This is a genomic window from Allopontixanthobacter sp., from assembly GCF_034376665.1.
Taxonomy (GTDB): domain Bacteria; phylum Pseudomonadota; class Alphaproteobacteria; order Sphingomonadales; family Sphingomonadaceae; genus Allopontixanthobacter.
This window is the reverse complement of record NZ_JAXMJI010000096.1, coordinates 1-56,465: the sequence shown is the minus strand read 5'-3', so window position 1 is coordinate 56,465 and position 56,465 is coordinate 1. Positions and strand designations below refer to the sequence as shown.

The 56,465-nt window shown below is 62.5% G+C and carries 54 protein-coding genes, 2 tRNA genes and 1 pseudogene (1 of these 57 running past the window's edge); 33 read left to right on the top strand and 24 right to left on the bottom strand.

The genetic code is table 11. From position 1 onward, the window contains the following. Positions 1 to 1,074, top strand: partial view of a Do family serine endopeptidase gene (locus U0988_RS10730; protein ID WP_322292614.1) — the 3' portion only. 465 nt of this gene lie to the left of the window's left edge; the window shows 1,074 of its 1,539 coding nt (coding positions 466–1,539); the start codon falls outside the window, past its left edge; the stop codon is at positions 1,072 to 1,074. An 84-nt stretch (positions 1,075 to 1,158) separates the two neighbouring features. Here the strand turns inward: U0988_RS10730 and U0988_RS10725 are convergent, their stop codons facing one another. The 4 genes from U0988_RS10725 to U0988_RS10710 form a co-directional block, all read right to left on the bottom strand. Then, positions 1,159 to 3,351, bottom strand: a complete 2,193-nt coding sequence (locus U0988_RS10725; protein ID WP_322292613.1) for a PBP1A family penicillin-binding protein — start codon at positions 3,349 to 3,351, stop codon at positions 1,159 to 1,161. Between the two features lie 131 nt (positions 3,352 to 3,482). After that, positions 3,483 to 3,887, bottom strand: coding sequence for a peptide-methionine (R)-S-oxide reductase MsrB (gene msrB / locus U0988_RS10720; protein ID WP_322292612.1), 405 nt, complete (start codon positions 3,885 to 3,887; stop codon positions 3,483 to 3,485). A 47-nt stretch (positions 3,888 to 3,934) separates the two neighbouring features. Further along, a complete protein-coding gene (locus U0988_RS10715; protein ID WP_322292629.1) occupies positions 3,935 to 4,606 on the bottom strand; it encodes a glutathione S-transferase family protein in 672 nt (223 codons plus the stop codon). An 80-nt stretch (positions 4,607 to 4,686) separates the two neighbouring features. After that, positions 4,687 to 5,070, bottom strand: coding sequence for a hypothetical protein (locus tag U0988_RS10710; protein WP_322292611.1), 384 nt, complete (start codon positions 5,068 to 5,070; stop codon positions 4,687 to 4,689). Positions 5,071 to 5,185: 115 nt separating this feature from the next. Between U0988_RS10710 and U0988_RS10705 the strand changes: the two genes are divergently transcribed. The 6 genes from U0988_RS10705 to U0988_RS10680 all read left to right on the top strand — a co-directional run bounded on the left by U0988_RS10705 (position 5,186) and on the right by U0988_RS10680 (position 9,730). Further along, positions 5,186 to 6,616, top strand: coding sequence for an NAD-dependent succinate-semialdehyde dehydrogenase (locus U0988_RS10705; RefSeq protein WP_322292610.1), 1,431 nt, complete (start codon positions 5,186 to 5,188; stop codon positions 6,614 to 6,616). Positions 6,617 to 6,653: 37 nt separating this feature from the next. Then, positions 6,654 to 7,760 (top strand): S-(hydroxymethyl)glutathione dehydrogenase/class III alcohol dehydrogenase, encoded by a 1,107-nt coding sequence (locus U0988_RS10700; RefSeq protein ID WP_322292609.1) that lies wholly within the window; start codon positions 6,654 to 6,656, stop codon positions 7,758 to 7,760. Between the two features lie 41 nt (positions 7,761 to 7,801). Further along, positions 7,802 to 8,179: a VOC family protein gene (locus U0988_RS10695; protein ID WP_322292608.1), complete on the top strand. Its 378-nt coding sequence runs from the start codon at positions 7,802 to 7,804 to the stop codon at positions 8,177 to 8,179. Between the two features lie 13 nt (positions 8,180 to 8,192). After that, complete coding sequence (gene fghA, locus U0988_RS10690) at positions 8,193 to 9,023, top strand: S-formylglutathione hydrolase (protein ID WP_322292628.1); 831 nt, start codon at positions 8,193 to 8,195, stop codon at positions 9,021 to 9,023. A gap of 167 nt (positions 9,024 to 9,190) precedes the next feature. Continuing rightward, a complete protein-coding gene (locus U0988_RS10685) occupies positions 9,191 to 9,415 on the top strand; it encodes a hypothetical protein (RefSeq protein WP_322292607.1) in 225 nt (74 codons plus the stop codon). A gap of 72 nt (positions 9,416 to 9,487) precedes the next feature. Next, positions 9,488 to 9,730 carry a DUF6894 family protein gene (locus U0988_RS10680; protein ID WP_322292606.1) on the top strand — a complete coding sequence of 81 codons (243 nt, stop codon included), beginning with the start codon at positions 9,488 to 9,490 and terminating at the stop codon, positions 9,728 to 9,730. A gap of 96 nt (positions 9,731 to 9,826) precedes the next feature. On the opposite strand, the gene metW is transcribed toward U0988_RS10680, so the two are convergent. Genes metW through metX form a run of 3 tightly spaced genes read right to left on the bottom strand, consistent with a single transcriptional unit; the run spans position 9,827 to position 11,969 of the window. Then, the gene (metW, locus tag U0988_RS10675; protein ID WP_322292605.1) at positions 9,827 to 10,417 is read right to left on the bottom strand and encodes a methionine biosynthesis protein MetW; all 591 of its coding nucleotides are present in this window, start codon (positions 10,415 to 10,417) and stop codon (positions 9,827 to 9,829) included. Further along, positions 10,414 to 10,845 (bottom strand): GNAT family N-acetyltransferase, encoded by a 432-nt coding sequence (locus U0988_RS10670; protein ID WP_322292604.1) that lies wholly within the window; start codon positions 10,843 to 10,845, stop codon positions 10,414 to 10,416. The genes metW and U0988_RS10670 overlap by 4 nt, the downstream gene beginning before the upstream one ends. Continuing rightward, entirely contained in the window at positions 10,842 to 11,969 is a 1,128-nt protein-coding gene (gene metX / locus U0988_RS10665; protein ID WP_322292603.1) for a homoserine O-acetyltransferase MetX, read from the bottom strand. The genes U0988_RS10670 and metX overlap by 4 nt, the downstream gene beginning before the upstream one ends. A 95-nt stretch (positions 11,970 to 12,064) precedes the next feature. On the opposite strand from metX, the gene U0988_RS10660 reads away from it, so the two are divergent. Continuing rightward, on the top strand, positions 12,065 to 13,186 hold the full coding sequence (locus U0988_RS10660; protein ID WP_322292602.1) for a histidinol-phosphate transaminase: 1,122 nt from the start codon (positions 12,065 to 12,067) through the stop codon (positions 13,184 to 13,186). Continuing rightward, positions 13,186 to 14,118, top strand: coding sequence for a prephenate/arogenate dehydrogenase family protein (locus U0988_RS10655; RefSeq protein WP_322292601.1), 933 nt, complete (start codon positions 13,186 to 13,188; stop codon positions 14,116 to 14,118). The genes U0988_RS10660 and U0988_RS10655 overlap by 1 nt, the downstream gene beginning before the upstream one ends. Here the strand turns inward: U0988_RS10655 and U0988_RS10650 are convergent. The 4 genes from U0988_RS10650 to ftsE are packed head-to-tail and all read right to left on the bottom strand — an operon-like array spanning position 14,111 to position 17,034. Beyond that, complete coding sequence (locus tag U0988_RS10650) at positions 14,111 to 14,791, bottom strand: lysophospholipid acyltransferase family protein (protein ID WP_322292600.1); 681 nt, start codon at positions 14,789 to 14,791, stop codon at positions 14,111 to 14,113. The genes U0988_RS10655 and U0988_RS10650 overlap by 8 nt on opposite strands. Positions 14,792 to 14,795: 4 nt before the next feature. Next, positions 14,796 to 15,338 (bottom strand): YdcF family protein, encoded by a 543-nt coding sequence (locus U0988_RS10645; RefSeq protein ID WP_322292599.1) that lies wholly within the window; start codon positions 15,336 to 15,338, stop codon positions 14,796 to 14,798. Beyond that, positions 15,335 to 16,279, bottom strand: a complete 945-nt coding sequence (locus U0988_RS10640) for a cell division protein (protein WP_322292598.1) — start codon at positions 16,277 to 16,279, stop codon at positions 15,335 to 15,337. Before U0988_RS10640 ends, U0988_RS10645 begins: the two co-directional genes overlap by 4 nt. After that, on the bottom strand, positions 16,276 to 17,034 hold the full coding sequence (gene ftsE, locus U0988_RS10635) for a cell division ATP-binding protein FtsE (protein WP_322292597.1): 759 nt from the start codon (positions 17,032 to 17,034) through the stop codon (positions 16,276 to 16,278). Before ftsE ends, U0988_RS10640 begins: the two co-directional genes overlap by 4 nt. Before the next feature lie 227 nt (positions 17,035 to 17,261). On the opposite strand from ftsE, the gene U0988_RS10630 reads away from it, so the two are divergent. Next, positions 17,262 to 18,137 carry a zinc-ribbon domain-containing protein gene (locus U0988_RS10630; RefSeq protein WP_322292596.1) on the top strand — a complete coding sequence of 292 codons (876 nt, stop codon included), beginning with the start codon at positions 17,262 to 17,264 and terminating at the stop codon, positions 18,135 to 18,137. Here U0988_RS10630 and U0988_RS10625 read toward each other — a convergent pair. Continuing rightward, complete coding sequence (locus tag U0988_RS10625) at positions 18,130 to 18,372, bottom strand: hypothetical protein (RefSeq protein WP_322292595.1); 243 nt, start codon at positions 18,370 to 18,372, stop codon at positions 18,130 to 18,132. The two genes, U0988_RS10630 and U0988_RS10625, sit on opposite strands and share 8 nt — an antisense overlap. A 197-nt stretch (positions 18,373 to 18,569) precedes the next feature. Here U0988_RS10625 and U0988_RS10620 point away from each other — a divergent pair. The 4 genes from U0988_RS10620 to U0988_RS10605 all read left to right on the top strand — a co-directional run bounded on the left by U0988_RS10620 (position 18,570) and on the right by U0988_RS10605 (position 21,298). Then, a tRNA-Leu gene (locus U0988_RS10620) sits at positions 18,570 to 18,656 on the top strand. Between the two features lie 203 nt (positions 18,657 to 18,859). After that, positions 18,860 to 19,456, top strand: a complete 597-nt coding sequence (locus U0988_RS10615) for a hypothetical protein (protein ID WP_322292594.1) — start codon at positions 18,860 to 18,862, stop codon at positions 19,454 to 19,456. Positions 19,457 to 19,462: 6 nt separating this feature from the next. After that, positions 19,463 to 20,815, top strand: coding sequence for a L,D-transpeptidase family protein (locus U0988_RS10610; RefSeq protein WP_322292593.1), 1,353 nt, complete (start codon positions 19,463 to 19,465; stop codon positions 20,813 to 20,815). Positions 20,816 to 20,953: 138 nt separating this feature from the next. Continuing rightward, on the top strand, positions 20,954 to 21,298 hold the full coding sequence (locus tag U0988_RS10605) for a hypothetical protein (RefSeq protein WP_322292592.1): 345 nt from the start codon (positions 20,954 to 20,956) through the stop codon (positions 21,296 to 21,298). A 101-nt stretch (positions 21,299 to 21,399) separates the two neighbouring features. Here U0988_RS10605 and U0988_RS10600 read toward each other — a convergent pair whose 3' ends face one another. Together U0988_RS10600 and U0988_RS10595 are read right to left on the bottom strand one after the other, a co-directional pair. After that, entirely contained in the window at positions 21,400 to 22,098 is a 699-nt protein-coding gene (locus U0988_RS10600) for a hypothetical protein (protein ID WP_322292591.1), read from the bottom strand. Further along, on the bottom strand, positions 22,095 to 22,538 hold the full coding sequence (locus U0988_RS10595) for an RNA polymerase sigma factor (RefSeq protein WP_322292590.1): 444 nt from the start codon (positions 22,536 to 22,538) through the stop codon (positions 22,095 to 22,097). Before U0988_RS10595 ends, U0988_RS10600 begins: the two co-directional genes overlap by 4 nt. 129 nt (positions 22,539 to 22,667) lie before the next feature. Between U0988_RS10595 and U0988_RS10590 the strand changes: the two genes are divergently transcribed. From U0988_RS10590 to U0988_RS10580, 3 genes are all read left to right on the top strand, one after another. Continuing rightward, complete coding sequence (locus tag U0988_RS10590) at positions 22,668 to 23,903, top strand: S8 family serine peptidase (protein WP_322292589.1); 1,236 nt, start codon at positions 22,668 to 22,670, stop codon at positions 23,901 to 23,903. Between the two features lie 104 nt (positions 23,904 to 24,007). After that, entirely contained in the window at positions 24,008 to 24,859 is an 852-nt protein-coding gene (locus tag U0988_RS10585; RefSeq protein ID WP_322292588.1) for a hypothetical protein, read from the top strand. Positions 24,860 to 25,111: 252 nt separating this feature from the next. Continuing rightward, entirely contained in the window at positions 25,112 to 27,055 is a 1,944-nt protein-coding gene (locus U0988_RS10580; RefSeq protein WP_322292587.1) for a TIR domain-containing protein, read from the top strand. Between the two features lie 16 nt (positions 27,056 to 27,071). Here U0988_RS10580 and U0988_RS10575 read toward each other — a convergent pair whose 3' ends face one another. The 4 genes from U0988_RS10575 to U0988_RS10560 all read right to left on the bottom strand — a co-directional run bounded on the left by U0988_RS10575 (position 27,072) and on the right by U0988_RS10560 (position 31,087). Beyond that, positions 27,072 to 28,496: a hypothetical protein gene (locus U0988_RS10575; RefSeq protein WP_322292586.1), complete on the bottom strand. Its 1,425-nt coding sequence runs from the start codon at positions 28,494 to 28,496 to the stop codon at positions 27,072 to 27,074. Next, entirely contained in the window at positions 28,493 to 29,209 is a 717-nt protein-coding gene (locus U0988_RS10570) for a hypothetical protein (protein ID WP_322292585.1), read from the bottom strand. Before U0988_RS10570 ends, U0988_RS10575 begins: the two co-directional genes overlap by 4 nt. Before the next feature lie 4 nt (positions 29,210 to 29,213). Further along, the gene (locus U0988_RS10565) at positions 29,214 to 30,233 is read right to left on the bottom strand and encodes a catalase (RefSeq protein WP_322292584.1); all 1,020 of its coding nucleotides are present in this window, start codon (positions 30,231 to 30,233) and stop codon (positions 29,214 to 29,216) included. A 71-nt stretch (positions 30,234 to 30,304) separates the two neighbouring features. Next, a complete protein-coding gene (locus U0988_RS10560) occupies positions 30,305 to 31,087 on the bottom strand; it encodes an alpha/beta hydrolase (protein WP_322292583.1) in 783 nt (260 codons plus the stop codon). Between the two features lie 291 nt (positions 31,088 to 31,378). Between U0988_RS10560 and U0988_RS10555 the strand changes: the two genes are divergently transcribed. From U0988_RS10555 to U0988_RS10545, 3 genes are all read left to right on the top strand, one after another. Then, on the top strand, positions 31,379 to 31,582 hold the full coding sequence (locus U0988_RS10555) for a hypothetical protein (protein WP_322292582.1): 204 nt from the start codon (positions 31,379 to 31,381) through the stop codon (positions 31,580 to 31,582). Positions 31,583 to 31,990: 408 nt separating this feature from the next. Then, positions 31,991 to 32,974 carry a hypothetical protein gene (locus U0988_RS10550; RefSeq protein WP_322292581.1) on the top strand — a complete coding sequence of 328 codons (984 nt, stop codon included), beginning with the start codon at positions 31,991 to 31,993 and terminating at the stop codon, positions 32,972 to 32,974. A gap of 10 nt (positions 32,975 to 32,984) precedes the next feature. Further along, positions 32,985 to 33,536 (top strand): fasciclin domain-containing protein, encoded by a 552-nt coding sequence (locus U0988_RS10545; protein ID WP_322292580.1) that lies wholly within the window; start codon positions 32,985 to 32,987, stop codon positions 33,534 to 33,536. Between the two features lie 104 nt (positions 33,537 to 33,640). Here the strand turns inward: U0988_RS10545 and U0988_RS10540 are convergent, their stop codons facing one another. Continuing rightward, complete coding sequence (locus tag U0988_RS10540) at positions 33,641 to 33,985, bottom strand: hypothetical protein (RefSeq protein WP_322292579.1); 345 nt, start codon at positions 33,983 to 33,985, stop codon at positions 33,641 to 33,643. 286 nt (positions 33,986 to 34,271) lie between these two features. On the opposite strand from U0988_RS10540, the gene cysD reads away from it, so the two are divergent. From cysD to U0988_RS10525, 3 genes are read left to right on the top strand one after another with little or no spacing between them, the layout of a single operon-like run. After that, a complete protein-coding gene (gene cysD, locus U0988_RS10535) occupies positions 34,272 to 35,186 on the top strand; it encodes a sulfate adenylyltransferase subunit CysD (protein ID WP_322292578.1) in 915 nt (304 codons plus the stop codon). Continuing rightward, positions 35,186 to 37,105: a sulfate adenylyltransferase subunit CysN gene (cysN, locus tag U0988_RS10530; RefSeq protein ID WP_322292577.1), complete on the top strand. Its 1,920-nt coding sequence runs from the start codon at positions 35,186 to 35,188 to the stop codon at positions 37,103 to 37,105. The genes cysD and cysN overlap by 1 nt, the downstream gene beginning before the upstream one ends. A 32-nt stretch (positions 37,106 to 37,137) precedes the next feature. Next, complete coding sequence (locus U0988_RS10525; protein ID WP_322292627.1) at positions 37,138 to 37,905, top strand: 3'(2'),5'-bisphosphate nucleotidase CysQ; 768 nt, start codon at positions 37,138 to 37,140, stop codon at positions 37,903 to 37,905. 24 nt (positions 37,906 to 37,929) lie between these two features. Here the strand turns inward: U0988_RS10525 and U0988_RS10520 are convergent, their stop codons facing one another. Together U0988_RS10520 and U0988_RS10515 are read right to left on the bottom strand one after the other, a co-directional pair. Further along, a complete protein-coding gene (locus tag U0988_RS10520) occupies positions 37,930 to 38,790 on the bottom strand; it encodes a CoA ester lyase (RefSeq protein WP_322292626.1) in 861 nt (286 codons plus the stop codon). A gap of 138 nt (positions 38,791 to 38,928) precedes the next feature. Continuing rightward, positions 38,929 to 39,002: transfer RNA gene (locus tag U0988_RS10515), tRNA-Gly, on the bottom strand. Between the two features lie 170 nt (positions 39,003 to 39,172). Between U0988_RS10515 and U0988_RS10510 the strand changes: the two genes are divergently transcribed. The 6 genes from U0988_RS10510 to mmsB all read left to right on the top strand — a co-directional run bounded on the left by U0988_RS10510 (position 39,173) and on the right by mmsB (position 44,048). Beyond that, on the top strand, positions 39,173 to 39,586 hold the full coding sequence (locus U0988_RS10510) for a RidA family protein (protein ID WP_322292576.1): 414 nt from the start codon (positions 39,173 to 39,175) through the stop codon (positions 39,584 to 39,586). A gap of 18 nt (positions 39,587 to 39,604) precedes the next feature. After that, positions 39,605 to 40,750 (top strand): acyl-CoA dehydrogenase family protein, encoded by a 1,146-nt coding sequence (locus U0988_RS10505; RefSeq protein WP_322292575.1) that lies wholly within the window; start codon positions 39,605 to 39,607, stop codon positions 40,748 to 40,750. A 17-nt stretch (positions 40,751 to 40,767) separates the two neighbouring features. Next, on the top strand, positions 40,768 to 41,145 hold the full coding sequence (locus U0988_RS10500; RefSeq protein WP_322292574.1) for a VOC family protein: 378 nt from the start codon (positions 40,768 to 40,770) through the stop codon (positions 41,143 to 41,145). Continuing rightward, a complete protein-coding gene (locus tag U0988_RS10495) occupies positions 41,142 to 42,191 on the top strand; it encodes an enoyl-CoA hydratase/isomerase family protein (RefSeq protein WP_322292573.1) in 1,050 nt (349 codons plus the stop codon). Before U0988_RS10500 ends, U0988_RS10495 begins: the two co-directional genes overlap by 4 nt. Positions 42,192 to 42,283: 92 nt before the next feature. After that, entirely contained in the window at positions 42,284 to 43,066 is a 783-nt protein-coding gene (locus U0988_RS10490; RefSeq protein WP_322292572.1) for an enoyl-CoA hydratase-related protein, read from the top strand. 115 nt (positions 43,067 to 43,181) lie between these two features. Next, complete coding sequence (gene mmsB / locus U0988_RS10485; RefSeq protein ID WP_322292571.1) at positions 43,182 to 44,048, top strand: 3-hydroxyisobutyrate dehydrogenase; 867 nt, start codon at positions 43,182 to 43,184, stop codon at positions 44,046 to 44,048. Between the two features lie 13 nt (positions 44,049 to 44,061). Here the strand turns inward: mmsB and U0988_RS10480 are convergent, their stop codons facing one another. Beyond that, positions 44,062 to 45,027: a tetratricopeptide repeat protein gene (locus U0988_RS10480; protein ID WP_322292570.1), complete on the bottom strand. Its 966-nt coding sequence runs from the start codon at positions 45,025 to 45,027 to the stop codon at positions 44,062 to 44,064. A 132-nt stretch (positions 45,028 to 45,159) separates the two neighbouring features. Between U0988_RS10480 and U0988_RS10475 the strand changes: the two genes are divergently transcribed. From U0988_RS10475 to U0988_RS10460, 4 genes are all read left to right on the top strand, one after another. Next, on the top strand, positions 45,160 to 47,628 hold the full coding sequence (locus U0988_RS10475) for a cyclic nucleotide-binding domain-containing protein (protein WP_322292569.1): 2,469 nt from the start codon (positions 45,160 to 45,162) through the stop codon (positions 47,626 to 47,628). Beyond that, a complete protein-coding gene (locus U0988_RS10470) occupies positions 47,628 to 48,509 on the top strand; it encodes a hypothetical protein (protein ID WP_322292568.1) in 882 nt (293 codons plus the stop codon). Before U0988_RS10475 ends, U0988_RS10470 begins: the two co-directional genes overlap by 1 nt. Positions 48,510 to 48,519: 10 nt before the next feature. Continuing rightward, positions 48,520 to 50,355 carry a cytochrome c3 family protein gene (locus tag U0988_RS10465; RefSeq protein WP_322292567.1) on the top strand — a complete coding sequence of 612 codons (1,836 nt, stop codon included), beginning with the start codon at positions 48,520 to 48,522 and terminating at the stop codon, positions 50,353 to 50,355. 71 nt (positions 50,356 to 50,426) lie between these two features. Further along, complete coding sequence (locus tag U0988_RS10460) at positions 50,427 to 51,260, top strand: metallophosphoesterase (RefSeq protein ID WP_322292566.1); 834 nt, start codon at positions 50,427 to 50,429, stop codon at positions 51,258 to 51,260. A 35-nt stretch (positions 51,261 to 51,295) separates the two neighbouring features. Here U0988_RS10460 and U0988_RS10455 read toward each other — a convergent pair whose 3' ends face one another. Together U0988_RS10455 and U0988_RS10450 are read right to left on the bottom strand one after the other, a co-directional pair. Beyond that, complete coding sequence (locus U0988_RS10455) at positions 51,296 to 55,327, bottom strand: hypothetical protein (protein ID WP_322292565.1); 4,032 nt, start codon at positions 55,325 to 55,327, stop codon at positions 51,296 to 51,298. Next, positions 55,327 to 56,465: pseudogene (locus tag U0988_RS10450) on the bottom strand (hypothetical protein); the annotation flags it as partial. The gene U0988_RS10455 and the pseudogene U0988_RS10450, both read right to left, overlap by 1 nt.

The window sequence follows — 56,465 nt, the reverse complement described above, 5'->3', positions numbered from 1 at the left end:
CTGGTCGGCAACGACGCGGCGTCCGATCTTGCGGTGCTGAAGATTTCGCGCGGGGAACCCTTTCCCTTCGTGAAATTCGGCGATTCCGCACAGACCCGGGTCGGCGACTGGGTCATCGCCATTGGCAACCCCTTCGGACTGGGCGGAACCGTGACCAGCGGGATTGTCTCGGCGGTTTACCGCAACGCGGGCGGCGGTGCCTATGACCGCTATCTGCAGACCGACGCCAGCATCAACCGCGGGAATTCCGGCGGTCCCCTGTTCGATATGAAGGGCAACGTGATCGGCATCAACAACGCGATCTTTTCGCCGTCCGGCGGCAATGTCGGGATCGGCTTTGCCATTCCCGCCGACGTCGCTGCACCGATCGTGGACCAGCTCAAATCCGGCAAGCGGATCGAACGCGGCTATCTCGGGGTCAGCATCCAGCCGGTCAGCGCCGACATGGCCAACGCACTCGGCCTGCCGAGGAACCGCGGCGAGATCGTCCAGGTCGTGCGTGACGATTCCCCTGCGGCGTCCGCCGGGATCGAGCCGGGCGACGTAGTGACCAAGGTCAACAACAAGGAAATCACGTCCGACCAGACGCTGTCGTTCCTGGTTGCTAATATCGCCCCGGGCACCCGCATCCCGGTCGAGCTGTACCGGGAGGGCACCCGCCGCACCGTAACGCTCACGGTCGGCCAGTTCCCGACTGAGGCAGAACTCGCGGAAGAACCCGCGTTCGACCCCGACGCGGAAGCGCCGATGCCGGAAGGCCAGTCCAGCGGGGCGCTGGAACAGTCGCTTGGCCTCCAGGTTATTCCTCTGACGCAGCAGATCGCCGGTCAGTTGGGGCTGCCCGCCAGCACCAGTGGTGTAGTTGTCGCGGCGGTGGATCCCAACTCCGATGCCGGAACCAAGGGGCTGCGGCGCGGTGACGTGATCCTGTCCGCCAATTACAAGTCGGTGACGAGCCCCGCCGATCTCGAACGAGTCGCCAAGGAAGCCAGGGATAGCGGCCGCGAAGCCTTGTTCCTGCGGTTCCAGCGACGCGGAAATCCTCCGGTCTATACCTCGATCCGCTTCCGCTGATCATGACGCCTTGACGTTGCCGAAGGCCCGCCGGATGGTTTTCCGGCGGGCCTTTTTGATGCACAATTGTGATCGCGCGGTCCGCTAATTGGGTTGCCTGGGTGGCGGAGGTTGTTCGCCCTGGCCCGGTTGCACACCGCGCCGGGGGACGCCCGGCTGGATGCGGATCGTGGCCGGATTGCGGCCCGTCGCCCGGTTGAGGAAATCGTCGCTGGCGGCTGGCGGTGCTTCATCGCCCCCCGGGACCGGATCTCCTTCCCGGCGCGGCTGCACCCCAGGGATATTTTCACCTTCGACCGGAAACGGCAGCGTTCCCGGCGCCGGCTGGATCCGCCCCGGTTCGATCAGATTACCCTGCTCGTCGACATAGTAATAGTCCTCCGGATCGCCATAATAATATTCTTCATCCGGTTCGAGCTGCCATTCCGGCAGCTGCAGCTCGGTGTCGAACTTCGTTACCGGGCGGTCTTTCACGGCATAGCGCATGAACGCGGCGAAAGCCTGTGCCGGGGCGCGACCGCCCTGCAGCCCGGCCACCGCCTTTGCGTCGTCGCGGCCCATCCACACGCCCGTGGTAATCCCGCTGGAAAATCCGACGAACCAGCCGTCCTTGTTGGAACTGGTGGTGCCGGTCTTTCCGGCCACAGGGCGTCCGATCTGGGCCGCTCTACCCGTGCCGGTGTTGACGGCGGTCTGCAGCAGATCGGTGATCCCGGCCGCGACATATTCCGGCACCAGCTGCGTCCGTCGCGCCGCTTCGTGCTGGTACAGAACATCGCCGCCCGCCGTGGTCACCTTGACGATCCCGTAGGGTTCAACCGAAACGCCCCCTTCCGAAACCGAAGCGAAGGCGCGGGTCATATCGATCAGGCGCACTTCCGAACTGCCAAGCACCATCGAAGGAAAGGTTGAAATCGGCGAGGTGATGCCGAACCGCCGGGCCATCGACGCCACGGTGCCAAAGCCCACTTCGTTGCCCAATTGCGCCGCCACGGTGTTCTTCGAATAGGCAAAGGCGGTGCGCACATCCATTTCGCCGGCATAGGACCCGCCGGAATTGCGCGGGCTCCAGCCGTCGATCGTGACCGGCACATCCTTCACCCGGTCTTCCGGAGTATAGCCGGCTTCCAGCGCCGCCAGATAGACGAACAGCTTGAATGCCGAACCCGGCTGGCGCTGCGCATCAGTGGCGCGGTTGTAGCTGGTCGAAACATAATCGGTCCCGCCGACCATCGCCAGAATCGCCCCATCGCGGTCGAGGCTGACCAGCGCACCTTGCGTGTTACCGGGCACATTGGCCTTGATCGCCGCGGTACCGGCCTGCTGCATACCGATGTCGATGGTGGTCCACACCTCGATCGGTTCGAAAGTCTCTGGCAGCAGCAGATCAAGTTGGGGCAGCGCCCAATCGGTGAAATAGCGGACCGAATTCTGCGCCTTGTCTTCCTTCAGCTTGACCGCCGAAATATCCACATCGGCCTCGCCGGCAGAAATCCGGTCCTGTTCGCGCATCAGCCGCAGCACCACATTGGCGCGGCTGACGGCGGCCTGCACATCGGCGGTGGGCGAATAGCGCGACGGGGCCTTGACCAGCCCGGCGATAATCGCCGCTTCCGCAGTGCTCAGATCCGTCGCCGGATGGCTAAAGAATTTCCGGCTGGCGCTGTCGATACCGTAGGCACCGCCGCCGAAATAGACCTTGTTGAGATACAGCTCGAGGATCTGCTCCTTGGAAAACTTCGATTCCAGCGCCATCGCCAGCACCGCCTCACGCAATTTGCGGTCGAAGGTTCGATTGGAGTTGAGGAAGATATTGCGGGCCAGCTGCTGGGTAATGGTGGATGTCGCGCCGAACCGTTTGGTGCCGGTGGCCCAGACATAGGTTGCTCGGGCCAGGCCGATCGGATCCACCCCGAAGTGCGAACGGAAGCGGCGATCCTCCACCGCGACCATGGCTTCCTTCATGACTTCGGGAATTTCATTGCTGTTGAGCCACTTGCCGAAGCTGGGGCCCAATTCCACGATCTGCGTACCATCGCGAGCGCGCACCACAATCGTCTGGGCGTTCTGGGTGGCCCGCAGCTCTCCGTAACTGGGCAGCGAACGCGCGGCAAAGGCTACCGCCAGGCCGAGGAAAACCAGGCCCAGAGCAGCTGCAACCAACCCGGACAGGGCCAGCCGGCGGAACAGGCGGGCAAACCATCCGCGCTCTTCTTTCGCCGGTGTTCCAGTCGCTCCCCGTTTCAGAGAACGCCGCCGACTACCCCGCCTTGCCATGGAATTCGCTTACCTTTTCACGCCAGCCGCGCGCTGTTTACGCGGCGCGGGCCAATACACAGCCACGGTGCATAGGCCAGTTGTAACCGCTCGTGAACGGGCAATTCATAAGCGCCCTGTTTGATGCAAGCTCAGCCGTCTTCATCGGGCACGAAATCCAGCGAGGCGCTGTTCATGCAATACCGTGTGCCTTCGGGTGATGGCCCGTCCGGGAAAATGTGTCCCAGATGACCTTCGCAGCGGCTGCACTTCGCCTCGATCCGGACCATCCCGAAGGATGTGTCCCGTTCCTCCTCGACTGCATCGGCATCGGCGGGAACGGTGAAGCTGGGCCAGCCCGAACCACTGTCGTATTTCGCATCGCTGGTGAACAGCAATTGCCCGCAAGCGGCGCAGTGATATTCGCCTGATGCCTTGTTCTTCTCCAGCGCGCCGGTGAACGCCCGCTCCGTCCCGCCTTCGCGGAGCACATGGTACTGCTCCGGCGTCAGCCGCTCGCGCCATTCGGCTTCGGTCAGGTCGAGTTTGTCGGGCATGGGGTGATCTCCTTTGCCGCAGATATGGGGCGAGACACTGCGCAATTCTACCCGTCGATATCCCCATAATGCGCGGGCGGCTGGATCACTTCCATCCGCTCCGACAGCAAGGGCCGGAAGCTGGGGCGGCTCTTGAAGACGGCGTACCAGCCGCGCGTCTGTTCATGGCCGGTCCAGTCGATCCCGCCGAGGTAATCCGCCACCGAAATCTGCGCTGCGGCGGCGAGGTCCGCCATGCTCATGGTCGATCCGGCAAGCCACGGACGGGTGTCGATCAGGTAATCGATGTAATCGAGGTGGCCGTGGGCCATCTTCATCGCTTCGCGGATGGCGCGGCTGTCGGGCGGCTGGCGGTGGACCAGCCGCTTGCGCATCTTCTCGTTCAGCAGTGGCGCGGTGACGTCGTGATAGAAATTTTCGTCGAACAGGGCGATCAGGCGGCGGATTTCCGCGCGGCCCGTGACCGTGCCGTTGATCATCGGCATTTTCTGGACGGTTTCTTCGAAATATTCGCAGATCGCCCGGCTGTCCGCCAGAATGATGTTCTTTTCCGGATCATGCAGCACCGGAGTCCGCCCCGCCGGGTTCAGCGAGAGGAACTCGTCATTCTCCTCCCACGGATTTTCGCGCCACAAATCGTAGCCGATACCCTTCTCGCTCATCAGCAAACGGACCTTGCGGCTGAACGGGCACAGCGGAAATTGATGGAGACGCCACATGGTCCCGCTCATGCCGCAAGCCGCCGCCAGCGTCCACCGTCAGGCGGGTTCCCGCCGCAAAAAATGTGGGCAATGGCGCTTCAGGCGCCGGATGTTTCAAGCAGCAGGAGGCAGGCTGGCATAATCCGGTCGATCTCGCCCGTGAAACCGCCGCCGTCCCACAGCCGCCGGGCCTCTGCCCCAAGCTCTGTCGCCACGGCGTCCCGGTCCATTCCGGTATCGTCCATCACCCGCGCGCTCGTCCGCACGAAGAATTCCCGCCCCCGCTGACCCAGCGCCGGATAGGCCAGCGCATTCCTGTCCGCCCGGGCCTGACCGTCCGCCACCAGCGCGAACGCGGCGGAACAGCGCAGCGCGGTGCGGCTTTCCATGCTGAGCGGCTTCACCGCAGCAACGGGTGCCGATTGCGCAGAAGCAAGGGCGGGCATGATCAGCAGGGCGAGCGATACAGTTGAGAATTTCATGGCGGCTTCCCTATACGCGGGCACCTTAACCGGAGCAAACCGGGTAGCAATCGCTGCGCACTGCTCTATCTCCCGAACACCTGTCATAAAACGTCAAAGCACAAGGAACCGCCCGATGAGCATCTATCCCACCCTCCACATGGTGATCGGCGGCAAGCAGATTTCCGGCGGAGGCCGCGCCGCAGAGGATGTGGTCGATCCGGCAACCGAGGAAGTGCTCGGCACTTTGTCGCTGGCCAATCCGGCCGATCTCGACGCGGCGCTGGACAATGCAGCGAAGGGGTTCCGGATCTGGCGGGGGACCGCGGCGGACAAGCGCGCCGCGGCGCTGAACGGCGCAGCGAAACTGCTGCGTGAACGCGCGGGGGACATTGCCTGGACGATGACCCGCGAGCAGGGCAAGCCGCTGGCCGAAGCCAGGGGCGAGGTGATGTATTCTGCCAGCCTGTTCGAATTCTATGCCGGCGAGTGCAAACGCAATTATGGCCGCACGCTGGTTCGCCCGGCAGGCAGCCGCAGCGAAGTGCGTCATGAACCGGTCGGCCCGGTCGCGGCTTTCGCGCCGTGGAATTTCCCTGCCATCAATGTCGCGCGCAAGGTCGGCGGACCGATTGCGGCGGGTTGTTCGGTGATCGTCAAACCATCGGAAGAAACCCCCGCCGCCGGGATCGCGGTGGTCCAGGCTTTGCTGGATGCCGGACTCCCTCCCGAGGTCTGTCAGGTGGTATTCGGCGTGCCGGACGAGGTCAGTCGCCACCTGCTTGGATCGCCCGTCATCCGCAAATTGAGCTTCACCGGATCGACCGCCGTGGGCAAGCATCTGGCGAAGCTCGCCGCCGAGGACATGAAGCGCACCACGATGGAGCTGGGCGGTCACGGCCCGGTGCTGGTGTTCGCCGACGCGGATGTCGATGCGGTGCTGGACACGATGGTGCCTGCCAAATTCCGCAATGCCGGTCAGGTTTGCGTCAGCCCCACCCGCTTCGTAGTGGAAGCGCCGATCTATGACCGGTTCCGCGATGGTTTCGTGGAACGCGCCAAGGCGATCAAGCTCGGCAACGGTCTGGAAGACGGCACACAGATGGGTCCGATGGCCAACGTCCGCGGAACTGAGGGGATTGCCAGGAAGGTCGCCGATGCGGTCGAACACGGCGCGACTCTCCACACCGGCGGCGAGCGGGTGGGCAACCGGGGCTTCTTCTATGCGCCCACCGTGCTCAGCGATATTCCCGAAAATGCCGGAATCATGAACGAGGAACCCTTCGGCCCGGTCGCGCTGCTCAATTCCTACGCCGACGAATCGGCGATGATAGCGGAGGCCAACCGCCTGCCCTACGGCCTCGCTGCCTATGCCTGGACACAAAGCCCCGCCCGCCGCCGCCGGTTGGCAGAGGAGATCGAGGCGGGAATGCTGGCAATCAATGGCGCGTCGGTCAGCGCGGTCGATGCTCCCTTCGGCGGGGTCAAATGGTCAGGTCATGGTAGCGAAGACGGCGCCGAAGGGGTAAGCGCCTGCATGGTGATCAAGACCGTCCACGAATCCTGATCCGTCTCGCGCATTTATTACGGAGTATCCCGCCCCCATGAAAACCCGCGCCGCTGTCGCCTTCGAGGCAAAGCAACCGCTCGAAATAGTCGAACTCGATCTGGAAGGCCCTCGGCCAGGCGAAGTGCTGGTGGAAATCATGGCCACCGGCATCTGCCACACCGACGCCTACACGCTGGACGGGCTCGATAGCGAAGGGTTGTTCCCCAGCGTGCTGGGCCATGAGGGCGCAGGCATCGTCCGCGAAGTGGGCGCAGGCGTGACTTCGGTCGTGCCGGGCGATCACGTCATCCCGCTTTACACCCCTGAATGCCGCCAGTGCAAAATGTGCCTGTCGGGCAAGACCAATCTGTGCAGCGCGATCCGCGAAACGCAGGGGCGCGGGCTGATGCCCGACGGAACCAGCCGTTTCAGCTACAAGGGACAGCAGATATTCCATTACATGGGCTGTTCGACCTTCTCCAACTTCACTGTCCTGCCGGAGATAGCGGTCGCCAAAATCCGCGAGGACGCTCCGTTCAAGACCAGTTGCTATATCGGCTGCGGGGTCACGACCGGGGTCGGCGCGGTGGTTAACACCGCGCAGGTCAAGCCGGGTGACAATGTGGTGGTATTCGGCCTCGGCGGGATCGGCCTCAACGTGCTGCAAGGTGCGAGAATGGCGGGCGCGAACCGAATCGTGGGCGTGGACATCAATCCCGACCGCGAGGAATGGGGCCGCAAGTTCGGGATGACCGATTTCGTCAATCCGAAGGACGTCGGCGATGTAGTGGCGCATCTGGTTGCCATGCTCGATGGCGGGGCGGATTACAGCTTCGACTGCACCGGCAACACCGATGTGATGCGCGCGGCGTTGGAATGCTGCCACAAGGGCTGGGGCACATCGATCATTATCGGGGTGGCAGAAGCGGGCAAGACCATCGAAACGCGCCCTTTCCAACTGGTGACCGGCCGCAACTGGCGCGGTACGGCTTTCGGCGGAGCAAAGGGCCGCACCGATGTTCCCAAGATCGTCGATTGGTATATGGACGGCAAGATCCAGATCGATCCGATGATTACCCACACGCTTACCCTCGACGAGATCAACAAGGGGTTCGATTTGATGCACGCCGGGCAATCCATCCGCAGCGTGGTCGTTTACTGAGTTTGCAACGAGGCCAAGGCCGAAAAACAGGAGAGAGTGCAATGTTCAGCCATATCATGCTGGGTGCCGACGATATCGACGCCTCGAAGAAATTCTACGATGCCACCCTCGGCGCGCTCGGCGCGAAGCCGGGCGTGGTCGATCCGAAGGGCCGCGTCATCTACATGCACGGCGGGGGCATGTTGCTGCTGACCAAGCCGATTGACGGACAGCCGGCCAGCTGCGGCAACGGTTCGACAATCGGCTTCGCGGCCTCTTCACAGGAAGAAGCCGATGCGTGGCATGAAGCCGGTCTCGCCAATGGCGGCACTGCGATCGAAGACCCGCCAGGCATCCGCGAAGGCGCGGGAATGAAGCTCTATCTCGCCTATCTGCGCGATCCCGCCGGAAACAAGATCTGCGCCCTGAAGCGGATGTGACGGTTTGACGGCGATCGAAACGCTTGCGGCCAACCGCAGTTTCGGCGGGGTGCAGGGGGTTTATTCCTATGCCTCCGCCGAAACCGGCACCGGGATGACCTTCTCGGTCTATGTCCCGCCGCATGATGATGGCGCAAAGCTGCCGGTGTTGTGGTACCTTTCGGGCCTGACCTGCACCCACGCCAATGTCACCGAGAAAGGCAATTTCCGCGCCGCTTGCGCCGAACACGGGATTATCTTCGTGGCGCCCGACACGTCTCCTCGCGGCGATAATGTACCGGACGACGAGGCGTATGATTTTGGCCAGGGCGCGGGCTTCTATGTCGATGCTACACAGCAGCCTTGGGCCGCCAATTTCAGGATGCGCAGTTATATCGAGAGCGAATTGCCTGCGCTGATCGCCGAACATTTCCCCGCCGATATGGCGCGGCAGGGCATTACCGGGCACAGCATGGGTGGGCACGGCGCGCTGACCATCGCGCTGCGCAACGCCGGCCGGTTCCGCTCGGTCAGCGCATTCGCCCCGATCGTATCTCCGATGAGCTGCCCGTGGGGCGAAAAGGCGCTGAGCGGCTATCTCGGGCCGGACCGGGACATCTGGCGCGCGCATGACGCGGTAGCCCTGATCGACGACGGCGCCCGGCTGGATCATCTGCTGGTGGACCAGGGCACAGCGGACAATTTCCTGACCGAGCAACTCAAAACCGGTCTGCTCGCCCTCGCCTGCCGAAAGGCCGGGATTCCCGCGACCATCCGGATGCAGCAGGGGTACGACCATTCCTATTACTTCATCGAGACCTTCATGGCCGAACATATCGGGTGGCATGCTGCCCGATTGAAATAGACAAAAAATTGTTCCGGATGCCTCCTACTTTGGAAATATTAGCCTCAGCGCCGCTTTCACTTAACTTATGTAATTGCGCGAATCCTCAAAGGGTTACAAATTCCTGTCCGAAGGAGGTGGCGGTGGAAATCATTTTCCCGAACCAGTCAGCATTGATTACTCAGCGCGTGCGTAAAGCATACCAGCTGCTGTTTTCTGATCATTGCGGCGATGCCGCCAAGATTGTCCGCTTCGATTCCGACGACGGGCACGAGGCCTTTTCTCTCGCCCAGCGCGAAACACCGGGCCGCGCCGGGGAACTATGGCTCGATGACCAGCCGCTGTGCCGGCTGACACGCGATGAGGATGATGTGTGGAGCATCCATCCTGCGCTGCCTTCGCAGACCAGGTAAGCGCATCTTTCCAACCGGATGCAACGGGCGGGGCATTTGGAACCAAGTCCAGGTCTCAGGAATTCTAGCCCGATGCCCCGATACTATTTCGATCTGAACAATGGCTCCGGATTCGTCCGTGACACTGAAGGCAGGGTCGAAGATAGCCTTACCGACGCAAGAACTGTTGCCATCGAGGCGCTCCGCGGTGTGATTTCGGGTGAAATCAGCGAGGGTAAGGCGGTGTCCCGCCGATCCTTTATTTCCGTGCGCAGCGAAACCAACTTGCAAGTCGCGAAAGTGTATTTCGAAGACGCGGTGACGATCGAGGATTAAGCCCGCTGCCTTCGCCGGCGGTTCCTGTCCTGAATACCCGAAACCACGATCGACCCGTTGGCGAACACCGCCAGCACGGCTGCGGGAAAGCGGCGCTTAACGGCTCAGCTGGAACACCGCATATTCGGCGCGCCAATTGGCCCCCGCAGGACGAATTTCCCGGTCGCCGGCAAAGAACCAACTGCGGTCCGCAGTCGCACCCTTGCTCCGCAGCAACTCGCGAAAGTCGGTCACGGTGACGTGATGGATATTCTGCGTTTCGTACCAGCTGACCGGCAAGTGCCGCGTCACCGGCATCCGTCCGGTCATCAGCAGCGCGCGGCGCATCCGCCAATGCGCAAAATTGGGGAAACTCACAAATGCCTGGCGGCCGACGCGCAGCATTTGGTCGAGCATCCGGTCGGGCCGTTCCGCCGTTTGCAGCGTCTGGCTGAGGATCGCGTAATCGAATGCGCCGTCGGGATATTCGGCCAGGTCGCGGTCCGCATCGCCCTGCACCACCGACAGCCCGCGCGCGACACATTGTTCCACTTGCGCCGGATCGATTTCCAGCCCCCGTGCGTCGACCTGCTTTTCATCGCGCAGCGCAGCCATCAGCGCGCCGTCTCCGCAGCCGATATCCAGCACCCGTGTGCCAGGCTCGACATGATCGGCGATAACCGCGAGATCGGGGCGCAGCACACTCATTTGTAAACGTCCGGATCGTCAATCGTCATCATACGGTCGGGGCTGGGATATTGCTTCCAGCCATGTGCGGCATAAAGCCCCTGCGCATCGCGCGTAAACAATGCCCAGCGGCGAAGACCCTGAAATTCGGGATGGCCTTGCAGGAAATCCAGAATTGCATGCGACAGCCCCTTCCCACGATGTTCTTCGAGCACATAGACATCGGCCAGATAGGCAAAGGTGGCGCGGTCGCTGACCAGCCGGGCAAAAGCGATTTGAGCGCCTTGGTAATTGATCGCGACACAAAACGAATTGGCCAATGCGCGCCTGACGGTTTCGAGCGGAATACCGGCCGCCCAATAGCTGCGCGTCAGATAGGCATGGGTTGCGTTTAGATCGATGTCACCGGGCTTAGTGACGAAACAGTAGCCTTCCGGCAACGCGGTCATTCGAGGAACCCCTTTATCACCCGGTCGAGCGCCGGGACGTCGAGTAAGAAACTGTCGTGACCGAACGGCGCGGACAATTCGACAAAGCTGACCGGCGCCCCCGCCGCATTGAGCGCGTGGACCACGTGGCGGCTTTCGGCCGTGGGGTACAGCCAGTCGCTGTCGAAACTGATCAGGCAGAAACGGGCCGTTGTGCCGGCAAAGGCATTGCCCAGATGGACACCTCTGCCGTCGCCGGAAAATTCTTCGGCGAGATCGAAATAGTCCATCGCGCGGGTGATGTAGAGATAGGAATTGGCGTCGAACCGGCGGGTGAACCCGCTGCCCTGGTACCGCAAATAGCTTTCCACCTGGAAATCGGCATCGAAGCCGAAGCTCTTCGCGCCTGCGCTGCCGTCGGCACGTTCCTGCAGGCGGCGACCGAATTTCTCCGTCAGCCCGGCCTCGCTGAGATAGGTGATGTGCGCGGCCATGCGGGCGACCGACAGGCCCGCGTCGGGGCGCTGGTCCTGCGCATAATAATCCCCGCCGGCCCAGGCAGGATCGGCCATGATTGCCTGACGACCGACCTCGTGAAAGGCGATGTTCTGCGCCGAATGCCGCGCAGTCGTGGCGATCGCGAGCACCCGGGCGGCGCGGTTCGGAAAATTTGCGGCCAGACTGAGCGCCTGCATTCCGCCCATAGATCCGCCAACCACCGCATGGAGCCGTTCGATCCCCAGACCGTCGAGCAAGGCGATCTGACCCCGCACCATGTCGCGAATGGTGATGACCGGAAAGCGCATCGCATAAGGGCGGCCGTCCGGCGCGGTGCTGCGGGGGCCGGTGGAGCCCATGCAGCTGCCGATGACATTGGCGCAAATGACGTGAAAGCGGTTCGTGTCGATGGGCTTGCCGGGGCCGACCATTCGTTCCCACCACCCTGGCTTACCCGTCACCGGATGATCGCTGGCGAGGTATTGGTCGCCGGTCAGCGCGTGGCAGACGAGGATCGCATTGTCCTTCGCCGGATTGAGTTCGCCGTAGCTTTCAAAAGCGATCACCGCGCCTTCGAGCACATCCCCGCTGTCGAGCGGCAGGCTGGCAGGAAGCGTGATCGCGTGGGAGACATTTTGGACTGGCATCGGCGGCGGGACTTGGGGCAGGCGCGCGGACCTGTCAATTGTTCCGGCAATCGGGCTGTCATTGCGCACGTAAAGCGGCTATTCGCGCCGCCGATATGACAACACCGCCCTCTCCCGAGCCTCGGCCAAAACCCCGGCCGAAACCCTGGATCTCCGACATCCACGCCTATGTCCCGGGCAAGGCCCGCGGCAGTGACGGTCGCCGCCTGGTGAAACTGTCCGCCAACGAGAACCCGCTCGGCAGCAGCAATGCGGCGATTGCCGCGCTGGCGAACGCCGGGCGCTTGGCAGATTATCCCGATCCCGATTCCCTGGATTTACGGACCGCGCTGGGGAGGTTGCACGCCATCGATCCCGCGCGGATCGTGTGCGGCTCCGGTTCCGGCGAATTGCTGGGCCTGGCAGCGCAGGCCTATGCCGGACCGGGGGACGAGATCGTCTATTCGCGCTTCGGCTTCTCGCTTTACGAAATCGTCACCAAGCGCTGCGGCGCCTTGCCGGTGGTCGCGGCCGACCGGGATTACGGCACCGACGTCGACGCAATGCTGGGGCATGTCGGCGAAAACACCCGCATCGTGTTCGTCGCCAACCCGAACAACCCGACGGGGAGCTACCTGCCGCGAGCGGAAATCGCCCGCCTGCACGCCGGCCTGCCTGCCGATGTGCTGCTGGTGCTCGACCATGCCTATGCGGAATATCTGACGGGCGAGGAAGACGACGGCGGGCTGTGGCTGGCAGCGACGCAAGAAAACGTGCTGGTCACGCGGACGTTCTCAAAGATTTACGGGCTCGCCGGCGAACGGATCGGCTGGGCCACCGGAGCGCCCGACATTATCGCCAACCTCAACCGGATCCGCGGGCCATTCAACGTCACCAACCATGGGCAGGCCGCGGCTTTGGCGGCGGTCGGCGACCAGCGTTTCATTGAGGCTTCGCGCGAACACAATACGGCCGAACTCGCGCGGTTCACCGCCTTTATCGACGGGCTCGGCAATTACGGGCTCCGCGCCGTGCCGAGCAAGGCGAATTTCCTGCTGGTCCTGTTCGAAGGCAGCGTCACCGCGGAAACGGCCCAGGATGCACTGGCGGAGGCGGGATATGCCGTGCGCTGGTTGCCGGGGCAGGATCTGCCGCACGGCCTGCGGATCACCATCGGCACTTCCGAGCAGATGGACGGCGTGATGGCGGCTATTCGCGTGCTGGTGGGAGACGCTTAGTGGCGATCGAACGGGTGGCCATCATCGGGCTCGGCCTGCTCGGCGGATCAATCGGGCTGGCAGTGAAGGAATTCCTGCCGGAGGTGACCACCACCGGTTTCGACAGCAATCCCGGAGTGCGCGTCAGGGCCGGACTGCGGGGCCTGGTTCAAGAGGTTTGCAGCACCGCAGAGCAGGCGGTCGGCGGCGCGGATCTGGTGATCTTCTGCGTACCGGTCGGCGCGATCCCCGGTGCCGCGGAGCAGATCCGTGACGCCTTGCCGCCCCATGCGATCATTTCCGATGTCGGTTCATCGAAGCAGACCGTGGGGGAAGCGCTCCGGGCTGCGCTGCCCGGCCATACCGTCATTCCCGCGCATCCCGTGGCCGGCACCGAACGCAGCGGACCGGAAGCCGGGTTCGCCGCGCTGTTCCAGCACCGCTGGTGCATCCTTACTCCCGGTGACGATACGCCGCCCGAAGCCTTGGCCGATTTGCAGCGTTTCTGGGAAGGGATTGGCGCGCGGATCGAGATCATGGACGCCGCCCATCACGACTTGGTGCTCGCGGTGACCAGCCACATCCCGCATCTGATCGCCTATACTATCGTCGGCACCGCTTCCGACCTTGAGGAAGTAACCCGCAGCGAAGTGATCAAATATTCCGCTGGCGGATTTCGCGATTTCACCCGGATCGCCGCGTCCGATCCGACGATGTGGCGCGATGTCTTCCTGCACAACCGCGGCGCGGTGCTGGAAATGCTCGGCCGCTTTACCGAGGATCTGACCGCGATGCAGCGCGCCATCCGTTCAGGCGACGGGGAGGCGCTGTTCGACCTGTTCAGCCGCACCCGGGACATCCGCAATTCGATCATCGAAATGGGTCAGGACGATGCGCGCCCCGATTTCGGCCGCGCCGATCATACGGGTCCGGCCGGCAAGCTGCCTAATTGAGGGCGTTGATCGCAGCGGTAACCCGTGCCTCGATCTCGGCGCGCGGCAGGCCGGGAGGAATGGTCTCGCCAATCCGGTAGGTTATCGTTCCGGGCCGTTTCCAGAACCGGTGGTACATCGGGCCACTGTTCACCGCGACGGGGACCACCGGCAGGCCGATCAGCTTGTACAAACCGGCAAAGCCCGCCTGCAGTTTCCCCGCTTCGCCATGCGGCGTGCGGGTGCCTTCGGGATAGATCACCAGCGGCCGCCCTTCCTGCGAATATTCGCGCGCTGCCGACACCATCTTGCGCAGTGCCTTCGCACCCTGGTCCCGCTCCACAAAGATCATCCCATACGCCTTGGCAGCGCGCCCCCAGCCGGGAATGATCGACAACTCGTGCTTTGCGAAGGTGACCGGGGTATCGTACATCGCCGGGGCGTCGATCGCTTCGAAAAAGCTTTCGTGGCGGACCGCGTAGAACACCGGTTCTGTGGACAGGGTGCCTTCCACCTTGATTTTGATCCCGAGCAGACAGCGCAGGCAGGTGCGGTGGAAGCGGGACCATCCGGCCACGGACCGGCGTAGCGGTTTGGGTCCGATCGGAATGGATAGGACCGAGGCGAGCACGAAAAACACGCTGCCGATATAGAAGACCGGATAGAACAGGAGATTGCGCAGGAAAATCATCATGCCCTCAACGCGGCAGCAACCAGGCGAGGCGGCTTGCCAGCAGCTTGTGATATTCCAACAGCAGCGTTTTCAGACTGGGATTTGATGGCGAAGCATCCTCGATAATCTGTACGTTGTCGGGCAGGACATGGCGCAATTCGCCCGCCGCGCGGCCCATATGCCAGTCCGTTGTCACCAGCCGGACGGAAGTGTAATTCCGTTCTGCAAGCCAATCGGCGATTTCGGTGGCATTCCCGCGCGTATCGACCGCCGCATAACCCAGCGTGATACAGCAATCCATCGTCTGCATCGGCACCGAAAACTGTGCGGCGAATTCTCCCGGCTTCACTTCCGGGTCGACACCGCTCACCAGCATTTGCTCGGCATGGCCCGCGGCGAGCACTTCCAGTCCGCGCTCAATCCGGCCCCGGCCGCCAGTCGGAACCACAATCGCATCGGTCGCAGGCCCTTGCCCGCCCGCCGCTATCGGGCGCGGCAGGGCAACCGCGAACCACACGAAGCCGATCGCCCAGACGATCACGATCGCTGCAAGGATGCGGCGGATCACAGCATTCGCCTCAGCGCGCCCATGACCGTAAGGCGGGCGGTAAGGATGGCAATCATCACTCCGATAACCGGAACGAGCGCCAGCAATGCCCAGTTGATCGGGGACAAGCCTCCACCGGCCACCATTCCCGAACCGAGTCCGGCAAACTGCCGGCCCATCAGCAAGACCGCGGCCAGCCCCAGCGCCAGCCCGGCGGACCCGCCAAGTGCCGCGTCGAACCCGACCGACCGCTGGAAGATCCGCGCAATCTGGCCGTCCGTTCCCCCCAGCAGGTGAACCACTTCGATCGTATTGCGGTTGGAACCTAACGCACTGCGCGCCGCCAGCCAGACGGCCGCGGCACTGGTCAGGCCGAGCAAAACGACCAGCGCAAATGCGAGCCATTGAAGCGAGGAAATCGCGGAAAAAACCGGCCGCAACCAAGCGGATTGCGCGTCGATCCGCGCGGCAGGGGCCTCGTCGGCCAGCAGGCGGCGCATCGAATCCAGTTGCGCCTCAGTCGCCGGTCCCCGCAGACGCAGATCGATCAGCGCCGGGATCGGCACCGCCTCACGGTCTGCACCCACACCCAGCCACGGCTCCAGCAACTCCTCCAGCTCGGCATCAGAAACCCGCTCCGCAGACGCGACGGCAGGGTGCCGGGCCAGCAAGGCGAGCGATGCTTCCGCCTGGCGATCACGCTCTTGCGGCAGGGCCTCGACGATCTGTACCGTTGCCCCGCCGGCCAATTCGCTCCGCGCGGATTCCGCAAGATTGTGAAGCGCCAGGCCGCCGGCGGCTGCGATTACCGTCAGGGCGACCATGATCGCGATCACCCAGGGAATCGGTCCGGCCAGCCGGGCCTGCGGAACCAGCTGCGAGGCTCGGTCGCCGCGCATCACGGAGAACCCGCCCGACAGGCTAGCGCTGGCAATGTGCGAACGGGCTTTCGAGCGCTTCACGATGTGCCCCCATCCGGCGCGAGCGAACCATCATGCTCGCCCGTAGGCCGGCGAGGCGGATAGCGCAGCGCACCGGTGGGATCGGACAGCCGCCCCTTGTCGAGCCGCATGATCAGGGAATCGGGAACTTTCCGCAGCAGATGCACATCATGCGTCGCCACCACCACCGTGGTGCCCAGCCGGTTGAGCGCTTCGAACAGGCGAAGCAATTTGAGCGCCATTTCCGGATCCACGTTGCCGGTCGGCTCGTCCGCGACCAGCATGTCCGGGCGCCCGATCACCGCGCGGGCAATCGCGACGCGCTGCTGTTCCCCGCCCGACAAGGTCGCCGGTCGGGCGTCCGCACGGCTGCCCAGGCCGACCCAGGCGAGCATATCGGCAACCGGCCGCGCTAGGTCGGCTTCGCGCACGCCGGAAACCCGCAGTGGCAGGGCAATATTGTCGAAAGCCGAGAGATGCGGCACCAGGCGGAAATCCTGGAACACCACGCCCAGGCGGCGGCGCAAAGCGGGCAGGCGCGACCGCGGAAGGGTGATCACATCGGTGCCGAACATCGAAATGACCCCGCGGGATGGTCGCTGCGCCAGATAGAGCAGCTTGAGCAGCGAGGTCTTGCCCGCGCCGCTCGCTCCGGTCAGGAAATAGAAGCTGCCCGGGTACAAGGTGAACGACACGTCGCTCAACACTTCGCGGTCTGTGCCATAGCGCAGTCCGACATTGTCGAACGTGATCGTTTCACCGGTGCGCGGGTTCATCGGCTGCATTCAATCGCCGGGCGAGAGCCCCGTGCGCGGCTGCACCTGCCACGATGTTCGCAGCAGGTTGGGCAGCCCCATCGATTATTTGTGCCGTGAATGGAAGATACTGCCATGATGATTGGCCTATAGCTATGCTCCGATGTGGAAAAAAGCCACCCTAATCCCCTCGATAGCCGTTGAAGCCTTGTTGCATACCCATTGCACGACTAATGACTTAGGCAACCATGATTATCTCCTGCCCTGCCTGCGCCACGCGTTACGTTGTCCCCGACAGCGCCGTCGGCATCGAAGGGCGAACGGTGCGGTGCGCGAAATGCCGCCATAGCTGGTTCCAGGAAGGGCAATTGCCCGCTCGTTCCGAAACCGAGGTGGAGAGACTTTCGCCGCCTCCTGCACCGCCTCCCGAGGCAGCAGAGGCACGCCCACCGGAACCCGCCTACGAGCGCGCAGAATCGAGCACAGCAGCGGAAGCCGACTATGCCGAAAGCGGTGCTGGCGAAACTGACGAGACCCGGTACGAAACTCCGCCGACGTTTGCCGACATACCCTCACCAGTCGGATCCGCAGCACCACAGGAAGACAGCGCGCCTGACAGTGACTTTGTTTCCGGCTCCCTGCAGGAACCCGAAGCGGAATATTCGCAGTTCGAATATGAACCTCCGTTCCACTCCCGCCGCAACCCGCTGAGGATATGGACCGCCGCGGCGGCTGTTTTTGCCGTTATCGCGCTCGGGACCGTCGCGGCGCTCAGTTATTGGGGTGCGCCCGATTGGGTGCCGCTGAACCGTCCGACTTTCGCTGCGAACCAACCCGACCTGCAGCTGGATTTTCCGCCAGCCCAGCAAGACCGCCGCACCTTGCCCAACGGCAGCGAATTCTTCGGCGCGGTCGGCACCATCACCAATGTCGGGCGCGAAAGCCGCCGGGTTCCCTCGATCCTGATCGTGATGCGCGACGAGCGTGAGAAGATCGTTTACAGCTGGGTGCTTGCTCCGCCCCAGCCCACTCTCGCTCCGGGCGAGAAGATGAACGTGGTGGAAGCGGTGACGGACGTCCCCAAATCCGCCAAATTCGTCGAAATCGGGTGGAAGCCTAGCTAAATTCGACCCATAGCTGGTCCGTCCCGTCCCGCCGTAATTGCGGCTGCGCCAGGCTGGTGATGTGTGGCGCCTGGTTCGTTGGGTCGAACCTGACCTCTGCGCCGCCAAGGATCCGCGCCGACACCTCTGCCTGCACCTCCGCCCCCGGCTTCGCCCCTGATGACATGGGCGGCGCTTGCGGGCCGGTCTGCGCGGTCGCCGCCGCGAACATCAGCAAGGCTGCGCCAATTCCCATGCGCCATATGTTGCCGCATTATTTACCATCTACACAAGTAAAGTGTTAACCCCGTCCCGCAGCGGGACAAGGCCGCGCTCCATCCGGTCGCCGCGCGAACCATTTGCCGACAAAAGCACTGCTTGCGGAGTGATCTGCCCTTTGCTAGTGGCCCCCTCCTACCCCGCAGGATCGCCTTGGCGCATCCTGACTTTAGTGCGGTCGTGGCGGAACTGGTAGACGCGCAACGTTGAGGTCGTTGTGGCCGAAAGGCCGTGGAAGTTCGAGTCTTCTCGACCGCACCAGACAGTCCGACGCGGACTTCAAAACATCGCTGGTCGAAACCCGCTGTCCATCGACGTCGCGCCGGCCTCCGCGCGACCGCGAGGATTCAAACCACCACCTGCCCTTAGGAACAGAAGTCTCGCATCGTCGTTTGCAAATTACGGTGGGGGACATTTGCCGCGTCGGCCACGCTGGCGCGCGTGTTATGCGAAGGGAATTTACAATGAAGAAATCTCTAGTCCTAATTGCCGCCGCAGCCCTCCCGCTCGGCGCTTGCGCCTCCTACGACAACAACGACGATACGCTTGCCAGTGCTGGAACAGGTGCGGCGATCGGTGCTGCTGGAGGCGCGGGTGTTTCCGCGATCGCCGGCGGCGACATTCTGACCGGCGCTGCCATCGGTGCAGCCGTTGGCGGCATTGCTGGCGCCGTCTGGGCCGATAACAACAACGATGGCCGTGTCGACGGATATGTCCGGAACGGTCAGTACTATGCGGGTGCTCCTGCCAACTATGATGCTGCTCCTGCGAGCTATCAGACAGCTTCAACCCGGGAGTGCCCCAGCGTCGGCGGAACGGCTCTACGTACCGGTGCGGCAGGCGCTGCCGTGGGCGTGGGTACCGGCGCGCTGGTCGATGGTCTCGGGGTGCTTGAAGGTGCTGCGATCGGTGCAGCTGTCGGCGGACTCGCCGGCGCAGTCTGGGCCGATTCGAACAATGATGGCTGCGTGGATGGCTACATGCGCGAAGGCCAGTATTATTCAGGCGCTCCGGTGGTGCAGCCGACGCCCGCCAACTACACCTCGGGCGAGCGAGGCTGACATCAAATGCGAGGGATTGCGGAGAAGCTGTTTGGTGCCCTGAAGCTCGTGATCCCCATATTGGCTGCGGGTGCGTTGCTAGCGATAGCCGTACCCGCACCGGCCGCAGCACAGAAACAGGCACTCTCGGTCCTGGAGCGCGAGATCGCTTCGGAGTCGGACGACCTGCGACTTTTCTATGCAGCCCGAAACTTCCGCCCGCTGTGGCTTGAGGAGAAGGGTCAGGCGAACCCGGCAGTGGGCGTCTTGCTCGACCGTCTCGACACTGCGCAGTTCGACGGGCTTGACCGGAAGACTGCGCGCAAACTGCGCACCAAGGATCTGCGCCGCGACCTGAAGCGGGCCGCAAAGGGCGATGCGGAAGACATTGCTGCCGCCGAAATCGAGGCTTCGCGGCTGTTCGCCCAATATGTCCGCGCAACGCGCAACTTACCCGTTCCCGACATGATCTGGGAGACGAAGGCCCTCGGGCCTGCCGTCCCAACACCCGCGTACGCCTTGCAGGCTGCGTCTTCGGCGGATTCGCTGGAAGACTATGTCGCCAGGATGGGCTGGATGCATCCCCTTTACGCTCCTCTGCGCGATGCGATGGACACTCGCGATTATTCTGCGCAGCAACGCCGCGTGATCTGGGAAAATCTTGCACGGATCAGGGCGCTCCCTGCCCATAGCGACGGACGATACGTGCTGGTCGATGCGGCAGGCTCTACCTTGTGGATGTATGAGAACGGTGAGGCCGTGGATTCGATGCGGGTCGTGGTCGGCAAGCCGGAAATGCCCACTCCGATGATGGCGGGCTTCATCCGTCACGCCATAGTCAACCCTTACTGGAATATCCCGCCCGATCTGGTTCAACAGAATATCGCGACAAATGTTGTCGATCTGGGTGTCGGTTACCTGAAAGACCGCGGCTACGAAGTCTTGTCCGATTACGGCGAGAAACCTGCGCGCCTCGACCCACGGAAGATCAATTGGCACGCCGTTGCAGCAGGTGCGCAGACCGTTCGCGTCCGGCAGAAGCCAGGCGGCAGCAATTTCATGGGCAAAGTGAAATTCGAGTTTCCCAACGCCCAGGGTATCTATCTTCACGATACGCCCGACCGGCAGTTGTTGAAGGCAGACCAGCGGCAACTCAGTTCCGGTTGCGTGCGGGTGGAGGACGCGGATCGATTGGGCCGATGGCTTTTGGGCAAAGCCTTGCCCAGGCCCGGCAAGCGGGCCGAACAACGGATCGAATTGCCCGAGATCGTGCCGGTTTACATTACCTATATCACGGCGATGCCGACGTCGGATGGAATTGCCTTCCGCAGCGATATCTACGGGCTCGATGCCGGGGCACAGCTTGCGATGGCCGATTGACGGCAATTCCACGCCAATTGGCTACCCGGTCGGCGGTTTTCGGATCAAAATTTTCCTGAAACATGGATTATGCGAACAGGCTCGTCCGTTCTCCATTCAAGCCGGTTGCAAGGGCACCGGACAACCATGGAGAAAAACATGAAGAACTATTTTCCGCTTTCGATTTTCACTCTGGGCCTCGCCACCGTCGGGGCGGCCGCCGTGCCCATCTTGCAAGAAGAGCAGATGGCCCGCGCCGAGGAAGCACTCATCCTTACCGCCCCGATCGCCGGGATCGAGAACAGCCTGTGGTTCGATTACCGCATTGACGTGACCGAAGCGCAGAAGGAACTTACCAGCGATTTGCGCCGCGCGAGCGATATGGAGGACAATCGCGATGCATGGGAAGAATACGCTCGCGAACTGAAGCACGAGCGGTACGACTATATCGAGGAAATGGCCGAGCGCGGTTACCGAATGGGCCAGGTCTTTTTCGTGGATTGAGCGAAGACAGTTATCTCGGCGCTTCTGGCGCATCCACGGCTGCAGGAAGGACCGGTCAGACCGACCGGTCCTTTTCTTGTGCCTGTCTGCAGTCGAAAAGTTTACCGCCAGCCCCGCGCCCGCGCGGCTTGTTCGCCCTGCTGATCGAGGGCCGGACCAGCAGCCATCTCCTGAGCAAGGGCGAGGATTTCTGCATCGCCAGCGCCGGCCATCCGGTATTGCGTGGCGGCACCTTCACTGCCTTCGCCGAGGGATTCGAGTTTCCAGCCCTGATCGTCGCGGCAGGCGATGCCGCCGCCCTCGCTGCCGCTGAAGGCGCGGCAGAAGCGGCCCTGATCGCTGCGGAACGACAGCAGAATCCGCATATCCGCCCCAGGAGCCTGATCGGCCACCAGGCGCGCGTCGAGTACCGATGCGAGCTGCGCATTTGCATAGGGAGAGGCATCGTCGCCGGAGCGCGGCAGAATCACCGCAAGCGCCAGGGATGCCGCCAGGGCGGGGCCGGCAATCCAGCCCCAGCGCGGGATACGGCGCCGTGCTTCGCGCTGCTCATACGCAGCACCGAAATCGACCACTTCGGCCGTCTGCGGCTGCGCGAGCATGGCAGTAAGCCGGTCGGGGACGGGTTGGTCAATGATCGGCGCATAATGGCCCGCCAGCCTGTTCCGGAGCGCACGGTGCCGTTCAACCTGACGTGCGATATCGGGATCGCGGGCCGCCGCAGCAGCCACTTCGCTCTCACGCTCGGCAGAGAGCTGCCCGTCGGCGAAAGCGGCGATTTCTTCGGGCGTAATCGTCACGAATCCTCTCCCAGCATGGCCATCAACGCGTCGCGCCCGCGCACCAGCCGCGAGTTGAGCGTACCCACCGGGCAGCCGACAATCTCGGCGGCTTCCTTGTAAGCATAGCGTTCAACCATCACGAGCAGGACAGCTTCACGCTGATCTTCGGGCAGCTTCTGCATCGCGCGGTCCACATTGGACAGCTCGACCCGGAACTCCTGTGCGCCATCGCCGCCCACCCCCGCTCCGGCCTCTTCGGCCACGAAGGTCTGCAAGCTACGGGTGGTTTTCCGGCCTTCATCGATCCAGATATTGCGCATGATCCGATACATCCAACTGTCGAGCCGTGTGCCTTCCGTCCATCTGGAACGATTGGCGAGGGCGCGCTCGAGACTCATCTGGCAAAGATCGTCACCGTCGAACGGGTTGCCGGCCAACCCGATCGCGAAACGGCGCAACCGGGGTAGCAAGGCCAGCAAGTCTTTCTCGAACGTTTCGCTCAGCGCCTCTGCCTTCCATGAATTAAACGGACGAGTGGATACGTTTCATCCATGCTTAATGCGATTGGTTGAATAAGCGAGAGTTCAATGCGTGCATATTTCCTGTTTTCGGCCGCACTGGCAGTGATAGCCGCGCCGCTTGCTGCGCAGATCGCCTTGCCCGGCGTCGCCGTTCCGCGCGCCTCGGTTCCGGGCGTCCCGCCCATAGTTGATGGCATCATCGATGGACTGGACGAAACCAACACATCGGTGCAGCGGACGGCCGAACGGCTGGCACGCGACCGGCTCCGCGCGATCGATCGTCTCGTCCGCCGCAATCCGGGCATCGTCGAGCGCGATGCGCGCGGAGACCCGGCCCGGCATGGTGAGTTGCTGGTCATGGATGCATCTCTGCGAGAACTTGACCCTGCTCTGGCAGCAGGATTTCGGCTTCTGTCCGAGGAGCAGCTTGAGGGTCTCGATCTTTCGGTAATGCGCGTTGGCGTACCCGCAGGCATGAAGCTCGCGGATGCAGAGCAGGCGCTTTCCGCGCTGTTGCCGCAGGCAGAAATCAGTGCCGACCATATCCATACCGAGGCGGGTACGGTGAATACCGCTGTTGTGGCACTCTCCGCCCAAGGCTCGCCCAGCGTCGCTGTGCCTGTCGGGATGATCGACGGTGCCCCTGGGCAAGCGGTAAAAGTGCTCGAGATCCGCGGTTTCGCGGCGGGTGCGCCCTATCCCAGCCATCACGGCAGCTCGGTCGCATCTTTGCTAGCTTCTGCGGGCGCCAGCACGGTCCGCGTCGCAGATGTCTATGGGACCGACAAGGCGGGCGGCAATGCCCTCGCCATAGCCAGAGGGCTGGGCTGGCTGGTGTCGCGCGGAAGCAAGGTCGTGACGATCAGCCTGGTGGGACCGCGCAACCCTGTGCTTGAACGGGCCATCGGCGCGGCACAGCGCGGCGGCGTAATTATCGTCGCCGCCGTCGGCAATGACGGTCCGGCGGCACCGCCGGCCTATCCCGCATCCTATAAAGGCGTGGTGGCGGTGACCGGAGTGGACGGCAAGCGCCGTGCGCTGATCGAGGCGGGCCGCGCATTGCATCTCGACTATGCCGCGCCCGGAGCGGACATTTTCGGACGGAACGCACGGGGCAAGCGCATCGCGCTGCGCGGCACATCCTTTGCGGCCCCGCTGGTGGCGGCGCGCGCTGCGTTGGCGATCGGACAAGGGCGCAATTGGCGCAGCGCGCTCGATAGCGAGGCGGTGGATCTTGGCGCCCAGGGCCGCGACGATACCTTTGGGAACGGCCTCGTCTGCGGCACGTGCACTGGCCGCTAGAATTTTTTCAAGCAGAATGGATTAAACACCGGAACCCGCCCGTTTTCCTTTCGAGCGGATGCACCCACCCCAACCCCGCATCCGCAGATGAAAAGGAACTGACAATGAAACATCTCCTCCTTACCGCTTCGGCCCTCACCCTTTTTGCTGCTCCCGCCCAGGCTCAGCTGCTTGGCGGCGGTGGCGGCGTCACTGGAGCGCTCAACAGCTCGATCGGCTCGACGTTGCGTGCACCGGGCGAAACCATACGTTCGACCACGCGCAGCACGCTGCGCGGCAATGCTGCCACGCGCGGTAACCAGAATGTAGACCGTAGGTCAGGTAGTGTCGCGGTTGACCGAAGCGTCGACGCCAGTCTGGAGCCGGCGACCAGCCAGCTTCTCGCTACGCCGGCCGGCGATGCCTCGGGCAACGCGTCGGGCTCGGCCGCTGCGTCCGGCTCGGGCAGCGCCAACGGGCAGCTTTTGGGCACCGACACCGTGATGAACGCCGCTAAGGGGCGCGCTGGCGATGCACGGGCCGCCGCGACCAATGTCCGCAATCTCGCAACCCCGGCAGTCGGAAGGGTCCACGACCGGATCTCGGGTACGGCGGGACAGGCCGTCAATACCGCAGGTTCGACAACTGGTGCTATCGGCGGGACAGCGTCGGGTGCAGGCATGGCCGATGGCGGTATCCTTGCACTTGCCGGCAGCGGTGCCGCCCAGGGCAATGGCGCGTTCTCCGTTGCTCCTGGTATGCCAGTCGAACTACCTTCGGGTGCACAGCTGGGCACGGTCCGCGACATTGTCGCCACCCGCAGTGGCCAAATTCGGCAGATCGTGGTGCAGACGCAGGATGGGCTGACAACCCTTCCCGCCAGCGGTCTCTCCGCCAACGGCAACGCGCTGATCGCGGGCGAAGCAAGTGGCTCCGCGTCCAGCGAGGCACCTGCCGAGGATGCCGACACCGAATAATTCAGTAAACTGGTGAAGCCAACGGTCGGATCGCTTGGGATTGCGGTCCGACCGTTTCGCGCGCGCGGCGTTTCGATCGGTTCACCCGCAGCCTCTTGGGGCCTCCGGCTGCAGGGGCAACTGTTCTTTGGACCTGCCGACGACCCGGGCCCGATACTACCCGCCGTACCTGGGATTCGGGCGCGCAGGTAAGATTCGACGTTCGAGACCAGGTTCTGTAACCATCGGCGCCGTGCCAGTGGGGACTCGGGCGTGCCGGACATTTTTCTATCCTACAATCGCGAGGACGAGGCGAAAGCGAAGCTGTTCGCCGAAGGGTTCGAGCGCGAGGGGTTCGATGTCTGGTGGGATGTCGGTCTGCGCACCGGGGATTCCTACGACCAGGTTACCGAGCAGGCGCTGCGCGAGGCCAAGTCTGTTGTGGTGTTGTGGTCCAGAAAGTCGGTGGAATCGCGCTGGGTCCGCGCCGAGGCGACCCTGGCCGACCGCAACAAGACCCTCCTCCCCTGCATGATCGAGCCTTGCGACCGGCCGATCATGTTCGAACTGGTTCAGACCGCAGAGCTGGCCCATTGGGCGGGCGATTCCGGCGACGGCGCGTGGCTCAATTTTCTGAACGATGTACGCGAATTAGTCGGGATGGAGCGCATGACGCTGTCAGCGACTGCCGGCAGAGTACAACTCGCAAGTTCGCCGCGACTTCGTGAAACCTTGCTGGCGGTGCTGCCATTCGACAATTTGTCGAGCGATTCGGAAATGGAGTTTTTCTCCGACGGGGTGTCCGACGATATCCTGGGCCGCATATCGCGTGGATCGAAACTGCGCGTGATCGGCCGGACATCGAGTTTCCAGTTCCGCGGCACGGACAAACCGAAAGCGGCGGCAGCGCTGGGTGCCACACATGTGCTGGACGGATCGATCCGCCGTGCGGGCACGAAAGTGCGGATCGCCGCCCATCTGACCGAAGCCACCGGGCAGACCATTTTGTGGGCCGATCGCTTCGATCGTGACCTGGAAGACATCTTTGCGGTGCAGGACGAGATTTCCGAGGCGATCGCGGTTGCGCTTCATTCCACCTTCTTCCCCGAAGTGTCAGCCAAGATCGATCCCGAGGCCTATGATTTCTATCTCCGCGCGCGGGCGATTTACCTGCAGGACCTCACCTGGGCCGATCAGGCGAAATGCGTCGATCTGCTGACGCGGGCGGTATCGAGGGCACCCGATTTTGCCGACGCCTGGGGTTTGCTCGCCGTTTACCGCAAGGGTGAAGCAGCGGTCGCCGCCGCGCGGCGGGGACTGGAACTCGATCCAGAATGTCCCACCTCGCTGACAGCGATGGCCATGACCAAGCAACCGTTCGCCCAGCACGCGGAGAAGTTGGCGTTGACCGAACGCGCTTACGGGCTTGCTCCCGATAACCAGCTGGTTGCCGGGATTTACAACATCGTCCTCATTTCTCTTGGTTATCTGACGCGCTCGCTCGAACTCTCGATCACCCGGTTCGAGCGCGATCCGCTTAGCCCGACCATCGCGGGCGATCTGGCGATTGCTTATCGCTCGAGCGGACGAACGGAGGAAGCAATTGCGACGGCGGAGCGCGCCGTGAACGACTTTGCTGATGCGAATTACGTCCGCTTCATCCGCGGCGTGATTGCCATCTTCGACGGCGATATCGATTGTGCTGCATCGATTGCGGAACCGTCGCAGGACACCGAAGGTATCCCGCCCTTGCAGGCGCTGGTGGGGTTCATGCGCGCCGTAGCGGCAATGGACCCGGCTACCCGGGCGATGGCGGTCGGGCAATTCCTTCACCGCGGCGCCCCCACCAGCTATCTGGTCGATATCGGGCTGGCTGCGGCGATGGGGGAAGCGGACCTGGCCATGGAGCATTTGCTGGTTGCCATCCGCGAGGGACGGCCGATCGAATTTACCCCGGATAACGACGGCCGTGCCGCGATCGATGCGGCGGTAACCAGCGGGTTGTTCATGCCCAATTGCGAAGTCCTTCGCCGCGATGTGCACTTTGCGGAGGTTTGCGTGCGGCTGGGATTATACGATTGCTGGAAGGAAACCGGGCTGTGGCCGGATTGCGTACAGGAACTTGCGCCGCTCTATGATCTGCCTGCCGAATGCGCGAAGCTGGACGACACCGCCGAACGCTATGTCGCCGCACCACTGGCCCCATCGCCAGCCTGAACGTCGGGCGTTTGGTTCACAGCGACGCGAGATAGCGGATCGCGGGAATGCCCGGAAGGAATGTGTAGGCCCCGCCGCGCGTGGTGACAAAACGCGGCAGGCCATGCAATTTTATCGATTCGCCGTTTTTGAGCGGGATGACGAACCAGCTGGTCTCGGGCTGGTTGGCACCCAGCATGGGATCATTCGATCCGGTGATCTGCGGATCCTGCAGCCCCAGGTTGACCCAGTCGCACATCAAGGCTTCGAATTGCCCGCCAAGGCTGGCGCAGATGAAATTGCCCAGCAATCCCCGCTCCTCGCTGTCGGGCGTGTCCCGGTGGAAGGGTCCGCCATAGGGTGTGCCGCGCCGCACCAATCGCCGTGTGTGACGTGCCGCGCGCTGGACAATGCTGCCCTCGCGCGGGTTGCAGCGCCGGATGTGGGCCCCAAACGGGCAGCCCGCCGCGTCATCATCTCCGTAATCGAAATTGGTCAGAGAAACGTCCGAAGCGGGGACCGGATGGTCGGGCGCCAAGGCCAGCGGTACCCCGTTGAGCCAGCGGCCGCACATTTTCGCGGCAACGATTTCGCGCATGGCTGAATGACGCGACGCCTTTTCACCGAAGAATTTTTCTCCGCCTTCGGGCAGCAATTGAGTGCCCTGTTGGTGGAGCAGCAATTCATCGGCAGCGGTATCGAGATAATCCTCGAACGCGGCGACATCCTGCGCCAAAATCCGAAACGCATTGAAGGTGCCGTTGCGGCCCAGAACATCGGGCTGGGGCACGTTGTATAACAGCCCCTGGTATTCGGTGGGATATCCGATCAGCATCGATCCGATAGGCACCGCCGGCTGGCCGTCGGCAAAACTTTCTGGATAATCGATGCCGATAAAGCGCGGCTGCGATATGCTGTCACGGTAGCCGAAATGGATATTGTCGCCATCGAAATTCCAGCCGTCGCGGACCCCGAGAAGGTTGAACGCCGTGCCGGAACCCGCAGTAACGACCTTTTGCTCTACCCGGTCCAGTTCGGTGATCTCGTCGGCATTGATCGATGCGATCAGATGAACCTTGCGGTGATCGTCGAACGGGGAAGCCCAATGGTCCGGTGCACTGCTGCCGCTGTCGCCCAGCTTGATCGAGCGAGCGCTCATCCCCGCCTTGAATTCCGTAGGAAAGGACGCGAGCGACGCACGGGAAACACCCAGGCCGCGCAATCCATCATAAGTCAGGCCGATATTGAAGCAGCTTGCTGGCTTTATATTCCAATGTTCCTCGCTGGTGATCTGCGGTTGGTCGCCGCTACCTGAAACGGTGCGGCCCAGCCACTGCCGCGCTGCTGCTGCATCCTTCACCTCGAGGATCAGATGGCGCACACGTTCGTAGCGATAGCCGCGCAGGATATTGCCCTGAACGTCGGCTGGGTTGAAGCCCTGATCGGTCAACGGGGCGCTCACCAGCCCAAACCCATCTTGTGCCGGATTTGCGCGGCGGTAATCCCCGGATAGCCGCGATAACCGCTGCCGAGCAAGGCGTTCGGATTGGCGTGCAGCTGCAGGATGAGGGCACGGGGAATCAGCCGCAGATCATCCTCGCTTCCAGCCGCCGGCGCAGGATGCCCGATCGTGCCATAGCGCAGAAGGTCGGTCGCCACATCGGGGATCTGGTAGACGTCCCGGTCATGCACCCAATTAATGAATGCGTCGATATTCTCATTGGTCGGGATCATCCTATCCCCGTCCTCGATCAGCGCCACGACGCTGTCGAACACCGTGCCCAGCTGCGCAACGAAATCGCGGATGTAGTTGGAAAAATCTCCATCGTAGGAGGAGATCATGCACATGTTATTGTTGATAATCACGAAGCGAGCGAAATGGACGGTCCCGACATTGTCCAGACCGGCGTAGATCTGGTCCAGGTTGGATGCGATGGCGAGCGCAGCCTTGGCGCGGCCCACCGCAGTCTTGTCCTTCAGCGGCAGAACCAGATTCATCATGCGCTGCATATTGTCCCCTGGCTGTGCGGCGGCGTGCGGGCCGCCATGCTGGCGGTAGACCGGCGTCCGCCAGGCCCAGAACGGCACCAGCACATGACCCGCCAGAAAGTTGAAAAACTTCGAATTGGCCAGGGAGTTGACCAGCCGGTTGAGCCAAGCGGTTCCCTTCGGCATCAGATCACTCCTTGTGGAACGGGCAGGCCGTGCCGCCGCGCAGTTGCCGCGAAACTTCGTAGGCCCCGATCCGGGCAGCCAGTATGGGATCGTTCGATATGTCGATGCCTCGTGTGAGCCGTCCCGGATTGAAGCTCATCTTCTCGCAATAGGTATCCTGGTCCACCGGCACTTCGACCAATGTCAGCACACCCATCACAATCCGCGCACGGTGCAGCGGCCAGGCCGTGGTCGGATCATCCAGTGGATCGCCGGTTTCGCCAACCGCCATCAACAACAGGAATTCGGCAGGCCAGGTCGCAAGCCGATCACGCAGTTCCGCTTGCAGGTAATCATCGACTGGCGGCAGAGTTGGATCGGTCACTTCGACGCCGGCGACCGGCTGCCAGAAAAAGCGGACATAGCGGCGCGTATCATCAGGCGCCGTCACCACAAATGTATGGACCGCGTTGTAAGACGCGCGCGCATAGCTGACCGGCGCGCCGAGATAGCTTGCATCAAAGGCGGCGAGTTGGGCGCTGCGGTTGTGATTGGCGTAATTTAGCGAGCCGCCCATGCCGCTTTCCAGCTGGCCCGGGTAGGGATCGGGCAACGGCGGCTTCAAGTGCAGCATGTCCCGGATCTTCGACCACGGTGACGCAGCTTTTGCAGGCCGCATTTCGGCGTTCTTGCTGAATTCGAGAAAATCTTCCGGCGTGGGCGAGAAGAACTCGCGCAAGGTCATGGCTATCAGGTCGGTCGCCTGCCCACCCTCGAGGTGGAAGCGGGTGGCCATTCCGCGGGCATCGGACCAGCCATCGTGCTGGACCGGGCTTCCCATGCTGTTGGAAAAGCGGACGGTGACAGCGACTTTCTGCCCCCCGAAATGCTCGGCGATGCAGTAATCGCGGGCAATCTTCGTCGCCCGGAAATGGCCGGTCACACCGATGCCGATCGTATGGGCTGGCCGGGTTCCAGACCTATGATCCGGAAAATCGGCGATGACCGCATCGACCAGCCGCTGTGCCATGTCCCCCTCGGCCATTATCGTGCCCTCCCCCAGCGAAGCTTAGGCCGGCAGGCTACATTGTCAAACCCGCGGTGACGGAGCAGGATTCAGCGCACCGATTTCAAAAAGCCGACAATCTTGGGTTCGATCGCGGCCGCCGCAGATAATGGCAACCAGTGCCCGGCACCTTCGATCACTTCGCAGCGGAATGAGACATCGGCATAGTCGGCGGAATCGCGCATCTGCTCGGTACCCAAAGCGACATCGGCACTTCCGATCAAACCAAGCACAGGTATGCGTGCTGGCGGGAAATCGGCTTTGGACAAGGCCGCGATATTGGCCCGGTACCAGTTCATTCCCGCTGTCAGCCTGCCAGGCCGCGACAGGTCGCGCCGCCAATTGACCATTTCGGGATCCTGCCGGGTCATCCAGCCGAGTGCCTTGAAATCGGCGGCGCGCACAACCGCCTCGCCGATGCCGCGCAGCAGGAACAGGAGAAAATACCAGCTCTTCAATTTCTGGCGAAACCCTGCACGGAGCGTTGCCTTGGGATGCCCCACTGACAAAGCGACAAAGCCGCTGAAACGCTCCGGATGATCGGCTGCCAGCCGCCAGCCGATGACCGCCCCCCAATCATGCCCCACGAGTCCCGCCCGCTCGATCCCCAGCGTGTCGAGCAGCGCGATCGCGTCGACCGCGATCCGGTCTATCGAATAGTCCGCTACCTTCGCGGGCGCGGTCGTCTCGCCGAAACCGCGCTGATCCGGTGCGATGACCTGAAATCCCGCGTCAACGAGGCCGGGTATCATTTTGCGCCACAATTTCGCGGAATCGGGAAATCCGTGAAGGAGCAACAAGGCTTCGCCCTGACCCGCCAGGGTAATTTGCATCTGCAGGCCATTAAGGGGGATAACCCGATGCTCCAGACTCGCTTGCTCTTCCAACATTACCCCCCCTTTTTTCAGAGCGTAGGGTCCAGCCCCCTGATCCCCAAGCATATTTTGCATGAAGCTCGCCATGCTGACGCAAAGCGCGAGCGCGAATACCGACCTTGTGCAGGAATCGTCGTTCGGGATTCAATCTCGACAGCGCGCCTCCGAATCTAACCAAAGTGAAGGAAGTCTGCGTCCGAATCGATTAACGCTGCTGGTTCGGCAGGGGGCCATTGAAAGGCTTCGATTATGACTTCCTGGGAATTTGAAAGCGAACTTGCCGAAAAATTCGAACTCACAACAGAACGGTACTGGGTCGACGGGATGAGCCTGTCCGATGCCCGGAAAAAGGCTTCCAGCGAACTGATGGGACATGACAACGGCGAAGCGCGGCAAGTCGGCGGCTCGGCAGGTGACCCGAGCAAGGCTTATTCGGGGCGTGCCATGCGATAGTGTCGTCAAGTCCAAGCGGGCAGCAGATCGCCGAATATCCTGTTTCCTTTTCAAGGCCGCATTGCCCGGCCTTATCATTCCCATCGTGATCGAGGTTGCCTTGCGCGGCGCAGGACGCTGAGCCCGTTCGGTGTGATGGCGTGGTTCCAGTCACAAGGCGGCGAGGAGAAGGCCGCCCGCCGCGCTGATCGCCAACACCCGGAAGATGGACCAGTTCGCAGCGAAGACCAGCAGGCAGGCGAGAGCGGCCAGCAGGGAAGGTTCGCAATGCTTAAAATCGCGGCTGACGAGTACACTTGCGGAACCTTTGACCGAACCATGAGTATATGTTCGAGATTAGGGAGAAGTCCGATTAAAACTATTCTGGCGTTCACAAGCGTTCTGGCTCTTGCCATCGCTGCCCCGGCTTTGGCTCAAAAGTCGGGCGACGATAACGGGAAAGGCCAAGGCAAAAGCGCTTCACAAGCGTCCAACAAGCCCGACAAGGCCAATCCGGCAGCGGGCAATGGGGCGAAGAACCGCAATAGCGAAACCGCGAAGCCCGATCGCCCCCCAGCTCGTCAAACGGTTGATCAGGGCCGGAGCGCCCAAGCATCAAACGCACGGGACGGCAACGCCGGCGGGCAGGCTGGCAAGGGCGGCAGCAAATCAGACAAACGCCAGGACAGCACCGCCGAGCGTATCGACAATTCCGATCGAGGAAATTCACGGTCCAACCTCGGGAAGGCCAATGTCCGCCGATACGACGACCGTGGCGACCGCGATCGGTTTCAATTCATCGATGACGACGATCGCCGCCGTTTCGCCCTTCGATATGATCGGGATTTCGGACCCTTGAGCGGCTTCTGCCCACCTGGGCTGGCGAAAAAGGGTAACGGATGTCAGCCCCCGGGACAGGCAAAGAAGTCTGGCGGAAACTATCTGCTGAATTATTCGCGTTTCCGCGACGGAGACTGGCGCTTTTTCAACGGATATGCGTACCAATACAGGTCCGGCAGCAATCTGGTCGATGCGTTCCTGCCGCTGGTGGGCGGTGCATTGTTCGGCGGCAACCAATGGCCGGCCGCATATCAGGATTACCGCGTTCCGGAATATTACGGACGCTACTATGGCCGCGGCGATAATTACGATTATCGCTATGCCGACCGGACGATCTTCCGGGTCAATCCGCAAGACCAGGCGATCGAGGGTATCGTCGGGTTGCTGACAGGAAACAATTTCGAGGTCGGGCGCCCAATACCTTCCGGCTATGACGTCTATAACGTGCCGAACCAGTACCGGGATCAATATTACGATCGGCCCGATGCGTATTATCGCTATAGCGACGGCTATGTTTATCAGGTCGATCCGGAAACCCGCCTGATTGCGGCCGCAATCCAGCTGATCGTTTAGAGACAGGGAAATGATGCGAACCAGACTTTTCGCGGCAGTTGCCGCTATCGCCCTGCTGAGCGGCACAAGTGCCTGCAATGAAGCCGATGTGCCTGAAACCAGTTCCGTGGAGACGGGCCAGAGTATCTCCGGTTCTTTGGGCGACATCGAGGGAATGGAGACCGCGAACGATTTGATAAAGCGGGCCGGTCTTGAACAGATGCTGGAAGGTGAGGCGGCCTACACCCTGTTCCTGCCCAATGATCAGGCGTTTGCCAAATTGCCAGAGGCTGAACTCGATTGGCTCCGCTCCGAGGAAGGTCGCCCCGATTTGATCGCGCTGCTAAGGCACCACATGGTTCCCGGAACGGTTGCCCAGAGTGATCTCGAGACCACATTGTCGGAATCGGGCGGTACGGTGGATTTGGCAAATCTTGCAAATTCCACGTTACCCTTGCGGCGTGACGGAAGCACAATCGTGATCGGAGACGATGCTGCCGGACCCGTGGTTTCGTTGCCCGCGCATTCGGCTTCGAATGGAATGGTGTATGAAATCAGCGCGCTTATCCCGCCGGAGAGCTGACGCAAGGCGCCGGAAGGTGGTCCACCGGGCGGACCCCTGTCTCTGGCGAGTAACCTTCGATCACTGCGACTGCGTCCCCTGGATATCGCGATCTTTCCGACAGACTAGCGCTGCTTTTTGGCTATGGTCGCAGTAAAATCGGGATCCTTTTTCGCCACCCAATCGACGAATTTGCGCACATTGGGGTTCGCCAACAAGGCCTCCACATCCATCCCATGGCGCTGCAATTCGGAATTGCTGAAATTGGCGATCAGGGTATTCTGGCAAATCGGATGCATGGGTACGACATCGCGCCCCCCGCGGCTTTTCGGCACCGGGTGATGCCATACGATCGTCTTGCCGGTCGGCCTGCCGCACAGCCAGCACGCTACCGCAATATCCGGGATGTCCTGCTCCCCGCCATCGTGCAGGTCCTCGTAGCGGCCGTGTTTCGAATGCTTGCGGGCCATGTCTGTCCACCTGATTGCCTGAACTTTCCGCGCTGCGTTAAGGATATGCGGCGGCGAATGCCACACCAGAGTGCTGCTGGCGCGTCGGCAATCCCGATGATTTCCCGGGGATGATGGCAGCGATGCCGCGTCTGCAAGAAAAGATTGCTACGCGGATCGGCCTGCTCCTGCCATTTGGCCGAGTGGACAAAAGTCTTGAAATCGCCGGCACACTGCAAACGATAAGGGCCAAGATCCAGTTGAAATTGACAGCTTTCTGCATTTACCTAAAAACGGACCTCCAATTATGACGCGTAACCTTACCCATCTCGAACGCCTGGAAGCCGAGAGCATCCACATCATGCGCGAAGTGGTGTCAGAGACAGCCAAGCCGGTGATGCTGTATTCGGTGGGCAAGGATTCCGCGGTGATGCTGCATCTGGCGAAGAAGGCGTTCTACCCCTCGCCGCCGCCATTTCCGCTGCTGCATGTCGATACCACCTGGAAATTCAAGGAGATGTATGCGCTGCGGGAGAAGGCCGCAGCCGATGCCGGGATGCAATTGCTGGTCTATCATAATCCCGAGGCCGAAAGCCGCGGGATCAACCCGTTCGATCACGGCCCGCTCCACACCGATATGTGGAAGACGCAAGGATTGAAACAGGCGCTCGACAAATACGGCTTCGACGCGGCGTTCGGCGGGGCGCGGCGCGACGAGGAGAAAAGCCGGGCGAAGGAGCGGATATTTTCGTTCCGCACGGCCAGTCACGGGTGGGACCCGAAGAGCCAGCGGCCCGAATTGTGGAACGCCTACAACACCCGCAAGGCCAAAGGGGAAAGCATTCGCGTGTTCCCGCTGTCCAACTGGACCGAACTGGATATCTGGCAATATATCATGGCCGAGCAGATCGAGATTGTGCCGCTGTATTTCTCCGCCAAGCGGCCGACCTATGAATGGGAAGGCGGGTTGTTCATGGCCGATGACCTGGCCCGTCTTGAGAAAGTGCTCGGCTATCTGCCGGAGATCACCGAACGTTCGATACGGTTTCGCACCCTTGGCTGCTCACCCCTGACCGGGGCGGTGGAGAGCGAGGCGGCCACCCTTTCCGAAGTGGTGCAGGAGATGCTGCTCACGACCACGTCCGAACGCCAGGGCCGGGTGATCGACAAGGATGATGGTGACGCATCGATGGAGAAGAAAAAGCAGGAGGGCTACTTCTGATGGACAAGACGTCATCACAGGAATCCTACCGGACCGACGCCCTGATCGCGGAAGATATCGACGCCTATCTGGCTGCGCACCAGAACAAGTCGATGCTGCGCTTCATCACCTGCGGCAGCGTCGATGACGGCAAGAGCACTCTGATCGGCCGCCTGCTGTACGATTCCAAGATGATCTTCGAAGACCAGCTCGCCGCGCTGGAATCGGATTCCAGGAAATCGGGCACTCAAGGCGAGGAAATCGACTTCGCGCTGCTGGTCGATGGGCTTGCCGCGGAGCGTGAACAGGGCATCACCATTGATGTCGCCTACCGTTTCTTCGCCACCGAACAGCGCAAATTCATCGTCGCCGATTGCCCCGGGCATGAACAATACACCCGCAACATGGTCACTGGGGCATCGACCGCGGATCTCGCGGTGATCCTGATCGACGCGCGCAAGGGCGTGCTGGTCCAGACGCGGCGGCACAGTTTCCTGTGCCACCAGCTCGGCATTCGCAATATCGTGCTGGCGGTAAACAAGATGGACCTGGTGGATTACGACCAAGGCACATACGACGCGATCGTGGCCGATTACTCCGCCTTTGCGGCCAGTATCGGGATCGAGAATTTCACCGCCATGCCGATTTCCGGCTTCCGGGGCGATAATATCACCACGCTGTCGGACAATACCCCATGGTACGAAGGCGCGCCGCTGATCACCCATCTCGAAACGGTCGAGCTGGACACCGCACGCGATGCCGCAAAACCGTTCCGGATGCCGGTCCAGTGGGTCAACCGCCCCAATCTCGACTTCCGGGGCTTCTCGGGACTGATCGCTACCGGGATGGTCAAACCGGGCGATCCGGTGCGCGTCTTGCCCTCCGGAAAGACCAGCACGGTCAAGAGCATCGTGACTTTCGCTGGCGAGCTCGAAGAGGCGGGCGCGGGCCAGTCGGTGACGATCTGTCTCGAGGACGAAGTCGATTGCTCGCGCGGCAACGTTCTGGCCGTGGCCGACGCCCCGCCCGAAGTGGCCGACCAGTTCGAGGCGACGATTGTCTGGATGGATGACGAGGCGATGCTGCCCGGCCGGGCCTATCACCTCAAGCTGGCGACGCAGACGGTATCGGCGACCATCCATGCCCCAAAATACGAGATCAACGTCAACACGATGGATCATCTGGCGGCGAAGACACTGGAACTGAATGGGATCGGGGTGGCCGAGATCACCACCGACAAACCACTGGTCTTCGAACCCTATGCCGAGAACCGTACCCTGGGCGGGTTCATCCTGATCGACAAGATCAGCAACCGGACCGTGGGCGCCGGAATGCTGCATTTTAGCCTTCGCCGCGCCCAGAACGTGCATTGGCAGGCGACTTCCATCGGCCGCGAGGATCATGCGGGCCTCAAGAACCAGAAGCCGCTGGTCCTCTGGTTCACGGGGCTGTCGGGCTCAGGCAAATCAACCATCGCCAACGAGGTCGAGAAGACGCTCAACCTGATGAACCGCCACACCTTCCTGCTGGACGGCGACAATATCCGCCACCGGCTGAACAAGGACCTCGGGTTCACCGATACGGACCGGATCGAGAATATACGCCGGGTCGGGGAAGTGGCGCGGCTGATGGCCGATGCCGGGCTGATCGTGCTGACGGCCTTCATCAGCCCGTTCCGTGCCGAGCGCCAGATGGTCCGCGACATGCTGCCCGAGGGCGAATTCGTCGAAATTTTTGTCGATACGCCGATCGAGGTGGCCGAGGCGCGCGACGTGAAGGGACTTTACAAGAAGGCCCGCGAAGGCAAGCTGAAGAACTTCACCGGGATCGACAGCCCCTATGAAGCACCGGAGGCACCCGATATCACCGTCAACACCGTCGCCATGACACCCGCCGAAGCGGCCGAATACATCGTTCGCCAGATCTTGCCGCTGAAATGATCGATCCCCAAATTACGGAAATGGGGCAAGGCATGAGCGATGCGGACCTTGCCGCGGCATTGGCCGAAACGGCGGGCACGCTGCTGCTTCAGGTGCGCCGCTGCGGCCTACTCGGTGCCAAGGCGCTGGGCAAGGCAGGCGACCAGACGGCGAACCAGTTCCTGGTCCATGCGCTGCAACATTTGCGCGGCGATGACGGACTGCTGTCGGAAGAAAGCACCGATACCGACGAACGTCTGGGCAAGAGCCGGGTGTGGATCATCGATCCGGTCGACGGGACGCGCGAATATGGGGAGGAGCGGACGGACTGGGCGGTCCACATCGCCATGACGGTCGATGGCAGACCGGAGATCGGCGCGGTTGCACTGCCGGGTCTCGGGCTAGTGCTGCGATCCGACCGGCCCACGCCGCTGCCGCCGATGGCCGGTATTCCGCGGATGGTCGTCAGCCGGACCCGGCCAGCCAAGGAAGCCGTCTCGATTGCGGAGCAAATCGGGGCCGAACTTGTCCCGATGGGCAGCGCCGGTGCCAAGGCGATGGCGGTCGTGCGCGGCGAAGCCGAGATTTATCTCCACACCGGCGGTCAATACGAATGGGACAGCTGCGCCCCCGCTGCGGTCGCGCTGGCGCATGGTCTCCATGTCAGCCGAGTCGACGGGTCGCCGCTCGTCTACAATCAGCCCGATACCTATATGCCGGACCTGCTGATCTGCCGGCAGGAATGGGCAGCGGAAGTCCTCGAACGGGTTGCCGCTCTGGCAGCAAGTGCGGACAGCAAGACTGGCTCGCGCGGGGCCTGACTTGATGGCAAGTACCGCGGCTTGCTATTCGTCCACCTGCGCAAGCAATTGTTCGGCACGCGACAAATGCGGCCGGTCAAGCATTCCGCCCTTGTAACCGATGGTACCGGCACCGGGATTGGCCGCGAACACCGCCACTATCGCGCGCGCTTCGGCTATATCCTCGGCGCTGGGTGTGAAGGCTGCGTTGATCACATCGACCTGCGCCGGATGGATCGCCAGCATCCCCTGATAACCTTCGCGCCGCAGTTTCTCCGCTCGCAACCTCAGTTTTTCCAGATCGCGGAAGTCGGTCTGGATCGTGTCGATTGCCGGAACCCCCGCCGCCGCCGCGCCGAGCAGGCAGAGGCTGCGCGCCAGTTCATAGGTAAAGCCGTAACTGCCATCGGGATCAATGTTGGATGCCGCGCCAAGCGAATCGGCCAGGTCTTCCGCCCCCCAGGTCAGCGCCGCCACCCGCGGTGCGCCCTTGTAATCGCCGGTGTGGAACATCCCCTCGGCGGTTTCGGTAATCAGCACGATCACCGGCGTCGATCCCTGTTCGATACCGTTCGCCACTTCCAGCGCGGCGAGATATTTGTCCAGCGCCTCCACATCCTGACGGCCGTAAACCTTGGGCAGCATGATCCCACCAGGGTGCCCGGGCATGATCGCCGCCAGATCGGTCAGCGTGTACGGCCCGTCGAGCGGATTGACCCTCACCCAGATACGCGCCCGGTCGGCGGGATGTTCGCACAGGAAATCATGCACCATCTGCCGCGCCGCGGCCTTGTTCTCCGCCGCGACCGCATCTTCGAGATCGTAGATCACAATGTCCGCAGGGCTGGCCAGCGCCTTGCCCATCTTCTTCTCGCTGTCGCCAGGAGCGAACAGCCAGGAGCGCATTTTCAGCTTGGGCGTTTTGGCAGCGGTCACAAGGGCACCTTTGCGGTCGACAGGATCAGGGCAGGTCCAGCACAGGTTCCGCAATACTGTCCTGAAGCATACACGGGTTCATCAGGTCGGCGCACCGGGCAGCCGGGTTGGAGCGGGTGAAGGGAATCGAACCCTCGTCGTCAGCTTGGGAAGCTGCTGCTCTGCCATTGAGCTACACCCGCAAAGTGTTGAAACCGAAAAACCCGCCGCCAAGTGCCATAGGGGGGGCGCCCGGGTCAACGCAAGAACGTCGAACCCTGCACAGCTTTTCCGGAACGGCCCGCCCGATCCGCACCTTGCCTCCGCGCGCGCTGCCGGTCTATTGGCGCGGCTCAATGTCAGGAGACCTGCAGTGCGCCAGCGTATCACCTCGGGTTCCCCGTTCGAAGCGCAGTTCGGGTTTTGCCGCGCAGTGCGGACCGGGGACCGGATCATCGTCGCCGGCACCGGACCGATCGAAGATGATGGCTCGACCACACCGGGAGGTGCCGAGGCGCAGGCGGCGCGGTGCTGCACTGTCATCATCAGGGCAGTGGAGGAATTGGGCGGAACAGCGGCCGACATCGTTCGGACCCGGATGTTCCTGACCGATATTGCCGAGCAGAATGCGGTGGGCGAAGTCCACGCCCGCTACTTCGCCGCTGCCCGCCCGGCGGCCACAATGGTCGGTGTCGCCGCGCTCTGCCGGCCGGAATGGCTGGTGGAAATCGAAGCCGAAGCCATCATCAGCGCAGCTAACAAAAGTGACGGTGCACAAAGCCGATAATTGCGCTAACGATCCGGCATGAACGATCAATTCCAACTCAACGAAGACCAGCTGGCGATTCAGGAAATGGCCCGGCGCTTCACCGCCGACAACATCACGCCCTTCGCGGCGGAGTGGGACGAAAAGAAGATTTTTCCCCGCGATGTGATCACATCGACAGCCGAGCTCGGCTTCGGGGCGATCTATGTGTCGGAGGAATCCGGCGGCATCGGTCTGGGCCGGCTCGAAGCCGCGATCATCATGGAAGCCATGGCGTACGGTTGCCCAGCGACCAGCGCCTTCATCTCGATCCACAACATGGCTGCGTGGATGATCGACCAGTTCGGCGGACAGGAGGTCAAGGACCGCTACCTGCCCGATCTGGTAGCCATGGAAAAACTTGCCAGCTATTGCCTGACCGAACCGGGTTCGGGGTCCGACGCTGCAGCGCTGAAGACCTCGGCTCGGCTCGACGGCGATCATTACATCGTGAACGGCACAAAGCAGTTCATTTCGGGCGGCGGGGTGAACGATGTCTATGTCACGATGGTTCGCACCGGCGAACACAAGACCGGCGGGATCAGCTGTCTGGTGGTTGACAAGGACACCCCCGGCGTCAGCTTCGGCGCGCCGGAGCGCAAGCTCGGCTGGAACGCCAGCCCCACCGCGCAGGTAATCTTCGAGGATGCCCGCGTGCCGGTGGTGAACCGGGTCGGCGCAGAAGGCGAAGGCTTCCGCTTTGCGATGATGGGCCTCGATGGCGGGCGGCTGAACATCGGTGCCTGTTCGCTGGGCGGAGCGCAGCGCTGCCTGGACGAGGCGATCGCCTATACCAAGGACCGCAAGCAGTTCGACACGCGGGTGGCCGATTTCCAGAACACCCAGTTCATGCTCGCCGACATGGCAACCGATCTCGAAGCGGCCCGCGCGCTGCTCTATCTCGCCGCCGCAAAAGTCACCGCCAACGCGCCGGACAAATCGCGCTTCTCCGCCATGGCCAAACGTCTTGCGACCGACAGCGGCAGCAAGATCGTCGACGATGCGCTGCAATTGCTCGGCGGCTACGGCTATCTCAAGGATTACCCGATCGAGCGGTTCTGGCGCGATCTGCGGGTCCATTCGATCCTGGAGGGCACCAATCAGGTCATGCGAATGATCGTCGGACGGGACCTGCTGCGGCAATGACTCCGCCCCGGCTCGAGATGATAAGCCTTGTCGTCCCCGATTATGACGAGGCCATCGACTTCTTCACGGATAAACTGGGCTTCCGGCTGCGGATGGATCGCGCAGAAAGCGCCACCAAGCGCTGGGTGGAAGTGGAGAGCGAGGGCGGCATGCGCCTGCTGCTGGCCAAGGCCGCGAACGCAACACAGGCGTCTGCCATCGGAAAGCAGGCCGGCGGGCGGGTCGGTTTCTTCCTCTATACAAGCGACTTCGAAAGCAGCCATCATCACATGAAGGAAAAAGGCGTCCTATTTCTAGAAGAACCTCGGCGCGAGTCATACGGCACTGTCGCCGTATTTGAGGATCTGGTGGGCAACCGCTGGGACCTGATTGAACCGGCAAAGAATGTCACATGACCAACGAAGTCCTCACCCACACCCACGGCGCGGCAGGCCATCTTTCCCTCAACCGGCCGGGGGCGCTGCACGCACTGACGCTGGAGATGTGCCACGCGATGAGCGCGGCGCTCACCGAATGGGCACAAGACGATGCCGTGGGCGCGATCATCGTCGACCATGCGGAGGGTCGCGGGTTTTGTGCAGGCGGCGACATCGCATTCCTGCGCAATTCGGCGCTTAATGACGGCGGGGTTTCGGGCCGGAAATTCTTCCATGACGAATACCAGCTCAACCATCAGCTGTTCACCTATGCCAAGCCGGTGGTTGCGTTCATGGACGGGATCACCATGGGCGGCGGCGTGGGCATTTCGCAGCCCGCCAAGTTCCGCGTCGCGACCGAACATACGCGCTTCGCGATGCCGGAAACCGGGATCGGCCTGTTCCCCGATGTCGGCGGGGGCTGGTATCTCTCGCGCCTCGGCGGGAGGATCGGGCAGTTTCTGGCGCTGACCGGTGCGCGGCTGGATGGGGCGGAATGCCTGTGGGCCGGGCTCGCCACGCATTATCTGCCGTCCGAGAAACTGGCGGAGGCGAAGGCCCGGATCAGTGCGGACCCGAGCCGGATTTCGGGCATATTGTCCGAACTTTCGGTCACCCCGCCAAAGGCGCGGTTGGAGGATAACGTCGACAAGATTGCGAAATTCTTTGCCCCCGACAGCTTCGAAGACATACTCGCCCGGCTCGAAGCGGACGACAGCGAATGGGCGCAGAAGGAACGCGATGCGCTCGGCACCAAGAGCCCGCAGACCTGCAAGGTCGCGCTGCGGCAACTGGCCGCCAGCGCGCAATTGACCGATTTCGCCGACAATATGCGGATGGAATACCGGATTGCCAGCCGCGTGCTGGTCCGGCCCGACTTTGCCGAAGGCGTCCGCGCTGTGATCGTGGAAAAGACCGGCGATCCGGCGTGGAACCCGCCTATGCCGGAAGGTGTGACCGAGGAATTGCTGGACGCGATCTTTGCGCCGCTGCCCGACAATGAAGAGTGGGCACCCTTGTCTTAGGGCGTCATCCCAGCGCAGGCTGGGATCGTTGTCCAAATGGTGGGAAATTGTTGAAAACGACCCCAGCGTCCGCTGGGGTGACGGAGATTGAAATGAGTTACGAGACCATCCTCACCGAAACGCGCGGCGCCGTAACGCTGATCACGCTGAACCGGCCGCAGGCGCTGAACGCGCTGAACGGGCAGGTGCTGGACGATCTGATCGCCGCCTTTGCCGCGTTCGAGGCGGATGACAGCCAGCGCTGCGCGGTGCTGACCGGTTCGGGCGACAAGGCCTTCGCCGCCGGGGCCGACATCAAGGAAATGGCCGACAAGGCAGCGGCGGATTTCTACCTCGAGGATTTCTTCGCGCGGTGGACTAGCCATGTGACCGAAGCAGTGCGCAAGCCGTGGATTGCGGCGGTGGGCGGCTTTGCGCTGGGCGGCGGATGCGAGCTCGCAATGATGGCCGATTTCATTCTCGCGTCGGATCAGGCGAAATTCGGCCAGCCGGAAATCAAGCTGGGTGTCGCCCCCGGCATGGGCGGATCGCAGCGCCTCACCCGCGCAGTCGGCAAATCGAAAGCCATGGAAATGTGTTTGACCGGCCGGATGATGGGCGCTGAGGAAGCCGAGCGATCCGGCCTCGTCGCCCGCGTGGTTCCGCATGATGATTTGCTGCCCGAAGCCCTGAAAACCGCCGCCACCATCGCCGGAATGCCGCCCATGGCCGCGCTGGTGAACAAGGAAATGGTCAACGCCGCCTTCGAAACCGATCTGGCGCAAGGCATCCGCCACGAACGCCGCCTGTTTCAGATCCTGACCGCCAGCGAAGACAAAGCCGAAGGCATGGCCGCCTTCATCGAAAAACGCGAGGGCAAGTGGAAGGGGCGGTGAACAATTGCCCTTCCAAATCGTCAACCCAGCGAAAGCTGGGATCGCCCGCAATTGGTGAAAGACACGATACAACCCGATCCCAGCCTGCGCTGGGATGACCCAACCGGAGAGTAACATGAAAATCGCCTTTATCGGCCTTGGCAACATGGGCGCGGGCATGGCCGCTAACCTCGTAAAGGCCGGCCACACTGTCCGCGCCTTCGACCTCAGCGAGGTTGCGCTGGGCCAGGCGAAGGCCAATGGGTGCGACACTTTCCCGACCGCGAAGGAAGCCGTGCAAGGCGCGGAGGCGGTGGTGTCCATGCTGCCCAATGGCGGGATCGTTTCCCGCGTGTTCACCACGGACGTGATCGGCAACGCACCGCAGGACGCGATCCTGATGGATTGTTCGACCATCGACGTGGCGACCGCACGCGAGGTGGAAAAAGCCGCCGCCGATGCGGGTTATGCCATGGTCGATGCCCCCGTATCGGGCGGCATCGCCGCGGCGAGCGGCGGCACCCTGACCTTCATGGTCGGCGGCAGCGAGGAAGCCTTTGCCCGCGCCGAGCCGGTCCTCGCCGCCATGGGCAAGGCGGTGATCCATGCCGGCAGTGCAGGCGCGGGGCAGGCGGCGAAGATCTGCAACAACATGCTGCTGGGCATCCACATGATCGGCACCTGCGAAGCTTTCACCATGGCGCAGAAACTGGGGCTCGATCCGCAGACCTTCTATGACATCAGCTCGGTCAGTTCAGGCCAGAACTGGTCGATGACATCCTATTGCCCGGTGCCCGGCGTGGGCCCGCAAAGCCCGGCGGACAATGGTTACAAGGGCGGTTTTGCCACCGCGCTGATGCTCAAGGATTTGAAGCTGGCGATGGAAGCGGCGGAAAGCGCCGGGATGGAAACCCCGCTCGGTGCCCATGCCAAGGCGCTGTACGAGAAATTCGCGGAAGGTCATTCGGACCTGGATTTCTCGGCGATCATCAAGACGCTGTAATCAGCCCCGCGGATCAACGAACGCCGAGCGCGTCCGCCTCCGCCTGCAGCCGCGCGGCCTGCGCGGGGTTGGCGGCAATCGCATCCTTGAGCGCGCGGGAAGCCTGATCCGCTTGCCCCTGCGTCATCCGGCTGCGCATCAGCATCACCCAGCCATTCACATCGCCCGGCTCGCTGCGTAGCCGTGCGTCGAGCCGCTCCACCATGCCTTCCGCCATCGCTTGCTGCTGGCTGGGCGGAAGAGCGCGGGCGGCGGCGATCTGGTCCTGCGTCGGACCGGGAATGGCGTTGCCAGCCGTCAGTGCCGCGGGAGCCGTCGGGGCGGAGGCGGCACGGTCCCGATCCACTGCGGCGAGCATGGGGGCGGTGTCGATCCCGTTGATTGTGCCGACCTGCTCGATCGTGCGCCGCAGATTATCCTCCCACACCGCGCCCGGCGGCGTATCCTTCAGCAGCGCCGTCCAGTCAGCGATGGCCCCGCGAGCATCCCCGGCAAGATCCTTGCGCACGGCGAGGAAATAGCGCGAGCGAGGATCGGTCGGGTCCAGAGCAATCGCCTTTTCGAACGCCGTCACCGCGTCCGCAGGCATCGGGTCCCGCTCGCTCGCCATCACCCGCGCTTCGCCCAGCGCAGACCACAGCACCGCGTTATCCGGATCGCCTTCGGCGGCCTGGCGATAGGCCCGCGCCGCCTGTTCGTACCCGCCAGCGGAAAAATGCGCGAAGGCGAGCTCCTGCCACGCTTTCGAATTGAGCGGGTCCTTCTCCGCCAGCGCCTGCAATTCCGGGATGGTCAGCGGCGCCCGCTCGTTCGCCGCCGCAATCTCCGGCGAGATCACCGGATTGAACGCCCGGTATCCGATCGCGATCACGACCAGGGCCGTTCCCATCAGGAATGCGAACAGCCCGATCCGCGATTTCCTGCCCGGCTGAGCGGGTTCGCCATCGCCAGGTGGTGCTGGAATTTCTGTCCTGTCCATCCCGGCGAATTAGCAGCGAAGCCGGTATCCGGCAATCCGTGCAGGCCGTTATAGAGGGGTGGCGCTTTGCCGCCGATTGCGTATGGTATCGCATAACAAAAAAAGGTCGCGGGACGCTTCGGGGGGTCACGCATGCCAGTTGAGAATGGGAAAGCGAACTATCGCGTTGCCATAATCGGTTCAGGGCCTGCCGGCCTCAGCGCAGCTGCGCGTGCGGCGGCGCTGGGTATGAGCCATATGCTGATCGAGAAGACCGATCATCTCTCAGACACGATTTTCAAATACCAGAAGGGCAAGCACGTCATGGCGACGCCCAGCAATCTGGTGCTTCGTTCCGATCTCGATTTCGACGCGGGCAAGCGCGAATTCATCCTGGATACCTGGGACGAGCAGATTGCGTCGGGCAAGATCAACGTGCAGCTGAATTCCGAAGTTTCAGCGATCACCGGCGCGGCGGGCAATTTCGTCATCGAAATCAAGGGTGGCGTGCCGATCCATGCCGAAGCTGTGATCATGGCGATCGGAACGCAGGGCAATCCGAACAAATTGCGCTGCCCCGGTGCCGATCTGCCGCTGATCCAGTACCAGCTGGACGATCCCGGCGAATATTTCGACGAGCATATCACCGTGGTGGGATCAGGTGACGCCGGAATAGAGAATGCGCTCGGCCTCGCTGCGGACCCCAAGCAGAACAATGTCGTCTCCATCCTCAACCGCGGGTCGGATTTTGCCCGGGCGAAATCGGCCAACGTCAAATTGCTGGAAGAAGCCGAAGCAGCGGGCCGTATCTTCGTGCGCCGGGAAACCGCTCCGGCAGAAGTCCGCCCCGGCGAGCTGGTGCTGGAAACGCGTGACGGGCAGGAAACCATCCACTGCGACCGGATCATCGCGCGCACCGGCTCGCAGCCCCCGCGCGGATTTGTGGAGGGCTGCGGGATCCATTTCACCAGCGAGGATCGCGGCGCTTTTCCCAAGCTGTCGCCCAGCTTCGAAACCACCCAGCAGGGAATCCACGTCATTGGCGCGCTCGCGGGATATCCGCTGATCAAGCACTGCATGAACCAGGGCTATGACGTGGTCGAATTCCTCAATGGGAACCTCGATCTGAAGCCCGCGGACGAACCGATCCTGGCGGAGAAATTCTCTGCCTTGCCCGGCGTGAGAACCGTCGATCAATGGCTCGAAACTTTCCGCAACAATGTGGTGATCCTGCAGGAACTGTCACCGCTGCAGATGCGCGAGCTGATGCTCGACAGCACCGTTGCGGGATACGACGCAGGCGAGGTGATCTTCGAGCGCAACGATCCCGGATCGTCCATGTTCGGCATTGCCGAGGGGTCGGTGCTGGTCGAGGTCAATCCGGCCGATCCGACCATCACCGTTCCGATCGAAGAAGGTTCGATCTTCGGCGAAGTCGGCCTGATTTCCGGTCGCCGCCGCGGCTCAACCATCCGCGCCGCCGAACCTACAATTGTGATGGAGCTGAGCCGCACCGCCGCGCTCAAGCTGATGGCAACCGCGCCCTCCGCCGCGCGTGCAGTCAACGCGATCTCGATCGAGCGGCAATTGCTGCAGATGTTCGGGTCCGGCCTGACCAAGGCCGATGTGGCGCAGCTTGTCGAGGCCGCCGAGCTGGTCGATGTGCGCGCGGGACAGGTGGTGGTAACCGAGGGCGCCGAGGACAAGGACGTCTATGTCATCCGGCGCGGGTCGATGATCGTCGAGAAAATGATCGGCGGCGCTCCGGTATTCCTGTCCTACCTGCCCGCGGGCTCCTGCTTCGGCGAAATGGCAATTGTCGATGGGTCGCCCCGCAATGCCACGGTCAAGGCCGCAATCAAGAGCGAAGTCGTGCGGTTCCCCGGCGAAGCCTTTGTGGCGCTGCTGGACCGCAAGCCCGCACTGCGCGCCAAGGCGATGGCGGAAATGGCATCGCGGCGCGAGGTCAATTCGTTCATCGAAAGCCCCAAGGACAGCTTCGGCAGCGCGGTCGACATGTATTCCGAAACCGCGCGGTTCCTGATCGACAACGGCATCGGCGAGGCAACCGATGTGCTGCTGATCGACGAGAAGCTGTGCGTCGGCTGCGACAATTGCGAGAAAGCCTGCGCCGACAGCCACGACGGATTATCCCGGCTGGACCGGGAGGCCGGGCGGACCTACGCCCATCTCCATGTGCCGACATCCTGCCGCCACTGCGAACACCCGCATTGCATGGCCGATTGCCCGCCCAACGCGATCAAACGCGGACCGGACGGCGAAGTGTTCATCGACGATACCTGCATCGGCTGCGGCAACTGCCAGCGCAACTGCCCCTACGGGGTGATCCGGATGGATGCCAAGCCGCCCGAGAAACCGTCCCTGCTCAGCTGGCTGATGTTCGGCGCAGGCCCCGGCCCGGGCGAGGCAAGCTATAGCTGGCGCAAGAAGACCGCCGAAAAGCAAGGCAGGGAAAGCCCCAAGGTCGCGATCAAATGCGACATGTGTTCGGGTATCGATGGCGGCCCGGCCTGCGTCCGCGCCTGCCCCACCGGCGCGGCCATCCGCGTGACTCCGGAGAAATTCCTCACCTTCACCAAATTGTCGGAGGATGCAGGCTGATGGCCACGATCCCGGACCAGCCGCAGAACCAGCGCGAGCGGCGGCAATCCTCCGATCATGAAAGTTTCCTGTCGCACCGGAACATGCGCTGGCTCAAGGTGGCGCTGGTCCTGTGCCTGGTCGCCATCGTCAGTTATTTCTGGATCGACGTGAGCCCGCGCCACAATGGCGGCAGCTGGTACGGCTATACGCTGGGCACCATCGGGGCGTTGCTCATCGTGTGGCTGTCGCTGCTCGGTATCCGTAAACGCAACATCACCGCGGGCCGCTGGTCACTGAAGGCTTGGACATCGGCGCATGTGTATCTCGGCCTTGCGCTGATCGTGATCGGCACGCTCCACACCGGGTTCCAACTGGGCTGGAATGTCCACACGCTCGCCTATGTCCTGATGATGGTGGTGATCCTGTCGGGCATTTACGGCGTCGCCGTCTATGCCACATTGCCCGCATCGCTGAGCAACAACGCCAGGGAAATGACCCGTAGCCAGATGGTCGAGGCGCTCGCCGCCATCGACCGGCAGTTGCAATCCGCTGCCCAGCCCTTGGGGCGCGAGGAATCGGACCTGGTAATTGCCGCACTGGAACAGGGTACTTTCGATTGGGGCATCGGATCGCGGCTGAGCGGGCGTTACCGCAAATGCGCCACCACCCGCGCACTCGCCTATTTCGCCGACGACTGGTCGCGGCCGGTGGGCAGCGACGATCCCAAGGACAAGGTCCGCGCCCTGCTGGGCCGCCGCAAGAGCCAGCTCGACCAGATCCGCCGGCACCTGCGCATCCGGGCGCTGCTGGAGGTATGGCTATATATCCACATTCCCGTAACCATCGCATTGCTGGCCGCGCTCACCGCGCATGTCATCAGCGTGTTCTATTACTGGTGAGGGCGGCGACATGGCATTCCTGATCCGGACAATTGATCTGACCGCAGACGGGCGCGAAATCATTCGCGACCGCGCAGTGGAGGACGATACGATCACGATTGGCCGCGGGGCCGACAACGATATCCACCTGCCCGATCTGGCGGTGGAGCAATATCACGCCCGGATCGATCAGTTGGACTTCCGGAAACTGCGGGTGGAGGCGGCGGGCACGCTCGGTTTTCATCTCGACGGACGAGTCACCAAATCGGGCCAGATCGACCCGCACGAAGGGGCCGAACTCGGCTTCGGCAGCTATCGCCTGGTACTCTCCCAGGACGGGCCGGGACCGCCGACCATCACCATCAGCCAAGCCGAAAATGCCGCCCCGTCGAGCGACGATCTGGCAGGCTTCTCCCTCGCCGGCACACTTCCGGGCAAGCGGGCGAGCGCATGGTTGGCGCTCACGGCGATCCTGGCCGCCTTCCTGGCCGTGCCGATCTATTCGCACCTGACCCGCCCGGCCGCCTCAACGACGGCTGACGCTCCGCACAGCAAGGGCGCCGTGGTGATGGACGCCAGCTGGAGCACCGGCTCGCTCAGCCAGGCGCATCACGCGCTGGAGGATAATTGTGAGGCCTGCCACGCCGAACCCTTCCAGTCGGTTCAGGATACGACCTGCCTGACCTGCCACGAAGATATTGCCGATCATGCGGACAAGCCCCGCCAGTTGACCGGGCGCGGCCCGATGTCCACCGGTGATGCGCTGCAATGGGCCGTGGCGGAGCAGTTCGGCAAGGAAGGTCCCGGCTCCTGCACCACCTGCCATACCGAGCACGAGGGCGCGGGCCGAATGGAGCCTGCCGCGCAGCAATTCTGCGCCGATTGCCACGATACGATGGACACGCGGCTGACCGACACGAAACTGGTCAACGCCGCCGATTTCGGCACCAGCCATCCGCAATTGCAGGCGGCGGTGTTCACCGCGCCGGGGCAGACCAGGCCCGTCCGGGTGCCGCTGTCCGGCAAGCCGAAGGAATACAGCGGCCTGATCTTCCCGCATGATATTCATTTGCAGCGAAGCGGCGGAGTGGCGAAAATGGCCAGCCGGCTTGGTACCAAGGAAGGCTACGGATCATCGCTGGTATGCGCCGATTGCCACACGCCCACCGCCGACGAGGTCGGTTTCCTGCCGGTCAACATGGAGGAGGACTGCGAGAGCTGCCACAGCCTGGTGTATGACAAGGTCGGAACCACCTTCCGCACGCTGCAGCACGGCGATGTCGAACAGATGCGCGCCGATCTGGCCGCGCTGGACCGCGCACCGCGCAGCTCTGCCAATAACGGAATGCTCCGCGGACGCCAACGCCCCGGCGAATATTCGAGGGGCGGCCTCTATTACCAGAATTTCGGCCCCCCGGTCCGGTCCCTGGTCGCCGTCAATCGGGCAATGGCGAAAGACGGGGTGTGCGGGGAATGCCACATCCCCACTACCACCAATGGCAAGCCGGACGTGATGCCGGTCAATCTGCGGGACCATTTCCTGATCAACGGCCGGTTTGACCACGAACCGCACAAACAGGAGAAATGTGCCACCTGTCACAAGGCGGACAGTTCGAAGGCTTCGGCCGATCTGCTGCTGCCGCCGCTCGCCACGTGCCGCACTTGCCACATGGGCGAAAGCGACACCAAAGCCGACGTCCCGTCAGGCTGCGCGATGTGTCACGCCTATCATCCCAAGGGCAAGGGGGATCAGTCCGAAATCAAGGCTGCTCCCCTGGCCCAAGGGCCGACGGGGCCCAATTTGCCGAAACGGCAGAAACAGGGCATAAACCAGTTCCTGGCGATGCTTGGACGAAAATCGGAATAGCGCGTTATGGTTGGGGGCGTCATGACGGGGGACATTCTACACATCGGTAAACCAGCGTGCTAATTGCGCAGATGACCGACATTCACATCGGGTTCGATCCCGATGCGAAGCCCGAGGAACTCAACCGCATCCGGTTCCGCAAAACGCTGGACCGGATACTGGAATCCCCCAATCCGATCGACATGCTGGTACTGTCCGGCGATCTGACCGACCACGGCGACCGCGAGAGCTTCGAAAAGACTGCGGCCCTGTTGAGCGTCTGCCCGTTTCCCGTCTACCCCATGGTCGGCAATCACGACACGCGGGCCGAACTGCTTAATGCCTTTCCGGACACACCGACACACGGCGGCTTCGTCCACTATGCGGTGGAACGCGAGGGGCTCCGGATACTCTTGCTCGATACGCTCGAAATCGGTCGTCACGGCGGGGCATTCTGCGAAGCACGGCGGGATTGGCTGGCCGCCGAACTGGCCGCGCATCCCGGCACGCCGACGCTGATCTTCATGCACCATCCACCGGTCGTCGCCGGGGTCGGCTGGATGGACCCCGGTGCCGACGAAGCATGGGTCCGCCGCTTTGGCGAAGCGGTGGAGGGCCATCGCCAGATCCTGGCCATCCACTGCGGCCATTTGCACCGCCCGATCCATTCGACGTTTTGCGGCATTCCCGTGTCGGTTACGTCCTCGGTCGCCCCGCTGGTGGCAATGGACCTGCGCGAAATCGACCCCGACACGCCCGACAGTCGCGCCTTGATCACCACCGAGCCGACAACCTATGCGCTCCACCGCTGGGAAAACGGCACGCTGGTGACGCACTATGAAACGGTCAGCGACTGGGAAGTGCTCGCTTCCTATGGCGCGGCGTTGCAGCCGATGATCCGCGATATGATTGCCGAGCGCGAATAGCTCTCGTTAGATACGGGCGTGATGCAGACCCGCAGCTAGTTGCTCCGCCATGGTCCGCCGTAACTGCCGACCCATGCGTTCATGTCCGGCTCGTCGCTGACTTTCCACGGGATGCCGCCGCTGGTCAGGAACAGCTTCTCCATTTCGGCGCGGGTGAAGGGGCGCGAACCGAGCCTTCCGAAAACCGCCATCTGGCCGCCGGTTTCGTCCACACCGCGATCCCGGTCGAGGCCTTTGGACAGGGAGATTGCCGGGCCTTTCGTGCGAGCGAAGGCAATCAGTTCCGGCGCTGGCGGTGGGCTGAAACCATAGAAATTGGGCTGGCTGCTCGGGCTGGTCAATTGCAGCACTTTCATCCCGTTGACCCCGTCCGCCACATAGGCGAACAGCGAAGCATTGGTGGAGCCCACAATCACGTCTTCCGCATCGTTCAGCGCACCGTTCAGCGTCACGCGCTGGTAGATTTTCGGCGCTTCGGGCCGTTTCACATCCAGGATCACCAACCCTTCGCCCTTGGCCGCGACATAGGCGAAGGTGCGGGCGATATACATCCGCCGCGCATCGACCAGCGCCACCGTGCCGGAGGGGACCGGCACCGGATTGCGCATATTGGTGACATCGAACAGCTTCACGCCTTCGCTGTCGGTTACCCACAGATACCGGAACTGGATCGCGCTGGAGCGGGCATCGTTCAGTTCGCGCAACGCCACCAGTTGCGGCTTCAGCGGATCGGTCAGATCGACCACCACCAGCCCGCGCGCGGCGGTGATATAGGCGATCTCGCCCGCCAGAATGATGTGCCGCGCCCCGTCCAGCACGCCGCCTTCGTTCCAGGTAACGGCGCGGCTTAGCCGGTTGTTGCGAAACTCGCCGTCCGCCATCGTGTTGACGTTGACCATGATCAGGCCTTCTTCCGCGTCGGTCACGGCGGCATAGGAATAGATCGGCAGGAACGGCTGTTCCTGGTTCATTTCCTGCATTTGCGGCGTGTTACGTAGCGGATTGATCGGCTGCATCGTGGGCAGCGCCATGCAGGTCGCGTTCTTCGATTTGACCTGCGTGTCGTGGCCCATCGCGCTGAACGGCGCGGTCACGATCCGTTCGGAAAAGCCCTTGTTGCCGATCGCCGCGATATCATAGACGCGGAAACCGCCCTTCCCCTCGGCCACGAACATGTATTCGCCGCGCATTTGCAGGCACCCGACGCGGCCCGCGGTGCCTTCGTGAACATTGGCGAATTCCTCGTATGCCCTGGTTTCGCCCGAAAGGTTTTTGTCGAACGCCTTGCCCCGCACCCAGTCCTTCAATTCGCGGCCATTGGCTTCCACGAATTGCCGGTAATAATCGGGATAGGCGTATTTGTGGAGGTAGGACCCGAGCACCGTCTGCGGTTCGTCCCATTCGGTCACGCGGATCGCTTCGAAGCCGCCTTCCTGCCCGGTCCACGCATTCAGGCCGACGAAATTGACGTAATTGGTCCCGAGCAGCAGCAGCTGCGACATGATCGCATTGTTGTCGTCCGCTTCCGACAGGTGGCAATCGGAACAGGTCTTGGTCTCGGTCAGGCGCACGGTATGCGGAAAATGCGGCGCGAAGGCCTGGCTCGAAAAACCGGGGGCGCTGATCGGGGGCTGCTGCACATAGATGCGCTCGCGGTTGATATTGGTCGAGGACAGGATCAGCGCGGAGGTGGAGCGGACCGGCGCGACCTGGTTGCCTTTGGTCGTCTGGTGTTTGCCCAGCTGGAACATCTGATCCCGCGCGACCTGCGGGTTGTAAGTTGCGAAATTGCGCGTTTCCTCGTTGTCGTAATGATGGTCCTTCGTTTTCCAGTTCGCCTCGATCGGCAGATGGCACCCGCCGCAGCTGGTGGTCCAGCTGAGGTGGCAGGTGAAGCAGGCCATTTCCTTGTCTTCATGCGCGCGCTGCCCGGGCGCAATTCCGGTGCCGAATTCGAACTTGCCGGTTTCCGCCCCCGCCTTGCTCATCAGCTTGGCGCGCGCGGATTTGACGTTGAAATCGGGTGCAGCGGGATCGACGCTGTCTTTCGTAAGGCTCATCACCCATTCCAGGCTCGGATCGACGATCGAGCGCTGGATCAGCTGCCGCCGTCCGTCTTCGCCGGTCCGCCATTCGAACCGGCGCTGGCCATCGGGATTGCGCAGCAGGGCGAGGTTGTTGCCCTTGGGCGGGGCGGCGGGGCCGCTGGTCAGCAGCGTCGGATATTCATCCGCAGTGCCGTGGCAATCCTTGCACCCGATTTCGATCGCATTGGCGACTTCGCCATAGATCATCCCGTTGCCGTGGCTGTCCTGCGCGAAATGGCAATCGGCGCATTGCAGGCCCCTTTCCGCATGGATGTCCATCATGTGGACCGCCTTGCCCGGATTGGTGCCGACCTCGACGAACTTGCCCTCGCCCTTCCGGCGGAATTTCTCCGGATCATCATTGGCGACGATCGCGCCCGCCGCGTCGAGCAGATTGCCGTCCCGGTCACGCTTGAAGATCGCGCGGAAATTCCAGCCATGGCCGTGATAATCGGCGAATTGCGTGTCGGTCAGGTCCTGGTTGAGATCATAGACATTGCGGGTGAAATCGAGGTCCGCCCAGTTCCCCTTGGGCGCGGCACCTTCGGGATTGCGGTCATGCACGGCCCGCACTTCTTCTGCAGTGGGGTATTTCTGCTGCTTCGGCCACATCGCGGGCGCATCGGATTCGTAATCCCACATCGTGTAGCCGAGGTAGGAATTGAGGAAGATATTCGGCTGGTGCATGTGGCAATTCATGCATTGCGCGGTCGGGATCGAACGGGTGAAGACATGGCGCAGCGGGTGGCCTTTTTCCTTCACCGGTTCTTTCTTGCCGTGGGTATCCTCCGCATGATCGCCCGGCTGCTTGACCGCGCCATGCCCGCCTTCATAATCCGGTTCCAGCTTGCCCGAAATGGTCGGATCGACGGTGATCGACTGCCCGTCGCGCCCGTATTGCGCATAGGTCAGGCTGTGGCGCGGTTCGCGGTCGTTGGCATAGACCACATGGCAGGATGCGCAGCCCGAATGACGGTAATCGCCCGGCTGGTCGTTGGTGCCCATGAACCACATGAAGGGATCGTTGAGCCGGGTCTTGTGGATGTTGAGTACGGGGATCGCCACGCGCAGACCGGTGCCCATTCCGCGATTGCTCTGCTTCAGATCGGGCCGACCCGGCTCTTCCAGCCGCTGGATGCTGCCGGTGGGATTGGGCAGGCCGATTTCCGGAAACTGCGTGTTGATATTGCGCCCGCCGCGTTCGAACACGCGGAAAATATCGCCCGGCGGCGTGACCTGCCATGCGGGGAGCGGGTACATTTCCGCCAGCGCGCCGCGCGCCTTCTGTGCTTCGGTCAGCACGCCGGGCGTCTCGCCGGGGGACACGATTTTGGCCGGCTCACCGTCGCGCGTGAAGCTCTCGCCAAAAATGTAACTTTTGAACGGCGCAATGCCATTATTGTAGGCAGCGCCGCCCCACAACATCGCGCCCGTTGCCATGATCGACCGCTCGCCCGCGACGATGGTGTCCATGTGGCAGGCTCCGCAAGCTTCGCGCACCACGCGGTAATCGCTCGGGTTCACGAACCGCACGAATTCGGGTGCCTCCTTGTTCAGCAAGGTATAGCTGCGCTTGGGATTTGCGGACGAAGGATAGTGCCAGCTTTCGGGCAGGGTCGGCAGCACATGAGCGTCATCGCGCGCGGTGACATAGGCCGCATCGTCATGGCTCAGCTGCGAATTGCCGACCACCGAAGGATTTCCGCCGTGGCAATCGACGCAGCCCAGCCGGACCGCCGGTGTCTCATGCATCGTCGGCGCGTCGCTCGCGGTATGGCAGGATGTGCAGCCAGAGGATTTGGCGAGCATTTCCTCCACCGTCTGCTGCGCGGGGGCTGGCGGCGCAATCACTCCGGCAGCGGCGTAATCCCGCTTGACCGGCTTCTCCCCGCCGGCGGCCAACGTCGTCTGGCTGTAGCCGATGGCCAGCACTGCGCAGACCAGCGCGGTCCAGAAGGGGAGGAGGCGCTGCCTATCCATCAGTAGGTCACGATCACGTTGGCGAGCACGGAGTAATACTCCTTGTCCTGGCCGAGATTGTCGAACAGATCGCGAAAGCCGTCCCCCGAAATCAGCGTCGCGGCGCTCAGCCGGAAAACGATATTCTGCGTCGCCTTGGGCCGCCAGATTGCCGCCGCGCTCAGATCCCAGCCGATATCCGCGGGAATGCTGCCTTCGTTACGCAGAGCCTGCAGCGAGGTGGTATCCTCGAACCACAGATGGTTGGCGTTGGTCGACAGGCGGAATTCCGGGGTGAGATCGAAATCCGCGCCTGCACCCGCCAGGATCGTGCCGGGATTGTTGAAATTGCTCTGCCCTTGCTCCTTCGAAGAACGCAGCGAATTGAGGATACCATTGCGGCCGTTGACGCTGATCGCGCGGCCACCCCCGGCAAAGGGGATCGTCTGCCGGATCCAGTAGGACGTGTCGGCCCCCGCGAAGATCGGGTTTTCGAACACCGCATCATAGCCGGTTTCGGTATCGTCATAGGGGTCGCCATCGCCGCTGGCCCACATGCCCGATAGGCGGAACCGCATCCAGTCCTTGTCGTAACTTGCCTCTGCCGCCGCGAAGAAGGCGCGGATGGTGGCCGGCCGGTCGGTGAAAAAACTGTTCCGGTCCTCCCCCAATGCGGCATAGGCGCTGGCGGTCAGATTGACGCGGCCGATCCTGCCATCGGCGTTATAACCAAGGTAGAATACGTCATACTCACGGCCGCGCAGCGTCCCGAGCAGAGCCGGGCGAACCGGAAAACCATTGTCGTCCACCTCGACATCGTCCGCTTCGCGATTGCGGTTATAGGCGAGCGTAATCTGGCTGGTCAGCGCGGGGATCAGGAAATCCTGGCGATAGGCGTTGGCGATGAACAGGAAATCGTCCCGCGGGGTCTGCAGCACCGCGTTGAGCCCGCTGTTGGTGTCCTTCTCCAGCCGCCAGAAGGCCGCCACATTATACTGGAACCGGTTGTTGTCGCGCGTGCCGAAAAACCGCAGGCCCAATTGCTGGTCCTGAAACAGGAAACCGCGGAAATCGGCCTGGAACGGCTGGATGCCGATCCGGACGGAATCGAAATCGAACCGGTCGGACGTATTGCGGATATGATAGTCGAAGAACAGTT

What these genes read in the sequence shown, in the direction of transcription:
- U0988_RS10725 (WP_322292613.1), bottom strand. Translation starts at nt 3,351, where the DNA reads ATGGCAAGGCGGGGTAGTCGGCGGCGTTCTCTGAAACGGGGAGCGACT.
- msrB (WP_322292612.1), bottom strand. Translation starts at nt 3,887, where the DNA reads ATGCCCGACAAACTCGACCTGACCGAAGCCGAATGGCGCGAGCGGCTG.
- U0988_RS10715 (WP_322292629.1), bottom strand. Translation starts at nt 4,606, where the DNA reads ATGTGGCGTCTCCATCAATTTCCGCTGTGCCCGTTCAGCCGCAAGGTC.
- U0988_RS10710 (WP_322292611.1), bottom strand. Translation starts at nt 5,070, where the DNA reads ATGAAATTCTCAACTGTATCGCTCGCCCTGCTGATCATGCCCGCCCTT.
- U0988_RS10705 (WP_322292610.1), top strand. Translation starts at nt 5,186, where the DNA reads ATGAGCATCTATCCCACCCTCCACATGGTGATCGGCGGCAAGCAGATT.
- U0988_RS10700 (WP_322292609.1), top strand. Translation starts at nt 6,654, where the DNA reads ATGAAAACCCGCGCCGCTGTCGCCTTCGAGGCAAAGCAACCGCTCGAA.
- U0988_RS10695 (WP_322292608.1), top strand. Translation starts at nt 7,802, where the DNA reads ATGTTCAGCCATATCATGCTGGGTGCCGACGATATCGACGCCTCGAAG.
- U0988_RS10680 (WP_322292606.1), top strand. Translation starts at nt 9,488, where the DNA reads ATGCCCCGATACTATTTCGATCTGAACAATGGCTCCGGATTCGTCCGT.
- metW (WP_322292605.1), bottom strand. Translation starts at nt 10,417, where the DNA reads ATGAGTGTGCTGCGCCCCGATCTCGCGGTTATCGCCGATCATGTCGAG.
- U0988_RS10670 (WP_322292604.1), bottom strand. Translation starts at nt 10,845, where the DNA reads ATGACCGCGTTGCCGGAAGGCTACTGTTTCGTCACTAAGCCCGGTGAC.
- metX (WP_322292603.1), bottom strand. Translation starts at nt 11,969, where the DNA reads ATGCCAGTCCAAAATGTCTCCCACGCGATCACGCTTCCTGCCAGCCTG.
- U0988_RS10660 (WP_322292602.1), top strand. Translation starts at nt 12,065, where the DNA reads ATGACAACACCGCCCTCTCCCGAGCCTCGGCCAAAACCCCGGCCGAAA.
- U0988_RS10650 (WP_322292600.1), bottom strand. Translation starts at nt 14,791, where the DNA reads ATGATGATTTTCCTGCGCAATCTCCTGTTCTATCCGGTCTTCTATATC.
- ftsE (WP_322292597.1), bottom strand. Translation starts at nt 17,034, where the DNA reads ATGAACCCGCGCACCGGTGAAACGATCACGTTCGACAATGTCGGACTG.
- U0988_RS10630 (WP_322292596.1), top strand. Translation starts at nt 17,262, where the DNA reads ATGATTATCTCCTGCCCTGCCTGCGCCACGCGTTACGTTGTCCCCGAC.
- U0988_RS10625 (WP_322292595.1), bottom strand. Translation starts at nt 18,372, where the DNA reads ATGGGAATTGGCGCAGCCTTGCTGATGTTCGCGGCGGCGACCGCGCAG.
- U0988_RS10615 (WP_322292594.1), top strand. Translation starts at nt 18,860, where the DNA reads ATGAAGAAATCTCTAGTCCTAATTGCCGCCGCAGCCCTCCCGCTCGGC.
- U0988_RS10610 (WP_322292593.1), top strand. Translation starts at nt 19,463, where the DNA reads ATGCGAGGGATTGCGGAGAAGCTGTTTGGTGCCCTGAAGCTCGTGATC.
- U0988_RS10605 (WP_322292592.1), top strand. Translation starts at nt 20,954, where the DNA reads ATGAAGAACTATTTTCCGCTTTCGATTTTCACTCTGGGCCTCGCCACC.
- U0988_RS10590 (WP_322292589.1), top strand. Translation starts at nt 22,668, where the DNA reads ATGCGTGCATATTTCCTGTTTTCGGCCGCACTGGCAGTGATAGCCGCG.
- U0988_RS10585 (WP_322292588.1), top strand. Translation starts at nt 24,008, where the DNA reads ATGAAACATCTCCTCCTTACCGCTTCGGCCCTCACCCTTTTTGCTGCT.
- U0988_RS10570 (WP_322292585.1), bottom strand. Translation starts at nt 29,209, where the DNA reads ATGCCGAAGGGAACCGCTTGGCTCAACCGGCTGGTCAACTCCCTGGCC.
- U0988_RS10565 (WP_322292584.1), bottom strand. Translation starts at nt 30,233, where the DNA reads ATGGCCGAGGGGGACATGGCACAGCGGCTGGTCGATGCGGTCATCGCC.
- U0988_RS10560 (WP_322292583.1), bottom strand. Translation starts at nt 31,087, where the DNA reads ATGCAAATTACCCTGGCGGGTCAGGGCGAAGCCTTGTTGCTCCTTCAC.
- U0988_RS10555 (WP_322292582.1), top strand. Translation starts at nt 31,379, where the DNA reads ATGACTTCCTGGGAATTTGAAAGCGAACTTGCCGAAAAATTCGAACTC.
- U0988_RS10545 (WP_322292580.1), top strand. Translation starts at nt 32,985, where the DNA reads ATGATGCGAACCAGACTTTTCGCGGCAGTTGCCGCTATCGCCCTGCTG.
- U0988_RS10540 (WP_322292579.1), bottom strand. Translation starts at nt 33,985, where the DNA reads ATGGCCCGCAAGCATTCGAAACACGGCCGCTACGAGGACCTGCACGAT.
- cysD (WP_322292578.1), top strand. Translation starts at nt 34,272, where the DNA reads ATGACGCGTAACCTTACCCATCTCGAACGCCTGGAAGCCGAGAGCATC.
- cysN (WP_322292577.1), top strand. Translation starts at nt 35,186, where the DNA reads ATGGACAAGACGTCATCACAGGAATCCTACCGGACCGACGCCCTGATC.
- U0988_RS10525 (WP_322292627.1), top strand. Translation starts at nt 37,138, where the DNA reads ATGAGCGATGCGGACCTTGCCGCGGCATTGGCCGAAACGGCGGGCACG.
- U0988_RS10520 (WP_322292626.1), bottom strand. Translation starts at nt 38,790, where the DNA reads ATGCGCTCCTGGCTGTTCGCTCCTGGCGACAGCGAGAAGAAGATGGGC.
- U0988_RS10505 (WP_322292575.1), top strand. Translation starts at nt 39,605, where the DNA reads ATGAACGATCAATTCCAACTCAACGAAGACCAGCTGGCGATTCAGGAA.
- U0988_RS10500 (WP_322292574.1), top strand. Translation starts at nt 40,768, where the DNA reads ATGATAAGCCTTGTCGTCCCCGATTATGACGAGGCCATCGACTTCTTC.
- U0988_RS10495 (WP_322292573.1), top strand. Translation starts at nt 41,142, where the DNA reads ATGACCAACGAAGTCCTCACCCACACCCACGGCGCGGCAGGCCATCTT.
- U0988_RS10490 (WP_322292572.1), top strand. Translation starts at nt 42,284, where the DNA reads ATGAGTTACGAGACCATCCTCACCGAAACGCGCGGCGCCGTAACGCTG.
- mmsB (WP_322292571.1), top strand. Translation starts at nt 43,182, where the DNA reads ATGAAAATCGCCTTTATCGGCCTTGGCAACATGGGCGCGGGCATGGCC.
- U0988_RS10480 (WP_322292570.1), bottom strand. Translation starts at nt 45,027, where the DNA reads ATGGACAGGACAGAAATTCCAGCACCACCTGGCGATGGCGAACCCGCT.
- U0988_RS10475 (WP_322292569.1), top strand. Translation starts at nt 45,160, where the DNA reads ATGCCAGTTGAGAATGGGAAAGCGAACTATCGCGTTGCCATAATCGGT.
- U0988_RS10470 (WP_322292568.1), top strand. Translation starts at nt 47,628, where the DNA reads ATGGCCACGATCCCGGACCAGCCGCAGAACCAGCGCGAGCGGCGGCAA.
- U0988_RS10465 (WP_322292567.1), top strand. Translation starts at nt 48,520, where the DNA reads ATGGCATTCCTGATCCGGACAATTGATCTGACCGCAGACGGGCGCGAA.
- U0988_RS10460 (WP_322292566.1), top strand. Translation starts at nt 50,427, where the DNA reads ATGACCGACATTCACATCGGGTTCGATCCCGATGCGAAGCCCGAGGAA.
- U0988_RS10455 (WP_322292565.1), bottom strand. Translation starts at nt 55,327, where the DNA reads ATGGATAGGCAGCGCCTCCTCCCCTTCTGGACCGCGCTGGTCTGCGCA.